This window comes from Streptomyces sp. PA03-3a (assembly GCF_033792735.1).
GTDB lineage: Bacteria > Actinomycetota > Actinomycetes > Streptomycetales > Streptomycetaceae > Actinacidiphila.
Map to the genome: position 1 here is coordinate 1 of NZ_JARAVM010000029.1, position 55685 is coordinate 55685.

55 protein-coding genes and 2 tRNA genes (1 of these 57 running past the window's edge) are annotated in these 55685 nt (G+C 72.5%); 29 read left to right on the plus strand and 28 right to left on the minus strand.

Translation table 11 applies throughout. The annotated features are described in order from the left end of the window. Window positions 1-133 precede the first annotated feature (133 nt). Entirely contained in the window at window positions 134-880 is a 747-nt protein-coding gene (locus PV342_RS29725; RefSeq protein ID WP_500319358.1) for a hypothetical protein, read from the plus strand. 17 nt (window positions 881-897) lie between these two features. Here the strand turns inward: PV342_RS29725 and PV342_RS29730 are convergent, their stop codons facing one another. Then, on the minus strand, window positions 898-1851 hold the full coding sequence (locus tag PV342_RS29730; RefSeq protein ID WP_500319360.1) for a recombinase family protein: 954 nt from the start codon (window positions 1849-1851) through the stop codon (window positions 898-900). A 29-nt stretch (window positions 1852-1880) separates the two neighbouring features. Beyond that, window positions 1881-2192 carry a helix-turn-helix domain-containing protein gene (locus PV342_RS29735; protein WP_500319362.1) on the minus strand — a complete coding sequence of 104 codons (312 nt, stop codon included), beginning with the start codon at window positions 2190-2192 and terminating at the stop codon, window positions 1881-1883. A 160-nt stretch (window positions 2193-2352) separates the two neighbouring features. Here PV342_RS29735 and PV342_RS29740 point away from each other — a divergent pair, with 160 nt between their 5' ends. Beyond that, the gene (locus PV342_RS29740) at window positions 2353-3834 is read left to right on the plus strand and encodes a tyrosine-type recombinase/integrase (RefSeq protein ID WP_500319364.1); all 1482 of its coding nucleotides are present in this window, start codon (window positions 2353-2355) and stop codon (window positions 3832-3834) included. 96 nt (window positions 3835-3930) lie between these two features. On the opposite strand, the gene PV342_RS29745 is transcribed toward PV342_RS29740, so the two are convergent. Beyond that, window positions 3931-4003: transfer RNA gene (locus tag PV342_RS29745), tRNA-Arg, on the minus strand. 89 nt (window positions 4004-4092) lie between these two features. After that, window positions 4093-4575, minus strand: a complete 483-nt coding sequence (locus PV342_RS29750; RefSeq protein WP_386988318.1) for a MarR family winged helix-turn-helix transcriptional regulator — start codon at window positions 4573-4575, stop codon at window positions 4093-4095. A 103-nt stretch (window positions 4576-4678) separates the two neighbouring features. On the opposite strand from PV342_RS29750, the gene PV342_RS29755 reads away from it, so the two are divergent. The 3 genes from PV342_RS29755 (at window position 4679) to PV342_RS29765 (ending at window position 7605) form a co-directional block, all read left to right on the plus strand. Then, window positions 4679-5089, plus strand: a complete 411-nt coding sequence (locus PV342_RS29755) for an organic hydroperoxide resistance protein (protein ID WP_018559912.1) — start codon at window positions 4679-4681, stop codon at window positions 5087-5089. A 250-nt stretch (window positions 5090-5339) separates the two neighbouring features. Next, the gene (locus PV342_RS29760; RefSeq protein WP_400802851.1) at window positions 5340-5972 is read left to right on the plus strand and encodes a TetR/AcrR family transcriptional regulator; all 633 of its coding nucleotides are present in this window, start codon (window positions 5340-5342) and stop codon (window positions 5970-5972) included. 121 nt (window positions 5973-6093) lie between these two features. Further along, window positions 6094-7605 carry an MFS transporter gene (locus PV342_RS29765; RefSeq protein ID WP_386988321.1) on the plus strand — a complete coding sequence of 504 codons (1512 nt, stop codon included), beginning with the start codon at window positions 6094-6096 and terminating at the stop codon, window positions 7603-7605. Window positions 7606-7702: 97 nt separating this feature from the next. Here the strand turns inward: PV342_RS29765 and PV342_RS29770 are convergent, their stop codons facing one another. Beyond that, a complete protein-coding gene (locus PV342_RS29770) occupies window positions 7703-8470 on the minus strand; it encodes a dioxygenase family protein (RefSeq protein ID WP_361001875.1) in 768 nt (255 codons plus the stop codon). 11 nt (window positions 8471-8481) lie between these two features. After that, window positions 8482-9141, minus strand: a complete 660-nt coding sequence (locus PV342_RS29775; protein WP_400802847.1) for a GTP cyclohydrolase II — start codon at window positions 9139-9141, stop codon at window positions 8482-8484. Between the two features lie 99 nt (window positions 9142-9240). On the opposite strand from PV342_RS29775, the gene PV342_RS29780 reads away from it, so the two are divergent. After that, on the plus strand, window positions 9241-9744 hold the full coding sequence (locus tag PV342_RS29780; RefSeq protein ID WP_089222379.1) for a MarR family winged helix-turn-helix transcriptional regulator: 504 nt from the start codon (window positions 9241-9243) through the stop codon (window positions 9742-9744). A gap of 10 nt (window positions 9745-9754) precedes the next feature. Here the strand turns inward: PV342_RS29780 and PV342_RS29785 are convergent, their stop codons facing one another. Next, window positions 9755-10282 carry a GNAT family N-acetyltransferase gene (locus PV342_RS29785; protein WP_386988329.1) on the minus strand — a complete coding sequence of 176 codons (528 nt, stop codon included), beginning with the start codon at window positions 10280-10282 and terminating at the stop codon, window positions 9755-9757. A 188-nt stretch (window positions 10283-10470) separates the two neighbouring features. Here PV342_RS29785 and PV342_RS29790 point away from each other — a divergent pair, with 188 nt between their 5' ends. Both PV342_RS29790 and PV342_RS29795 read left to right on the plus strand, forming a co-directional pair. Next, window positions 10471-11457 (plus strand): sigma-70 family RNA polymerase sigma factor, encoded by a 987-nt coding sequence (locus PV342_RS29790; protein ID WP_386988332.1) that lies wholly within the window; start codon window positions 10471-10473, stop codon window positions 11455-11457. A 182-nt stretch (window positions 11458-11639) separates the two neighbouring features. After that, on the plus strand, window positions 11640-11846 hold the full coding sequence (locus tag PV342_RS29795; protein WP_361001862.1) for a hypothetical protein: 207 nt from the start codon (window positions 11640-11642) through the stop codon (window positions 11844-11846). 11 nt (window positions 11847-11857) lie between these two features. On the opposite strand, the gene mscL is transcribed toward PV342_RS29795, so the two are convergent. Beyond that, window positions 11858-12337, minus strand: a complete 480-nt coding sequence (gene mscL, locus PV342_RS29800) for a large conductance mechanosensitive channel protein MscL (protein ID WP_400802841.1) — start codon at window positions 12335-12337, stop codon at window positions 11858-11860. Window positions 12338-12524: 187 nt separating this feature from the next. Further along, window positions 12525-12965, minus strand: coding sequence for a hypothetical protein (locus tag PV342_RS29805; RefSeq protein WP_400802839.1), 441 nt, complete (start codon window positions 12963-12965; stop codon window positions 12525-12527). Between the two features lie 408 nt (window positions 12966-13373). On the opposite strand from PV342_RS29805, the gene PV342_RS29810 reads away from it, so the two are divergent. Further along, entirely contained in the window at window positions 13374-14057 is a 684-nt protein-coding gene (locus PV342_RS29810) for a helix-turn-helix domain-containing protein (RefSeq protein WP_500319369.1), read from the plus strand. Window positions 14058-14132: 75 nt separating this feature from the next. Here PV342_RS29810 and PV342_RS29815 read toward each other — a convergent pair whose 3' ends face one another. The 5 genes from PV342_RS29815 to PV342_RS29835 all read right to left on the minus strand — a co-directional run bounded on the left by PV342_RS29815 (window position 14133) and on the right by PV342_RS29835 (window position 19661). After that, a complete protein-coding gene (locus tag PV342_RS29815; RefSeq protein WP_391576482.1) occupies window positions 14133-14993 on the minus strand; it encodes a universal stress protein in 861 nt (286 codons plus the stop codon). Window positions 14994-15092: 99 nt separating this feature from the next. Further along, window positions 15093-16103, minus strand: coding sequence for a zinc-dependent alcohol dehydrogenase family protein (locus PV342_RS29820; protein ID WP_500319457.1), 1011 nt, complete (start codon window positions 16101-16103; stop codon window positions 15093-15095). Window positions 16104-16228: 125 nt separating this feature from the next. Then, window positions 16229-16549 carry an FmdB family zinc ribbon protein gene (locus tag PV342_RS29825; protein ID WP_018559898.1) on the minus strand — a complete coding sequence of 107 codons (321 nt, stop codon included), beginning with the start codon at window positions 16547-16549 and terminating at the stop codon, window positions 16229-16231. Between the two features lie 66 nt (window positions 16550-16615). Further along, window positions 16616-17803, minus strand: a complete 1188-nt coding sequence (locus PV342_RS29830; RefSeq protein WP_500319371.1) for an MFS transporter — start codon at window positions 17801-17803, stop codon at window positions 16616-16618. Between the two features lie 358 nt (window positions 17804-18161). Then, a complete protein-coding gene (locus PV342_RS29835) occupies window positions 18162-19661 on the minus strand; it encodes a potassium/proton antiporter (protein WP_078619934.1) in 1500 nt (499 codons plus the stop codon). A gap of 166 nt (window positions 19662-19827) precedes the next feature. On the opposite strand from PV342_RS29835, the gene PV342_RS29840 reads away from it, so the two are divergent. Further along, complete coding sequence (locus PV342_RS29840; protein WP_500319373.1) at window positions 19828-22674, plus strand: penicillin acylase family protein; 2847 nt, start codon at window positions 19828-19830, stop codon at window positions 22672-22674. 107 nt (window positions 22675-22781) lie between these two features. On the opposite strand, the gene PV342_RS29845 is transcribed toward PV342_RS29840, so the two are convergent. Next, window positions 22782-23378, minus strand: a complete 597-nt coding sequence (locus tag PV342_RS29845) for a 5-formyltetrahydrofolate cyclo-ligase (protein ID WP_500319375.1) — start codon at window positions 23376-23378, stop codon at window positions 22782-22784. 80 nt (window positions 23379-23458) lie between these two features. Between PV342_RS29845 and galU the strand changes: the two genes are divergently transcribed. The 7 genes from galU (at window position 23459) to PV342_RS29880 (ending at window position 28483) form a co-directional block, all read left to right on the plus strand. After that, window positions 23459-24367, plus strand: coding sequence for a UTP--glucose-1-phosphate uridylyltransferase GalU (galU, locus tag PV342_RS29850; protein WP_026251142.1), 909 nt, complete (start codon window positions 23459-23461; stop codon window positions 24365-24367). Beyond that, window positions 24364-25707 (plus strand): molybdopterin molybdotransferase MoeA, encoded by a 1344-nt coding sequence (locus tag PV342_RS29855; protein WP_500319377.1) that lies wholly within the window; start codon window positions 24364-24366, stop codon window positions 25705-25707. The genes galU and PV342_RS29855 overlap by 4 nt, the downstream gene beginning before the upstream one ends. Before the next feature lie 56 nt (window positions 25708-25763). Then, window positions 25764-26246: a cyclic pyranopterin monophosphate synthase MoaC gene (moaC, locus tag PV342_RS29860; RefSeq protein WP_391576477.1), complete on the plus strand. Its 483-nt coding sequence runs from the start codon at window positions 25764-25766 to the stop codon at window positions 26244-26246. Further along, complete coding sequence (locus PV342_RS29865) at window positions 26243-26731, plus strand: MogA/MoaB family molybdenum cofactor biosynthesis protein (protein WP_018559890.1); 489 nt, start codon at window positions 26243-26245, stop codon at window positions 26729-26731. The genes moaC and PV342_RS29865 overlap by 4 nt, the downstream gene beginning before the upstream one ends. After that, window positions 26728-27348, plus strand: coding sequence for a GNAT family N-acetyltransferase (locus PV342_RS29870; protein WP_386988762.1), 621 nt, complete (start codon window positions 26728-26730; stop codon window positions 27346-27348). The genes PV342_RS29865 and PV342_RS29870 overlap by 4 nt, the downstream gene beginning before the upstream one ends. Before the next feature lie 140 nt (window positions 27349-27488). Then, the gene (gene sepX / locus PV342_RS29875) at window positions 27489-28349 is read left to right on the plus strand and encodes a divisome protein SepX/GlpR (protein WP_500319380.1); all 861 of its coding nucleotides are present in this window, start codon (window positions 27489-27491) and stop codon (window positions 28347-28349) included. A 60-nt stretch (window positions 28350-28409) separates the two neighbouring features. Beyond that, window positions 28410-28483, plus strand: a tRNA-Ala gene (locus PV342_RS29880). Between the two features lie 62 nt (window positions 28484-28545). Here PV342_RS29880 and PV342_RS29885 read toward each other — a convergent pair. After that, entirely contained in the window at window positions 28546-29061 is a 516-nt protein-coding gene (locus PV342_RS29885) for a hypothetical protein (protein WP_500319382.1), read from the minus strand. A gap of 120 nt (window positions 29062-29181) precedes the next feature. Between PV342_RS29885 and PV342_RS29890 the strand changes: the two genes are divergently transcribed. After that, entirely contained in the window at window positions 29182-29928 is a 747-nt protein-coding gene (locus PV342_RS29890) for an aminoglycoside 3'-phosphotransferase (RefSeq protein ID WP_329187373.1), read from the plus strand. A 70-nt stretch (window positions 29929-29998) separates the two neighbouring features. Next, window positions 29999-30718, plus strand: coding sequence for a vWA domain-containing protein (locus tag PV342_RS29895; RefSeq protein ID WP_500319384.1), 720 nt, complete (start codon window positions 29999-30001; stop codon window positions 30716-30718). On the opposite strand, the gene PV342_RS29900 is transcribed toward PV342_RS29895, so the two are convergent. Together PV342_RS29900 and PV342_RS29905 are read right to left on the minus strand one after the other, a co-directional pair. After that, window positions 30705-31265 carry a hypothetical protein gene (locus PV342_RS29900; protein WP_500319386.1) on the minus strand — a complete coding sequence of 187 codons (561 nt, stop codon included), beginning with the start codon at window positions 31263-31265 and terminating at the stop codon, window positions 30705-30707. The two genes, PV342_RS29895 and PV342_RS29900, sit on opposite strands and share 14 nt — an antisense overlap. A 257-nt stretch (window positions 31266-31522) precedes the next feature. Continuing rightward, on the minus strand, window positions 31523-33181 hold the full coding sequence (locus PV342_RS29905; RefSeq protein WP_500319388.1) for an IucA/IucC family protein: 1659 nt from the start codon (window positions 33179-33181) through the stop codon (window positions 31523-31525). 75 nt (window positions 33182-33256) lie between these two features. On the opposite strand from PV342_RS29905, the gene PV342_RS29910 reads away from it, so the two are divergent. After that, window positions 33257-34858: an IucA/IucC family protein gene (locus PV342_RS29910; RefSeq protein ID WP_400802807.1), complete on the plus strand. Its 1602-nt coding sequence runs from the start codon at window positions 33257-33259 to the stop codon at window positions 34856-34858. Here the strand turns inward: PV342_RS29910 and PV342_RS29915 are convergent. From PV342_RS29915 to PV342_RS29930, 4 genes are all read right to left on the minus strand, one after another. Further along, window positions 34807-35568, minus strand: coding sequence for a peptidoglycan-binding domain-containing protein (locus tag PV342_RS29915; RefSeq protein WP_500319391.1), 762 nt, complete (start codon window positions 35566-35568; stop codon window positions 34807-34809). The two genes, PV342_RS29910 and PV342_RS29915, sit on opposite strands and share 52 nt — an antisense overlap. Continuing rightward, a complete protein-coding gene (locus PV342_RS29920) occupies window positions 35565-36518 on the minus strand; it encodes a hypothetical protein (protein ID WP_018559867.1) in 954 nt (317 codons plus the stop codon). Before PV342_RS29920 ends, PV342_RS29915 begins: the two co-directional genes overlap by 4 nt. A 76-nt stretch (window positions 36519-36594) precedes the next feature. Next, window positions 36595-38073: a dihydrolipoyl dehydrogenase family protein gene (locus PV342_RS29925; protein ID WP_018559866.1), complete on the minus strand. Its 1479-nt coding sequence runs from the start codon at window positions 38071-38073 to the stop codon at window positions 36595-36597. A 191-nt stretch (window positions 38074-38264) separates the two neighbouring features. Next, window positions 38265-40796, minus strand: coding sequence for a SpoIIE family protein phosphatase (locus PV342_RS29930; RefSeq protein ID WP_500319394.1), 2532 nt, complete (start codon window positions 40794-40796; stop codon window positions 38265-38267). 233 nt (window positions 40797-41029) lie between these two features. Here PV342_RS29930 and PV342_RS29935 point away from each other — a divergent pair, with 233 nt between their 5' ends. Both PV342_RS29935 and PV342_RS29940 read left to right on the plus strand, forming a co-directional pair. Further along, on the plus strand, window positions 41030-41470 hold the full coding sequence (locus PV342_RS29935; protein WP_018559864.1) for an OsmC family protein: 441 nt from the start codon (window positions 41030-41032) through the stop codon (window positions 41468-41470). 133 nt (window positions 41471-41603) lie between these two features. After that, window positions 41604-42209, plus strand: coding sequence for a TetR/AcrR family transcriptional regulator (locus PV342_RS29940; RefSeq protein WP_361001772.1), 606 nt, complete (start codon window positions 41604-41606; stop codon window positions 42207-42209). A 51-nt stretch (window positions 42210-42260) separates the two neighbouring features. Here PV342_RS29940 and PV342_RS29945 read toward each other — a convergent pair whose 3' ends face one another. Both PV342_RS29945 and PV342_RS29950 read right to left on the minus strand, forming a co-directional pair. After that, a complete protein-coding gene (locus PV342_RS29945; protein ID WP_018559862.1) occupies window positions 42261-42569 on the minus strand; it encodes a GNAT family N-acetyltransferase in 309 nt (102 codons plus the stop codon). Then, window positions 42566-42835, minus strand: coding sequence for a DUF2630 family protein (locus tag PV342_RS29950; protein ID WP_500319397.1), 270 nt, complete (start codon window positions 42833-42835; stop codon window positions 42566-42568). The genes PV342_RS29945 and PV342_RS29950 overlap by 4 nt, the downstream gene beginning before the upstream one ends. Before the next feature lie 525 nt (window positions 42836-43360). On the opposite strand from PV342_RS29950, the gene PV342_RS29955 reads away from it, so the two are divergent. Beyond that, entirely contained in the window at window positions 43361-44557 is a 1197-nt protein-coding gene (locus PV342_RS29955; protein ID WP_361001763.1) for a MarP family serine protease, read from the plus strand. Between the two features lie 206 nt (window positions 44558-44763). After that, window positions 44764-45669: a DMT family transporter gene (locus tag PV342_RS29960; protein ID WP_361001760.1), complete on the plus strand. Its 906-nt coding sequence runs from the start codon at window positions 44764-44766 to the stop codon at window positions 45667-45669. 64 nt (window positions 45670-45733) lie between these two features. Here PV342_RS29960 and PV342_RS29965 read toward each other — a convergent pair whose 3' ends face one another. Beyond that, window positions 45734-46813 carry a glycerophosphodiester phosphodiesterase family protein gene (locus tag PV342_RS29965; RefSeq protein ID WP_500319399.1) on the minus strand — a complete coding sequence of 360 codons (1080 nt, stop codon included), beginning with the start codon at window positions 46811-46813 and terminating at the stop codon, window positions 45734-45736. A gap of 418 nt (window positions 46814-47231) precedes the next feature. On the opposite strand from PV342_RS29965, the gene PV342_RS29970 reads away from it, so the two are divergent. Continuing rightward, a complete protein-coding gene (locus tag PV342_RS29970) occupies window positions 47232-47441 on the plus strand; it encodes a DUF4287 domain-containing protein (protein ID WP_400802794.1) in 210 nt (69 codons plus the stop codon). Window positions 47442-47448: 7 nt separating this feature from the next. On the opposite strand, the gene PV342_RS29975 is transcribed toward PV342_RS29970, so the two are convergent. Next, a complete protein-coding gene (locus PV342_RS29975) occupies window positions 47449-48273 on the minus strand; it encodes an arylamine N-acetyltransferase family protein (RefSeq protein ID WP_500319401.1) in 825 nt (274 codons plus the stop codon). A gap of 376 nt (window positions 48274-48649) precedes the next feature. Beyond that, window positions 48650-49366: a MerR family transcriptional regulator gene (locus PV342_RS29980; protein ID WP_400802788.1), complete on the minus strand. Its 717-nt coding sequence runs from the start codon at window positions 49364-49366 to the stop codon at window positions 48650-48652. 140 nt (window positions 49367-49506) lie between these two features. Here PV342_RS29980 and PV342_RS29985 point away from each other — a divergent pair, with 140 nt between their 5' ends. The 4 genes from PV342_RS29985 to PV342_RS30000 all read left to right on the plus strand — a co-directional run bounded on the left by PV342_RS29985 (window position 49507) and on the right by PV342_RS30000 (window position 53196). Beyond that, a complete protein-coding gene (locus PV342_RS29985) occupies window positions 49507-51018 on the plus strand; it encodes a flavin-containing monooxygenase (protein ID WP_400802785.1) in 1512 nt (503 codons plus the stop codon). After that, entirely contained in the window at window positions 51015-51947 is a 933-nt protein-coding gene (locus PV342_RS29990; protein ID WP_329187395.1) for an alpha/beta fold hydrolase, read from the plus strand. The genes PV342_RS29985 and PV342_RS29990 overlap by 4 nt, the downstream gene beginning before the upstream one ends. Continuing rightward, complete coding sequence (locus PV342_RS29995; protein ID WP_400802783.1) at window positions 51944-52837, plus strand: SDR family oxidoreductase; 894 nt, start codon at window positions 51944-51946, stop codon at window positions 52835-52837. The genes PV342_RS29990 and PV342_RS29995 overlap by 4 nt, the downstream gene beginning before the upstream one ends. A gap of 98 nt (window positions 52838-52935) precedes the next feature. Next, a complete protein-coding gene (locus PV342_RS30000; protein WP_089222342.1) occupies window positions 52936-53196 on the plus strand; it encodes a hypothetical protein in 261 nt (86 codons plus the stop codon). Between the two features lie 118 nt (window positions 53197-53314). Here the strand turns inward: PV342_RS30000 and PV342_RS30005 are convergent, their stop codons facing one another. Then, window positions 53315-55685: the 3' portion of a S41 family peptidase gene (locus PV342_RS30005; RefSeq protein ID WP_500319404.1), read on the minus strand. The gene runs 1028 nt beyond the window's last position; only the last 2371 of its 3399 coding nucleotides appear in the window; its start codon lies off the right edge, out of view; the stop codon is at window positions 53315-53317.

Below are 55685 nucleotides of genomic sequence, written 5' to 3' on the forward strand. Positions count from 1 at the left end.
CAGATGTCGCAATCCACACCGAGCCAGAAGGCCCTCACCCATTTCAAGATCCCTCAGCCGAGAGATCCGTCACCAACCTCTGTGGACAGAACACCTAGGCCTCATCGAGCAGATACACACCCATCTGCAGACCTTGACCGCCTACGCGGGCGCATTACCGGGCTTTCTCGGAGACCTGCGGGACCGCCACCAGACTTCGCGACCTCGCAACGAGACGGTCCGACACGTGGTCGGCCAGGACCAGGTCAACGAGCTCATCGCCAGCGCACACTCCACCGCCCGTAAAGAGATCCTGTCCGCGCAGCCCGGCCCGCGGACACCCTTCGACCTGTCGCACTCCTTCGGCCGCGACCACGCCGCAGTCAAGCAGGGCATCTCGATGCGGACGATGTACCACAGCTCGGTCCGCCGGGTCGCGACGGTCGGCAACTGGGCAAAGGAAATGGCGGCCGCCGGCGCGGAGATCCGCACCTTCAACGGCCGCTTCGAGCGCAGCATCATCTTCGATCGCCGCGTGTGCTTCGTGCGCGTCCACGCCGGCGAGGGCGAACCGCCCGGCAACGAGGCAGTCATGATCTCCGACCCGCTGGTGGTCGGCGTCATCGCCCAGGTCTTCGAGCTGTTCTGGGAACGCGCCGACCCCTGGATCGGGCGGTCCAACGGCAAAGACGACGGTCTGATCACCACCGCCGGCCAGCGGGCCGTCCTGCGGGAACTGTGCCTGGGCCGCACACAGGCGCAGGCCGCCAAGAACCTCGGCATCAGCGCGGCATGGGCCAACTCCCTGCTGGGCGATCTCCGCAAAACGCTCGGTGTGGAAACGCTCAACGAGGTGATCTACTGGTGGGCGACGTCGCCCGACCACGACGTGCAGGACTGACGGTCCGGGCGCGCCGCCTACGCCTCAACGGCGGTGCGCCAGGTCAGCGTGACCCGGTCGTCCACGTCCCGCACCCCGCGGGCACGCGCCGGAAACACCTGGACCCTCTCCAGCAGCAGCACGAGCAAGGCCCGCTTGGAGCGGTTCGGAGCATGGTCCCACCAGCGGGCCAGGTCCTTGACCCCACCCAAGGGCACATCCACGGCCTGCTCCAAGTATCGGAGCCGGGATCGAGCCTGCTTCAGCTTCTCGCTGATGCGACGGTCGGCCGCAACGAACGCGTCCCGAGACACCTGGCCTTGGGAGTACGGCTCAGCCAGCTCGACCCGCGCCTTCTCAAGGTCGGCGATCTGCGTACGTACCCCATCCGCCTCGGCGCCCATCTGCGCACGCGCCAGTTCCAATGCGGCCTGCGCACCCGGGCGCGCGAGCTCACCAAGAGCGTGCTCGGCGAGGTGAGTCTCGAGCAACGCCGCGTTGATGCGGACCTTGCCACACCCGCCGCGCCCCTCGAAGCTCGTCGGACAGCGGTAGGACGGCGTACCGGCGCTAGTACGGCCGCCGGTCAACTGCTGCGCGCACTCGCCGCACTCCGCGAGCCCGCCCGTCGCCAGATACTCGTAGTCGCCCTCGCGGGCTTGCCCGCTGCGGACACTGCCGCGCCGGCCGGGACGGTTTTCCTGCAGCCACCGGAACTCCTCCGGTGTAATCAGCGCCTCGCGGCCGGTCTCGCGCAGCTCGCCCGTCGCGGGATCCCGCTCCAGTCCAGCGATGGACGGGTTGTCCAGGAGGCGGCCGAGCGTCATCGTCGTCCACTCGCCGCCCATGGTGCCCCGATGGCCTTCGGCCGTCATCCAAGCGGCGACCTCAGCCTGCGACTGTCCCGCGCGGACGCGACCCACGGCCTCACGGACAACCCGACGCTCCTGATCGCGGACACGCGTCAGGGCCTGGTTGTCGAAGCCGTACAAGCGCGGCATGCCACCATCCCAAACTCAACTCAGTGGCCCGCAGACGCCAGTCCCTGTCGCAGCGAGCCGATCCCCAACGCCTCCCACAATGCAGCCGTGGGAATACGAACCGTACTTCCCAAAGGCAGCGTCCGCACCGGAAACTGTCCGGCCTTGATCAAGTCGTACGCCTTGTTGTGACCGATGCCCAATGCGCGAGCCGCAGTCACGACGTTAACCGTCGCCGGCAGTGCCAGAACCTCATCAAGGCTCATGCCGCGCAGATCGGCGGCTGGAGTGCTCGTTGTCGCCATGTTCGTTGCCGCGTTCTCCCCCGCGCCAACATGTGCCACACCATACACGTCAGTCCTGGTAAGAGGCAGCTCCAGCCAGCCACATTAGGGAAGAATGTGCGCTCATAGGGGATGCCAGGCGTAGGGGTGGGGGACCGTGTTCGAGGACAAGACGTACAAGCGGTGTGCCTGCAAGGGGCCGCTGGTAGGCGGGGACGGAAACCCTGTCTTGGACGCTGAGGGCAACCAGAAGGTCGGCTCCCTGGAGAAGACCTGCCCCAAGCTCAAGCAGCGCGACCACGGGTCCTGGTACTACTCCATCGAGCTACCTCCTGGCCCTGACGGCATGCGCCGGCCGCGCGCCAAGAAGGGCGGCTTCCGCACGAAGAAGGAGGCAGCCACCGCGGCCGAGAAGGTCTGGAAGCTCGCGCAGGGCGGCGTCGACGTCCTCAGCGACGAGACGGCGGGGGAGTACCTTCGTCGCTGGTTCGCCAAGCGGGTCGACCTGAAGAAGTCCACCCGCAAGGGATACGAGGACTACATCGAGCGCGTCTTCATCCCCTACCTCGGCGGGATCAAGATGCTGTCGCTGCGCACCCGGCACATCCAGGCCATGTTCGAGAAGCTGTGGGCCGACAACGAGGTCCACGCAGAAAACCACGTCAAGGCGCACCAAGCCGTCGCAGCCGAGCGTGCAGCCCACGAGGCGTGGAAAGCCTCCCTGGAACGGCCCCGACCCAAGAAGCTGCGCCAGGAATGGGAGGACGCCAAGGCCACCCTGAAGGCGGCCCGCGCCCTGCCATGGCACGTCACCGGCCCCGGCACGCAGACGAAGATGCTCAACACGCTCTCCGGCGCCCTGCAGGACGCAGTACAGGAGAAGCTGATCTCCGAGAACTGGACGAAGGGCGTCGTACTGCCCAAGTACGTCCGCCCCAAGCCGCTGGTGTGGACGCCAGCGCGGATCGAGGCGTGGCGGCAGACCGGCGAGAAGCCCGGCAAGGTCATGGTGTGGATGCCGGAACAGACGGGTGAGTTCCTGGACGCCGTCGCTGAGCACCGCCTGTACCCGATGTTCCACCTGATGGTCTTCCGAGGACTGCGCCGCGGCGAGGCGGTCGGCCTGCCGTGGGCCGAGACCGACCTGGCGATGGGCATCGTGCACATCAGCGAGCAGCTGGTGGCCGCCTCGTATGACGTGTGGGAGGACACTCCCAAGAGCGAGAGCGGGGCCCGGACGATCAAGCTCGACTCCGAGACGCGGAAGCTGCTGGAACTGTGGCGTGAGCGGCAGGCCAAGGAGCGGGCCGAGTGGGAGCAGAGCGCCAAGACCTGGAAGCAGACGGGTCTGGTGTTCTCTTGGGAGGACGGTGGCGCGTACCACCCGGAGTACCTGTCTCAGGCGTTCATGCGCCTGATCAAGAAACTCGGGCTGCCGCCGGTACGGCTACACGACCTGCGGCACTGCGCAGCAACGCTGTCCCTGGCGTCCGGAGTCCACATGAAGGCCATTCAGGCCCTGCTGGGGCACTCCTCGTACTCGCTGACCGCCGACACCTACACGTCGGTGCTGCCGCAGTTCGAGGAAGCTCAGGCCGACGCCCCGCTTGCTCTGGTTCCGCGAAAGTCGCCGGCGCTGCGCCAGACGGCCACCGAGTCGGAGACAGCGGCAGACGAGTCCACGGACGTTCCCACGAATGACGCCGCCTGACGGCTCGTTCCCAGATCGTTCCCATACGAGATCGAAAGACCCCCCGGAAACCGTCTCCGGGGGGCCTTTCGTTGTTCTGACGCAGGTCAGACCATGTGCCCCAGGCAGGATTCGAACCTGCGACACCCGCTTTAGGAGAGCGGTGCTCTATCCCCTGAGCTACTGAGGCGGAAGCGTGGGACAGCCTAGCGGATGCGGATCAGGGGTGTGCCGGCGATTGCTCCGGGCCCCGGGGGGTGTGGCGCCGCGCCAGGGGTGTCAGCCGCAGGGCGGGCCGTCGTCGAGGTCGGCCGCGGTGAGGGCGGCGGTGAGGCGGTCGACGCGGGTGCGCAGGTCGTTGATCTCGTCCAGGCCGAGGCCCGTGGCCGCGGAGATGCGGCGCGGAATCTGGAGGGCCTTGTCGTGGAGCGCCGTGCCGGCGTCGGTGAGGTGGACCGTGACGGAGCGCTCGTCGTCGGCGGAGCGCTCGCGGCGGACGAGACCGGTGGCCTCGAGGCGCTTGAGAAGAGGGGAGAGGGTGCCCGAGTCGAGGCGCAGGTGCTCGCCGATCTTCTTGACCGGCAGGGCGCCGTGCTCCCAGAGCACGAGCATCACCAGGTACTGGGGGTAGGTGAGGCCGAGGTCCTTGAGCACGACGCGATAGACGCCGCCGAAGGCGCGCGAGGCAGCGTGCAGGGAGAAGCAGATCTGGTTCTCGAGCCGGAGGTGGTCCCCGGCACGGGCGGGCGCGGTGGCGGTCATGGCTACAGGGTAGCTCGGCCGTCCACGTTTTAGTTGTGCACAACTCGGTTGTGTGCTCTACTTGTCGTCAACGGGATCGCAACCGATCGAAAGAGGATGTCTCATGGACCCGCTGTACACCGCCGTCGCCACCGCCAACGGCCGTGACGGGCGTGCCGTCAGCTCCGACGGACAGCTCGACCTGGCGCTCGCCATGCCGCCGGCGCTCGGTGGCAACGGTCAGGGCACCAACCCCGAGCAGCTCTTCGCGGCCGGCTACGCCGCGTGTTTCGCCAGCGCCCTCGCCCTGGTCGGGCGGCAGGCGAAGGTGGACACCAGCGAGATCTCCGTGACCGCCGAGGTGACCATCGGCAAGGACGACACGAGCTTCGGCCTGGCGGTCGTGCTCCGCGCCGAGCTGCCGTCGGAGCTTGAGAACGAGGCCGGCCGTGCGCTGATTGAGCAGGCCCACCAGGTCTGCCCCTACTCCAAGGCGACCCGGGGCAACATCCCGGTCGAGCTCGTCGTGGAGTAAGCGGAGCAGGTATCGGAAAGTGCGGAAGGCCCCGGGCGCGCGGTAGCGTCCGGGGCCCTTCCCGTGCGTGCGGGGCCGGCGGGGCGGGTGCTGCCAAGCGGCCCCGCGTCCACCCCCGTTGCCTGTGACTCAGCTCACAAGCGACGCCGAAATATCCGGGGAACGGCTCCCCGTTTACACCTACGTCGCACAAACGGGGACTCGCTCCCCGGAACCGAGCGCCACCGAAGGACAGAAAGGAGTGCCCGCCATGGCAGTAGCGGCCGCAGTGAAGCTCCGCGCGGACGCCACGCGCAACCGCGAGCGGATCATCGTCGCCGCCCGCGAGGCGCTCCTGGAGTACGGCACCGACGCCCCGCTCGACGAGATCGCCAAGCGGGCCGGCGTGGGCAACGCCACCGTCTACCGGCACTTCGCCGACCGCCAGGAGCTCTCGCTCCAGGTGGCCCTGTCGGTGATGGACCGGATCACCCAGCGGGCCGAGGAGGCGCTGGCGCAGGAGCCGGACGCCTTCGACGCGCTGCGCCGCTTCGTGCACGAGGCGGCCGACGAGCGTGTGGGCGCGCTGTGTCCGATGCTCTCCACCGGATTCGGCAAGGGGGATCCGCGGCTCGAGGAGGGCCGCGTACGCTTGGAGCGCGCGATCGAGGAGCTGATGGCCGCCGGCAGGCGGTCCGGGCGGCTCCGTACCGACATCGACGTCGGCGACGTGATGGTGGCCGTCAGCCAGCTGACGCGGCCGCTGCCCGGTAAGCACTGCGGCAGCATGGAGCGCTTCATCCGCCGTCATCTGCAGCTGTTCGTGGACGGCCTGCAGGCGCCGGCGCGCTCCGAACTCCCGGGTGACTCCGCCACTTTCGAGGACCTTCGGCAATGTCGCTGAACTCCGCCTGCCGAACGGGCCCCCTCGCGTAATTCACTCGCCCACAACATTTCTGTTACGCACCGTCTGTCCTCTTCGTCTTCAATGTCGTCATCTCTTCGTACCGTTAGTGAGTTCACCCATGCCTGATCTGGCACACGCCCAGCGCTGGAAGGCGCTGGCCTTCATCGCGATAGCCCAGCTGATGGTCGTCCTCGACGGCACCATCGTGAACATCGCCCTGCCCTCCGCCCAGACCGACCTGGGCATCTCGGACGCCAACAAGCAGTGGGTCATCACGGCCTACGCGCTCGTCTTCGGTGGCCTGCTGCTCTTCGGCGGACGCATCGCCGACCTGTGGGGCCGCCGCCGCACCTTCGTCACCGGCCTGATCGGCTTCGCCGCCGCCTCCGCGATCGGCGGCGCCGCGGCCAACGAAGGGGTTCTCTTCGGTGCCCGCGCGCTGCAGGGTGCCTTCGGCGCGCTGCTCGCGCCGGCCGCGCTGTCGCTCCTCGCGGTGATGTTCACCGAGGCCAAGGAGCGCGCCAAGGCGTTCGGCATCTACGGCGCCATCGCCGGTGGTGGCGGTGCCGTCGGTCTGATCCTCGGCGGTGTGCTCACCGAGTACCTGGACTGGCGCTGGACCTTCTTCGTCAACATCCCCTTCGCCGCCGTCGCCGTGTTCGGTGCCCTGCGCTTCGTCCAGGAGCCGGCCGGCAGCCGCAACAGCAGCGGCCTGGACATCCCCGGTGTCGTGCTCGCCACCACGGGCCTGGTCTCCCTGGTCTACGGCTTCACCCGCGCCGAGACCCACGGCTGGAGCGAGAGCACCACGATCGGCCTGTTCGTGGCCTCGGCCGTGCTGCTCATCGCGTTCGTGGTCGTCGAGGCCCGTGTAAAGGCCCCGCTGCTGCCGCTGCGCGTGGTGACCGACCGCAACCGCGGTGGTGTCTACCTCTCGCTGGGTCTGGCCATCATCGCGATGTTCGGCCTGTTCCTCTTCCTCACCTACTACCTGCAGGTCGTCCAGGGCTACTCCGCGCTGAAGACCGGCTTCGCCTTCCTCCCGATGATCGCGGGCATGATCACCGGCTCGACGCAGATCGGCGCGCGCCTGATGACCCGCGTCCGTCCGCGCCTGCTGATGGCCCCGGGCTTCCTGGTGGCGGGCCTGGGCATGCTGCTGCTGACGCAGCTGTCCGTCGACAGCTCGTACGCGGGCCTGATCCTGCCGGCGGAGATCCTGCTCGGCCTCGGCATGGGTACGGCCTTCATGCCGGCCATGAGCCTGGCCACGCACGGTGTCGAGCCGCGTGACGCGGGTGTCGCCTCCGCCATGGTCAACACCTCGCAGCAGGTCGGCGGTGCCATCGGTACGGCGCTGCTGAACACGATCGCGGCCAGCGCGACCACCTCGTGGGTCGCCGCGCACGCGGCCGAGGCCCGCACGCTCGGCAAGCAGGGCTTCATCAACGCCGCGGCCGTGCACGGCTACTCCACCGCGATCTGGTGGGCGGTCGGCATCCTGGCCCTCTCCGCGCTCATCGCCTTCACCTTCGTCAACACCGGTGGTGGCGGCGGCGTGGTCGCGGCGTCCGGCAACAAGGACGCCGAGGGCGCGGAGGACGTCGCCGTCCCGGTGATCGCCCACTGACGGACGCGTCGACGACGACGGCACGCCGGACGGCGAGCACGGCGAAGGGCCCCGCTTCATGAGAGGAAGCGGGGCCCTTCCCGTTGCGTTGCGCAGCCTACCGGCCGAACTGCACGGACCGCTTGGCCAGACCCATCCAGAAGCCGTCGATGGCGCTGCGCTGGTCGCCGAGGTCGTCCTCCGCGGCGCCCATGGTGACGAAGAGCGGGGCGAAGTGCTCGGTCCGCGGGTGGGCGAGCCGCCCGGCGGGGGACTTGTGCTCGAAGTCCAGCAGGGCGTCCACGTCGTGCGCCTCGAGCGCGCGGTGCCCCCAGTCGTCGAACTCCGCCGACCAGCCCGGCACCCCGCCGGCGTGGCGCAGCGCGGCGAGGTTGTGCGTGAAGAAGCCGCTGCCGACGATCAGCACGCCCTCGTCGCGCAGCGGGGCGAGCCTGCGTCCGATGTCCATGAGCTTCTGCGGGTCGAGCGTGGGCATCGAGACCTGCAGCACGGGGATGTCGGCGTCCGGGTACATCTCCACGAGTGGGACGTACGCCCCGTGGTCCAGGCCCCGGTCCGGGATGTCCTGGACGGGGGTTCCCGCGGCGCGCAGCAGCTTGCGAACGGATTCGGCCAGGGCGGGCGCGCCCGGGGCCGCGTACCGCACCTCGTAGTAGTGGCGGGGGAAGCCCCAGAAGTCGTACACGAGCGGGACGGTGGTGGTGGCGCCGAGCGCGAGCGGGGCCTCCTCCCAGTGCGCGGAGATCATGAGGATCGCCGTGGGGCGCGGGAGACCGGCGGACCAGGCGGCCAGTTCGCCCGGCCACACGGGGTCGTCGGCGAGCGGCGGGGCGCCGTGCGAGAGGTAGAGGGCGGGCATGCGCATGGTGGGCCTCCTCAGGCCGGGAGGTCGAGGGTGTGGTGGGTGTGCTCGGCCTTGGCGCGCAGGTAGCGCACGTTGTCCTCGGACAGGTGCACCCCGGTCGGCACCCGCTCGGTGACCGTGACGCCGAGCGCGGTCAGCTGTTCCGCCTTGTCGGGGTTGTTGCTGAGCAGGCGGATCGCGTCGACGCCGAGGGCGCCGAGCATCTGGGCGGCGGCGGTGTAGTCGCGTTCGTCGTCGAGGCGGCCGAGGGCGCGGTTGGCGGCGAAGGTGTCCAGGCCCTCGTCCTGGAGGGCGTACGCGTCGAGCTTGGCGTACAGGCCGATGCCCCGGCCCTCCTGGCGGAGGTAGAGCAGATAGCCGCCGGTCTCGGCGATGCGCTGTACGGCCTCGCGCAGTTGGGGACCGCAGTCGCAGCGCGCGGAGCCGAAGACGTCGCCCGTGAGGCACTCGGAGTGCGGGCGGACCAGCGGCGACGTCGCGCCCTCGTGGGCGCCGAGGCCGAGCGCGATGTGCTCCTTGCCGTCGGCGAGGCCCGTGAAGGTGAAGACGTCGGCCGGGGTGGCCCAGCCGTCGGGGAAGCGCAGCGGGATCCGGACCCGGGTGCGAATGGCCGCGCGCGGCGGGGCGGGGGCTGCGTCCGCGGCGGTCGGGGCGGTCGGGCCGTTCGTCATACGGATGCCTCGCCTGGGTTTCTTGAAGTTTCAAGCCAGCAGGGGGGAAGGTATCCGTAATTGCTTGAAAGTTCAAGGTTGAATCCGTAGAGTGGGACCATGACCACGAGAGCTCCCGAGCCCCGCTGGCTGAGCGAGGACGAGCAGCGCGCCTGGCGCGCTTACATGGCGTCCACCCAGTTGGTCTCGGACGCACTCGACCGGCAGCTCCAGCGCGACGCGCGGATGCCGCACGCGTACTACTCGCTGCTGGTGTGGCTCTCGGAGACCCCCGACCGCCGGATGCGCATGACGGAGCTGGCGGAACGCTCGAAGATTACGCGCAGCAGGCTCTCCCACGCCATCTCCCGCCTGGAGGAGAACGGGTGGGTCCGCCGTGAGAACTGCCCCTCCGACCGGCGCGGGCAGCTCGCGGTCCTCACCGACGAGGGTTTCGCGGCGCTCGCCGCGGCCGCTCCCGGCCATGTGGAGGCGGTGCGCGGGGCGATCTTCGACCGGCTGTCGGAGGAGCAGGTGCGTCAGCTCGGCGAGATCTGCCGGGTCATCGCAGGGGGGCTTCAGCCGGAGAACGGCGTGGTGGGCGACCTGCCCTGGCTGCGCTGACCGGGCCGGCTCAGCCCAGGTCCTTCTCGTACCAGGCGACGTCCCAGTAGCGGCCGAACTTCCGGCCGACCTCGCGGTAGACGCCCAGCGGGCGGAAGCCGAAGCGGGCGTGCAGCCGGACGGACGCCTCGTTGGGCTGTGCGATGCCCGCGTAGGCGCGGTGCACGTCCTCGCCCCTCAGGGCCTCGAAGAGCGCCGCGTAGAGAAGGGTGCCGACGCCGCGGCCGCCGGCCTCCGGGGCGCAGTAGACGGAGGTCTCCACGGAGGTGGAGTACGCGGCCTTCGGGCGGAATGGGCTGCTCGTGGCGTATCCGAGCAGGCCCGGCGTGCCGTCGGGTTTCGTCCCGTGGGCAACCAAAAGGCGGTGCGGTCCGTCTTCCGGGTGGGAGAGCAGCCAAGGGCGGCGCTGTTCCAGTGACAACGGCTCCAGGTCGAACGTGATCGGCGTCTCACGGACGTAGTGGTTGTACAGGTCGGTGAGGGCCTTCAGGTCCTCCTCGCCACCCGGTCTGACCTGCACTTCGACGGGCTCGGACAATGATCCACCTCCGGCTGTGGCCGGACAGGGTACTGCAAGATCGTAAAAAACGGGGCTGTGCCTGGGAATTGTGTCCGGATTCCAGTCGTTATCTCTTTTCGAGTGGGCAGCCGAAAGGCACGCGTGAAGCTGCTGGAGGGCAGCTCATTCGATCCGACACCCGACCGAACCTTCGCAAGGGAGCACGCATGGCAACCCGTGCCGTCGCCCGCAGCACCGCAGGCGGGAAGAGCAGCGCTCGCGCAGGCCACGGCGAGATGGCCGACCGCGACCTGGTCGGCATGTACCTCGACGAGATCGCGCGTACGCCGCTGCTGGACGCCGCGCAGGAAGTCGAGCTTTCCAGGGCGATCGAGGCCGGTGTCTACGCCGAGCAGCTCCTCGCGGGCGAGGAGCTGGGTCAGGGAGCGGACGCCGACCGAGAGGAACTGGAAGCGATAGCCGCCGCGGGTGCGCGGGCCAAGGACGTCTTCATCCGTTCCAACCTGCGCCTGGTCGTCGCCGTCGCGCGACGTTATCCGCGCAGCGGCCTGCCGCTGCTCGACCTGATCCAGGAGGGCAACGCAGGCCTGGTACGCGCCGTCGAGAAGTTCGACTACAGCAAGGGCTTCAAGTTCTCCACGTACGCGACGTGGTGGATCCGTCAGGCGATCACCCGGTCCATCGCGGACCAGTCGCGCACCATCCGGCTCCCCGTCCACCTGGTGGAGGAGCTGGGGCGGGTGCGCAGGGTGCAGCGCGAGTTCAACCGCGAGCACGGGCGTGACCCGGAGCCCGCGGAGATCGCCGCGGAGCTCGGCTCCACCCCGGAACGGATCTCCGACGTACTCGACTGGGCACGCGACCCGGTGAGCCTGAACATGTCGGTGGACGACGAGGGCGAGACCCAGTTCGGCGATCTGGTCGAGGACACCTCGGCGGCCTCGCCGGAGGACTCCGTGCTCGTCATGCTGCGGCGTGAGGAACTGGAGGATCTGATCGACCGGCTCGACGACCGGACGGCGTCCATCATCCGGGCGCGGTACGGGATCGTGGACGGCCGCGAGCGCACGCTGACGGAGGTCGGCAAGCAGCACGGGCTGACGCGTGAGCGGATCCGGCAGATCGAGAAGCACGCGCTTGCGGACCTCAAGCGCATGGCGCGTGCGACAGGGCTGTCCATCGAGGCGGCCTGACCCCGAGCGGGAGCCCTTGCCGGCGCCCGCGCCACCACCCACAGACTCGAGCCCCGGTGCCACCCCCCTGTGCCGGGGCTCGACCCTCTTCCCGGGCCGGCCCGGTCGCGCGTCGCCCGCGTACGTGCGGCCGGGCCCTCGTCGTGGCCGGGCGCGGCGGACCGCCCCGTACCCTGGACGGCATGAGCAGCACCCCCGACCCCACTACCGGGCCCGCAGCGGCCCCCGCCCCACGAGCGCCGCGCGAGCCGGCGGCGCTGGTCTTCGACGACCCGCTGGACCGCCAGTCGTCCGACGACACCGACACCGGCTGGGGCGAGCGCCCCGGCCAGGGTGGTGCGGGAGATCTCGCGCGCTTCCTCGACGAGAAGCCCCCGCACCACATCTGAGGCGGACGCCGCTATTGATGCGTCCGGTTGGTGCCGCCGTGGCCGTAGGGGGAGGGGACGCTCGGTGCGCCGCCGTGGCCCTGCTGCTGGCGCGCGAGCAGATCGCGTATCTCGGTCAGCAGCTCCAGCTCCGTCGGCCCGGTCACCGCGTCCTCCTTGCCCGCCTTGCGCCGGTCGTTGAGCTTGTTCATCGGCAGGATCAGCAGGAAGTACACGACCGCGGCCGTGATGAGGAACGTCAGCGCCGCGCCGGCGACCGCGCCCCACAGGAGGCCCACACCCTGCTTGAGCTCGCCGTTGACGACGGTGCAGGGCGGCTCGATGCAGAGGGTGTAACCGTCGAGGTTCTTGGTGCCGATGGCACCGATCACCGGATTGATGAGGCCCTTCACGAACGCGTCGACGATCTTGCTGAACGCGGCGCCGACGACGACCGCCACAGCGAGCTCGACGACGTTGCCACGCAGTAGGAAGGCTTTGAAGCCCTTCAAGGGACGATTTCCTTTCGAAGAACGACCGTGCAGTTCGGCCCGGGGGACCCGTGGGGTGGGTGGTGTCCGCCGGGCACTGCCGGCGTGAAAGCCGGCCGTGACGGAGGTGGTTGAGCGGTTCGGCCTCCGAGAGTAGGGGGTGCGCGCCGCGGCCCTCCCCGCCGGTTGCCTTTCTCACGGCGCGCGGCTAGCGCAGCGCCACCGCCAGGGGCGAGGTTGCCGCGGCGCCGGACAGCGCGGCCGCCGTCCCGGGCGGGACCGACAGCACGATCAGCGCGCCGTCTCCGATCCCGCCGCCGAAGCCGCCCCCGCCCCGGCTCCTACTCCCGATCCCGTCCATGCCGGCCGGCGGGACGCCCTGGCCCCCGGAGGCGGGGGAGGGCACCGCCACCACGGGCGCCCCGCGGGCCACCACGCGCGCCGCGGCGAGGATGTCCACCCGGTCGCCGGGCCGCACCAGCCCGGCCGCCGCCGCGTCCGCGATGCGCACCGGCGCCCGCACCATGTCCCGGCCGGCAGCGGCGGTGGGAGCGGATCCTTCCCGCTCCGGCCGTCCGGACTGCGGATCCGTACGGGGCGCCGCGGCGGCCAGCGCGGCCGCCGTCATCGCCAGGCCCGTGGCCATCATCCGCCTCCGCCTGCGCAGCGCCCGGCGCAACCGGTGGCGCCCGCCGCCCGCCCTGATCGGCGCGAACACCGGGACCGCGCACGGGGCGGGCGCTCCCGTCCCCGCACCCGCCGGTGGGACCGAAACGCCGCCACCGTCCGTCCACAGCCTGGCTCCACCGCTGTCCACCATCTCGACCACCCCCGTCATCGGGCCTTTCGCCCACCGGCGCATCCGGCCTGGCAGGACCACCATGACGCATCGCGTCGAGGCACCTCGGCGGCCCTGTGGAGTACTGACCGGTTGTGGATAACTCGGTCACCCGTTCGAGGTGATGAGCCGGAAGGGTCTGGCGGCTCGGCGCTCGCGGTGGTGTGCTTGCTGGTAACGAACAGAAGCGTCCGAGCCCGAGAGCGGGAGGTGGTCGACGTGCCCAGGCACTCATTGCGCGACGGCCCGTCCGAAAGGTCGAGAGCCCATCCGGGGGACGTCAGCCGTCGCGTCGCACAGCGGCGGGAGCAACTGGGGCTCAGCCGCGAGGAGGTGGCTGCCAAGGCCGGCATGACGCCAAGCTATGTGCGGTACGTGGAGGAGCAGTGTCACCACACCATCGGGACCAATGCCCTGCTCCGGCTCGCGGGCGCATTGCGGACCACCGCCAGCCATCTGCTGGGCGGTGACGCCGAGCACCTGCCGGGGGAGACGGAGACCGTCGGTCCGCCGGTGATGGAGGAGATGCCCTCTCAGGAGTGCTGGACCCGGCTGTCCGGCCATGACGTCGGCAGGATCGCGCTCACCACCGGCGGCGGCCACCCCGCGGTCGTCCCGGTGAACTACGCGGTCGTGGACGGGGCCATCGTCTACCGCACGGCCCCGGACGCGCCTCCGTCCCTCGCCAAGGGCAGCGAGATCGCCTTCGAGGTCGACCAGCTCGACGCCTGCCTCAGTGGGGGATGGAGCGTGCTCGTCCTCGGGGTTGCCGAACACGTCGTCGATCCCGAGGACACTCGCGCTCTGGAGACCCACCCTGGCCCGTGGTCCGGGGGTGAGGACGATCTGTGGATACGCATCGTCCCCACCCATGTCACCGGCAGTCTCATACGCACCGTATAGGCGGTGGCGCCGAAGCTGCCGAGGCCCGTCGAGGGGGCCCGTCGGGAGCGCTCGGTCGGGCACAGGCACAGACGTTCAGACGTGGTGGAAGACCGCCACGGGGCAGTGGGCGTGGTGGAGCACGGCATGGGTCACATGGGCCAGCCGGCCACCGCCGCGCTGGTGCCGCCGGGCACCCGCGACGAGCAGATCGGCATGGGCCGAGGCATCCACCAGGGCGCCGCTGGCGGAGGAGGCCTTGACCAGGTCCACGGTCACGGTCAGGTCCGGGTACTCCTCGCGGATCGTGTCGGCGACGTTCTGCTCCGTGGCCGCCTCCCGGTCGCCGACCGACGTGGCGTCGTCCAGCCCGGGCACCATCTCGCCCACCGCCCCGAGCAGGCTCCACGCGGTGAGGAGCCGCAAGGTGGCCTTCCGCAGGCGGGCCTCGTCGGCGGCGAAGCGCACGGTGGCCAGATCGGTCTCGTCCCGGATACCGACCAGGACGACACCGGTGGACGGCTGCTCGCTGCCCCGCACGACGACCACGGGTCCGTGCGCATGGGAGGCCACGCGAAGCCCGACCGAGCCCAGCAGCAGCGCGTGGAAGCCACCGCGTCCACGGCAGCCGACGACGGTCAGGCTCTTGGAGCCGGACTGTTCCAGCAGGGTGTCGGCCGGTTTGCCCTTGCCGAGCGAGGTCGAGACCGCCAGGTCCGGGTAGCGGGCGGTCGCCGATGCCGCCGCTTCGTCCAGCAACGCGCGGCCGCTGTCGAGGACCAGCTGTGCGGTCTCGGGAGACAGGTTCCTGCCGGAACGGGTATCGAGGCCGGTCGCGTGCAGGATGTGCAGCGGGCGATCACGCAGCACGGCCTCACCGGCGGCCCACATCACCGCGGCGGTGGCGTGGAGCGAGCCGTCCGTGCCGACCACGACCGGTCCGTGGCTGGTGTCCATGGCGGTGCCTCCTTGTCGCTGTCGCTCCGCTCCCCTCCGTCCCCCCACCCGTCCACCCCACCCGGTCCCCTCCCCACCCCGTCCCCACCGGCCCACCACTCAGTCCGGCACCAGCACCGCCGCACCGTTGACGCGGTCGGCGGCCAGGTCGGACAACGCCCGGTCCGCGTGGTCGAGGGCATAGGGGGTGGCGGTCACCCGGATCCCGATCCTGGCGGCCAGGGCCAGGAACTCCCGTCCGTCCTGTCGTGTGTTGGAGGTGACGCTGCGCAGATTGCGCTCCTGGAACAGATGCCGCTGGTAGTTCAGTGCCGGGATGTCGGTGAGGTGGATGCCCGCGATCGCCAGCGTCCCGCCCCGGTCCAGGGCCTCCAGCGCCGGTGGCACCAGGTCGCCGACCGGCGCGAAGAGGATGGCCGCGTCCAGCGGCTCCGGCGGCCGCTCCGCCGCCGCCCCCGCGGAGGCGGCGCCGAGCTCCAGCGCGAGTTCCCGCGCCCGCTCCGACCGGGTCAGCACATGCACGGTGGCGCCCTCGGCCAGCGCGACCTGGGCGGCGATGTGCGCGGAGGCGCCGAAGCCGTAGATGCCCAGCCGGCCGCCCGCCGGCAGGTCGCTGCGGCGCAGCGCGCGGTAGCCGATGATGCCCGCGCACAGCAGGGGCGCCAGGCGTACGGCGTCGCGGCCGTCGGCGTCCTCGGGCAGCGCGTAGGCGTAGTCCTCGGGTACGGAGGTGAAGTCGGCGAAGCCGCCGTCTGCGTCCCAGCCGGTGTAGAGCGAGTACGGGCACAGGTTCTCGCGGCCGGTCAGGCAGTAGGCGCAGCTCCCGCAGGTGCCGCGGAGCCAGGCGACGCCCACCCGGTCGCCCTCGGCGAAGCGGCCGGCGAGCTCGCCGGTGCCGATGACCCGCCCGACCACCTCGTGCCCGGGGACGGTCTCGCGCCGGTGCGGCGGCAGATCACCCTCCGCCAGGTGCAGGTCGGTACGGCAGACGCCGCACGCCTCCACACGCAGCAGCAGCTCATGGGGTCCGGGCACCGGCTTGGGGCGCCCGACCCGTACCAGCGGCTCCGTGATCATGGGCCCGGGCCGGTCGACGACCCAACCACTCAGCATGTCTCCAGTCTGCGACCGGAGGCCTCGGCGCTGCAGCACGAAACGGGTCCCGCGGGCATGCCGAAGGCCCCCGTCGGCCGCGACGGGGGCCTTTCACCAGGCGATGGTGCCGTGGGCTCCGCTCAGGCGGCCGAGGTGCTCGCCGCGCTGCCGCTGCCGCTGGTGGAACCGCTGGAGGAGCCGGCCGAGCTGCTGCTCTTGGAGTCGGAAGAGGACTTCGACTCCGAGCCGCCGCTCTTGGCGGCCGGGGTGCTGCTGGACGACGAGCCGCGGCTGTCCGTCCGGTAGAAACCGGATCCCTTGAAGACGACGCCGACCGCGGAGAAGACCTTGCGGAGCCGGCCGTTGCACGCCGGGCACTCGGTCAGCGGGTCGTCGGTGAACTTCTGCACCGCCTCGAGGCCCTCGCCGCAGGCGGTGCACTGGTACTGGTACGTCGGCACTTGCTCCTCCTGGCACTCTGACTCATTGAGTGCTAACGACGGTCAATAGTGCAGCATTCCGCGTCGTCAGTCCACCGCGACCGGCTCTCGGTGACCGATGCCACTGCCGCGGCCGGTTCCGTCACCGCGTGCCGCGACCACTTCGGACGGTCGCGGCGCGAGCCGTTCGCGCAGTGCCGCCAGCGTGACGAGGGCCAGCGCGGTGCCCACCAGCGGCACGGTGAACCCGGCACTCGCCCCGATCCCGTCGGCCAGCCGTCCGGCGGCGGTGGCGGCCGCCGCCTGGCCCAGCGCCACCGCGCCGGTCAGCCAGGTGAACGCCTCCGTGCGGACCCCCGCGGGCACCAGCGACTCGACCAGGGTGTAGCCGGTGATCAGGGCCGGGGCGATGGTGAGCCCGACCAGCAGCCCGAGCCCGCCCAGCAGCGGCACGGCGTGCGCCGCCCACAGCATCGAGGTGGCCAGGGTCAGCGCCGTGTAGCCGACGAGCATGCGCCGCTTGGGCCCGGACCTCCAGGCGACGGCGCCGCATGCGAGCCCCGCGAGCATGTTGCCGGCAGCGAAGGTCCCGTAGAGCAGGCCGTTGATGCCGGGCCGCCCGATCTCCTCCGTGAAGGCCGTCATGGAGACCTGCATGCCGCCGAAGACGGCGCCGATGCCGAGGAACGCCACGGCCAGCACCCGTACGCCCGGCACGGTCAGCGCCGAGGCCCGGCGTTCCCGGCCTCCCGGGACGGTCCGGGCCGGGGCGGGGGCGGTCCGCCGCTGGGCGGCGAAGAGCAGGCCGCCGGCCAGCGTCAGCACGGCCTCGGACAGCAGCCCGGCCGCCGGGTACACCCCGGTGGCCAGCGCCGTGGCCAGCACCGGCCCGATGACGAAGGTGAACTCGTCGGTGACCGACTCGAAGGCCGCCGCCGTCTGCAGCAGCGGCGACCCGGCCGGCAGGGTGGCCGCCCAGCGGGCCCGCACCATGGGCCCGATCTGCGGCACCGAGGCGCCGGTGGGCACCGCCACCGCCAGCAGCGCCCACAGCGGCGCGTGCGCCAGTGCGAGCACGGCGAGCAGCGTCCCGGACGCCGAGTGGACGATCACCCCGGGCAGCAGCACGGCGCCCTGGCCGAAGCGGTCGGAGAGCTTGCCGCTCTGCGGGGCGAACAGCGCCATGGAGACGCCGGTGACGGCCGAGACGGCACCGGCGGTGCCGTAGGAGCCGGTGGTGTGCTGCACCAGCAGCACGATGCCGATGGTCAGCATCGCGAAGGGCTGGCGCGCGGCGAACCCGGGCAGCAGGAAGGCCCACGCACCGGGCGTGCGCAGCAGTTGCCCGTATCCCGGGCGCCCCGCGCCGCGGGAACGGCGGGAGGAGCCCGAAGGGAGGGACGAGCGGGACGAACGGGATGCTCGGGACGAGCGGGACGTACGAGTGACCGTGGATCCCACGGCCGGGCCTTTCCGCCGCCTGGTAGCGCACCCTGGACGCCTGGTCGCGTTCCTGTGCGCCGAGAGCTGTCCTCTCGCGCATGACCGAGGTAGATACCGGATCTGTCCGGCCGCCGGGCGGTCGCGCCAGCTCTGCATCAGACAGAGTTGGTGGTGACTGTCGACAGCCATGTTAACGGCCGGCCCCACCGCCCGATTCCAGCCATCCGGCCAGCTTGCCGCCGCGTCCCACCGCCCGCAGCCGCGCCTCCGCCTTGTCCCGCACCGGGTCGGTGGCGACGACGAGAAGTTCGTCACCGTGCCGCAGCACCGTCGTCGGCAGCGGGACGAAGCTCTTGCCCTCGCGGACGACCAGGGTGACGGCCGCACCCGGTGGCAGCCGCAGTTCGCCGACCTCCACGCCGTGCATGCGCGAGTGCGGCGGGATCCGCATCGACAGCAGGTGCCCCCGCAGCCGCTCCAGGGGCGCCGACTCGATCCCCAGGTCCTCCGCGGCCCCCGGGTCCCCGAGGCGGAGTCTGCGGGCCACCCAGGGCAGCGTCGGGCCCTGCACGAGCGTGTAGACGATCACCAGGACGAAGACGATGTTGAAGATGCGCTCGCTCTGCCGGACGCCCGCCACCATCGGGATCGTGGCGAGGACGATGGGCACCGCCCCGCGCAGCCCTGCCCAGGACAGCAGCACCTGGTCGCGGAACGGCGTCCGGAACGGCAGCAGGCTCGCCGTCACCGACAGGGGCCGCGCCACCACCGTCAGGACCAGGCCGACCACGAGCGCCGGCACGATGTCGTCGCCGAGTTCGTGCGGGGTCACCAGCAGCCCCAGCAGTACGAACAGGCCGATCTGCGCCAGCCAGGCCAGCCCTTCGGCGAAGCCCCGGGTGGCCGGGCGGTGGGGGAGCTTGGCGTTGCCCAGTACGACGGAGGCGACGTACACGGCGAGGAAGCCCGAACCGTGCGCGAGCGCCCCGCCCGCGTAGGCGAGGACGGCGATCGCCAGGACCGCGATCGGGTAGAGGCCCGAGGCGGGCAGCGCGACATGGCGCATCGCGAACGCGCCGAGCATGCCGACGGCCAGGCCGACCGCGGCGCCGATGGCCAGCTCCAGGGCGATCTCGCCCAGCAGCACGCCCCAGTTGTGCACCGGCCAGTGCTCGGAGAAGGCGACGACCAGGATGACCACCGGGGCGTCGTTGAACCCGGACTCCGCTTCGAGCACACCGGTCACCCGGCTCGGCAGCGGCACCCTGCGCAGCACCGAGAAGACGGCCGCCGCGTCGGTGGACGAGACGACCGCGCCGATGAGGAGCGCCTGCCGCCAGTCCAACCCGACGAGGTAGTGCCCCGCCGACGCCGTGATGCCGACGCTGACCGCGATGCCGAGGGTCGCGAGGACCGCCGCCGCCGGGACCGCCGGTTTGATCTCCCGCCACTGGGTGCCGAGACCACCCTCGGCGAGAATCACCACAAGTGCGGCATATCCCAACACCTGGGTCAATTCGGCATTGTCGAAGGCGACTCCCAGTCCGTCCTGTCCTATCGCGACCCCAATGCCCAGGTAGAGGAGCAGGCTGGGGAGGCCGCTGCGCGAGGAGAGGCGCACGGCGATCACCGCTATGAGCAGCACGAGGGCGCACACCAGCAGGAGTTCATTGAGGCGGTCGACAGTCAGGAGCCGGTCCTTTCAACGAAGTTCATTGCCTTACCTAACATTTTACCTGTGCTTGGGGTTGTGGCGATCTCCGTCCACAGGTCAGGACACCGCGTGGGGAGCTACGGGTCGGTACGCCTAAGGTGGCCCCTAGCAATCGGTCCACCCTGCCTTTCGAAGGACATCGATGCCCGCCAAGAAGAAGTCCCGCCGCACGCGCCTCATCGTGATCGGGGTCGTGCTCGTGCTCGTGGCGGGCATCGTCTACGGGTCGTACTGGAGCGTCGCCACCGTCCGCGCCTCCCTCCCGCAGACCACCGGAACCCTGCAGCTCAAGGGCCTGACCGGCGCCGTCCAAGTGAAGCGCGACGGCAACGGGATCCCGCAGATCTACGCCGACACCGCCGAGGACCTGTTCCGCGCCCAGGGCTACGTCCAGGCGCAGGACCGTTTCTACGAGATGGACGTGCGCCGCCACCTGACCGCCGGCCGGCTGTCGGAGATGTTCGGCAGCGGCCAGGTCGAGACCGACGCCTTCCTGCGCACCCTCGGCTGGCGCCGGGTCGCGCAGCAGGAGTACGACACCAAGCTGTCGGCCGACACCAAGAAGTACCTCGAGGCCTACTCCGACGGAGTCAACGCCTACTTGGACGGCCACTCCGGCGCCGACCTGTCCGTCGAGTACGCGGCGCTGAAGTTCAGCAACGACTACGTGCCGGAGAAGTGGACCCCGGTCGACTCGGTCGCGTGGCTCAAGGCGATGGCCTGGGACCTGCGCGGCAACATGCAGGACGAGATCGACCGCTCGCTGCTGTCGAGCCGCCTGACCCCCGCGCAGATCAAGCAGCTCTACCCCGCCTACCCGTACGACCGGAACAAGCCGATCGTCGAGGCCGGCAAGGTCGACGACCTCACCGGCGAGTACGAACCTGCCGGAACGACCACGGAAGCGGGCGCGAACCCCGGCGACGGATCGGGCACCGGCGACGGCACCGGCACCGGCGACGGAACGGGCACCGGCGATGGCACCGGTACGGGCACGGAAACCGGTACGGGTACCGACGCCGCCTCGACCTCCGACGCGACCCAGAACGTCCAGTCCCAGCTCGCCTCGCTCTCCGACACCCTCGACCAGATCCCCGCGCTGCTCGGCCCCAACGGCAACGGCATCGGATCCAACTCCTGGGTGGTCGACGGTCGCCACACCACCACCGGCAAGCCGCTGCTGGCCAACGACCCGCACCTTGCCCCGCAGATGCCCTCGCTCTGGTACCAGATGGGCCTGCACTGCAACAGCGTCGGCGAGGCCTGCCCCTTCGACGTGGCCGGCTACACCTTCTCCGGCATGCCGGGCGTGATCATCGGACACAACCGGTCGATCGCCTGGGGCATGACCAACCTCGGTGCCGACGTGACCGACCTCTACCTGGAGAAGGTCACCGCCGACACGTACCTCTACGACGGCAAGCAGCGGGCCTTCAAGACCCGCAAGGAGACCATCAAGGTCGCCGGCGGCGACGACCGCACGATCACGGTGCGCAGCACCGGCAACGGACCGGTGATCTCCGACCGCAGCGCCGAACTGCGCACCGTCGGCAACCGCGCCCCGGTCCCGAACTCCGCGCCCGACCGCGGCGAGGGCTACGCGGTCTCCCTGCGCTGGACCGCGCTGATCCCGTCCAACACCATGGACGCGGTCTTCGAGCTCGACGCGGCGACCGGCTGGGAGCAGTTCCGGGCCGCCGCCCGCGACTTCGCCGTCCCGTCCCAGAACCTGATCTACGCCGACAACAAGGGCGACAAGGGCCACATCGGCTACCAGGCCCCCGGCCGGATCCCGGTCCGCGCCGCCGGCTACGACGGCACCTACCCGGCCCCCGGATGGGACCCGCGGTACCAGTGGAAGAAGTGGATCCCCTTCTCCGCGATGCCGTACGAGCGCGACCCGGAGCGCGGCTACATCGTCACCGCCAACCAGGCCGTGGTCGACCAGGGCAAGTACCCCTACTTGCTCACCCAGGACTGGGGCTACGGCACGCGCAGCCAGCGGATCAACGACCTGATCCAGTCCAAGATCAAGGACAGCGGCCTGATCTCCATGGACGACATGCAGAAGATGCAGGGCGACAACAGCAGTGAGATCGCCAAGCTCCTGGTGCCGTACCTGCTGAAGATCGACATAAAGGACGACAAGGACGACTACGTCCGCAACGCCCAGAAGCTGCTGGAGGGCTGGGACTACAACCAGGACGCCGACTCCGCGCCCGCCGCCTACTTCAACGCCGTCTGGCGCAACGTCCTCAAGCTGGCCTTCGGCAACAAGCTGCCCAAGGAGCTGCGCCCCGAGGGCCAGTGCCTGACCGTCCCGGCCGCCGACCGGTCCGGCCCGGTGGACGACCTCGACGGCAAGTCCCAGCTGGTGCGCGAGTGCGGCCGGCGCGCCGCCGACCAGGCGCAGCCGGACGGCGGCGACCGCTGGTTCGAGGTCGTGCGCAACATCCTGGACGACCAGGACAGCCAGTGGTGGACGGACTCCCCCTCGGCCTTCTACGACAAGGACAGCGACCGGACCCGCACCACCCGCGACGAGCTGCTGGCCCGGGCAATGAAGGACGCCCGCTACGAGCTGACCGCGAAGCTCGGCAAGAACATCGACACCTGGAGCTGGGGCCGTCTCCACACGCTGGAGCTGCGCAACCAGACCCTGGGCACCGGTGGTCCGGCCGTCGTCCGCTGGCTGCTCAACCGCGGTCCGTGGCAGCTCGGCGGCGGCGAGGCCGCGGTCAACGCGACCGGCTGGAACGCGGCCGGCGGCTACGAGGTGGTCTGGGTGCCGTCGATGCGGATGGTGGTCTCGCTGGACGACTTCGACAAGTCCCGGTGGATCAACCTGACGGGAGCCTCCGGACATGCCTACAGCTCCCACTACACCGACCAGACCACCAAGTGGGCCAAGGGCGAACTGCTGCCGTGGGTCTTCACCGGGCAGTCGGTCGACAAGGCCACGGAGGACACCCTCGCGCTGACGCCGTAGCCCGCGCGGGCGGCGCGTGACGACAGGGGCGGGCCTTCGGGCCCGCCCCTCAGCCGTCCTCAGCCGTCCTCAGCCGTCCTCAGCCGTCCAGCTGTCCTCGGCCGTCCTCAGCCCTTGCCGAAGCGCCACACGCCCTCGGGGGTGACCACCGCGTCGACCGGCCGGTCGTGCGGCTCGTCGGGCACCCGCTCCAGCACCTCGTGCGCGTACAGCAGCACCACCAGCGCCGGCCTCGCCCCCGCAGCGTCCAGCCGGGCCAGGACCCGGTCGTACGAGCCCCCGCCGCGGCCCAGCCGCAGTCCCCGGCCGTCGACGGCCAGTCCGGGGAGCAGGACCGCGTCCGCCCGGGTGACGGCGTCCGGGCCGAGTCGGGGACCGGTGGGCTCGTACAGGCCGCGGGCGGCCCGCAGCAGGCCTCCGGAGCCCTCGTAAAGGGCCCAGTCCAGGTCGTTGTCGGGGAGCAGGACCGGCAGCAGCACCCGCTCCCCGCGTGCCCGCAGCAGGTCGAGCAGCGCGCGGGTGCCGGGCTCGCCGCCCATCGAGACATAGGCCGCCACCGTGCGGGCCTGCGACAATTCAGGCAGGTCCAGGGCGTGTTGCGCGATCACCCGTTCGGCCTCCGCGCGGTCGCCGGGCGTCAACCCGCGTCTCACCTGGATGAGGCGTTCCCGCAACTCCCTCTTGCTAGCGTTGTCGTCACTCATTTGACGTGCAACCGCCGCCTATCGTCATCAAGCAACCGGAACTTCATCTTCACCTCATATACAGCGGTTATCGTTGCCCCATGACTCACGCGCGTACCCGGATCAGCAAGGCTGTCATCCCTGCCGCCGGGCTTGGCACCCGTTTCCTGCCCGCCACGAAGGCGACTCCCAAGGAAATGCTGCCGGTGGTCGACAAGCCCGCCATCCAGTACGTCGTCGAGGAGGCCGTCGCAGCGAACCTCTCCGACGTCCTCATGATCACAGGCCGGAACAAGCGGCCGCTCGAGGACCACTTCGACCGCAACTACGAGCTCGAGTCGGCGCTCACCGCCAAGGGCGACGAGGCGCGCCTGGCACGGGTCCAGGAGTCCAGCGACCTCGCCACCATGCACTACGTCCGCCAGGGCGACCCGCGCGGCCTCGGCCACGCCGTGCTCTGCGCCGAGCCGCACGTCGGCGACCAGCCCTTCGCGGTGCTCCTCGGCGACGACCTGATCGACCCCCGGGACCCGTTGCTCGGCCGCATGATCGAGGTGCAGGAGCGGCACGGCGGCAGCGTCGTCGCGCTGATGGAGGTGGATCCGAGTCAGATCCACCTGTACGGCTGCGCCGCCATAGTCCCCACCGCCGAGGAGGACGTGGTCCGTGTGACCGACCTCGTCGAGAAGCCCGCGCCGGGCGAGGCCCCCTCCGCGTTCGCCGTCATCGGGCGCTATGTGCTGGACCCCTCGGTCTTCGCGGTGCTCAGCAAGACCCAGCCGGGCCGCGGCGGCGAGATCCAGCTGACCGACGCGCTGCGCGAACTGGCCCAGGAGGACGGCCCGGACGGGCCCGTGCACGGCGTCATCTTCACCGGCCGGCGCTACGACACCGGAGACCGTGGCGACTACCTGCGTGCGATTGTCCGACTGGCATGCGAACGTGATGACCTGGGGCCGGACTTCCGGTCCTGGCTGCGCACGTATGTCAGCGAGGAGATGCAAGATTGAGCAGCGGCACGGCTGACCGCGTCTGGTCCGTCTCGGAGCACCTCGACAACATCCTGCGGCAACTGAAGCCGCTGGAACCCATCGAGCTGCAACTCCTCGACGCCCAGGGGTGCGTCCTTGTCGAGGACGTCATGGTGCCGGTCGCGCTGCCGCCCTTCGAGAACAGCTCGATGGACGGCTACGCGGTCCGTACCACCGACACCCAGGGCGCCGACGCATCCCATCCGGCCGTGCTCACCGTCATCGGTGACGTGGCGGCCGGCAGTGGCGAACTGCCCACCGTGGGGCCCGGGCAGACCGCCCGGATCATGACCGGCGCCCCACTGCCACCCGGCGCCGAGGCCGTCGTCCCCGTCGAGTGGACCGACGGCGGCACCGGCGGCGCTCCGGTGGTCGGGATGCCGGCCGCGAGCCGGAGCCCCGACGCCGTGGGCGGCGAAATCCGGGTCTACCGGCCCGTGGGGCGGGGCGACCACGTCCGCGCCCGCGGCAGCGACGTCGCCGCGGGCGAGCTGGCGCTGAGCGCCGGCACGGTGCTGGGCCCGCCGCAGATCGCCCTGCTCGCGGCCGTCGGCCGGGCCACGGTACGGGTGCGGCCCCGGCCGCGGGTGGTCGTGGTCTCCACCGGCAGCGAGCTGGTCCCGCCCGGCGAGGAGCTGGGCCCGGGCCGTATCCACGACTCCAACAGCTACATGCTCACCGCCGCCGCCCGCGAGGCCGGCGCCCAGTCCTACCGGGTGGGCGCCGTCGCGGACGACGCCGAGACCTTCCGGGCCACCGTCGAGGACCAGCTGATCCGGGCGGACCTCGTGGTCACCAGCGGCGGTGTCAGCGTCGGCGCGTACGACGTGGTGAAGGAGGCCCTCGGTGAGGAGATCGACTTCCGCAAGCTGGCGATGCAGCCCGGCAAGCCGCAGGGCTTCGGCTTCATCGACGTCGGTGCCCGCGCCGAGGCGGAGGACGACGGCGGGGACGCGGAGGCCGCTCCGCCGGAGCCCGAGCGCACCCCGCTGATCGCCCTGCCCGGCAACCCGGTCAGCGCCTACGTCTCGTTCGAGGTGTTCGTCCGCCCCGCGATCCGCACCCTGATGGGTGTGGAGCCGGTGTTCCGGACGACCGTGCGGGCCGTGTGCGAGGGCGAGCTGACCTCCTCGCCCAAGGGCAGGCGGCAGTTCCTGCGCGGCCGCCACGACCCCTCCTCCGGGCGGGTCACCCCTGTGGGCGGTGCCGGATCGCACCTGGTCAAGGCGCTCGCCCACGCGAACGCGCTGATCGTGGTGCCGGAGGACACGACAGAGGTCCCGGCGGGCTCGGAGGTCGACGTCGTGCTGCTCGACTGAGCGGGTACCGTTACTGCCCACGCGAGCACGCGGCGAGCAGTGGGAGTGCCGTACCGATGACAGAACAGCAGCATCTGACGCACATCGACGACGCGGGGGCGGCCCGTATGGTCGACGTCTCGGAGAAGGACGTCACCGCCCGCACCGCCCGTGCCACCGGCCGGGTCCTGGTGTCGCCGCGCGTCATCGAGCTGCTGCGGGGCGAGGGCGTGCCCAAGGGCGACGCCCTCGCCACCGCGCGCATCGCCGGGATCATGGGCGCCAAGCGCACCCCCGACCTCATCCCGCTCTGCCACCCGCTGGCGGTCTCCGGGGTGAAGGTCGACCTCACCGTGGGCGACTCCTCCGTGGACATCACCGCCACCGTGAAGACCACCGACCGCACGGGTGTCGAGATGGAGGCCCTCACGGCGGTGAGCGTCGCCGCGCTGACGGTCGTCGACATGGTCAAGGCCGTCGACAAGGCCGCGGTCATCACGGACGTACGGGTCGAGGAGAAGTCCGGCGGCAAGTCCGGCGACTGGAGCCGCACCCGATGAGGGCACTCGCGATCACCGCGTCCAACCGCGCGGCCGCCGGGGTCTACGAGGACCGGGGCGGCCCGCTGGTCGTCGCCGGCCTGCGGGAGATGGGCTTCACCGTCGACGGCCCGCGCGTCGTCCCGGACGGCGACCCCGTCGGCAGCGCGCTGCGGGAGGCCGTGGCCGAGGGGTACGACGTCGTGGTCACCACCGGCGGCACCGGTATCTCGCCCACCGACCGCACCCCGGAGGTCACCCGCGCCGTCCTCGACTACGAGGTCCCGGGCGTCGCCGAGGCGGTCCGCGCCGCGGGCCGCGAGAAGGTGCCGACGGCCGCGCTGTCCCGTGGCGTGTGCGGTGTCGCCGGGCGCACCCTGGTGGTGAACCTCCCCGGTTCGACCGGCGGCGTCAAGGACGGCCTGGCCGTTCTGGCCCCGATCCTCGTCCATGCCGTCGAGCAGATCCACGGCGGCGACCACCCTACGTCTGGGAGACCGAGCTGAACGGGTCCTGGCCGGCCGAGCTGGCGGACGGGGACGTCCTCCTCCGCCCGATAAGGATGCGCGACCAGCGGGCGTGGCGTGAGGTGAACCGGCGCAACCGCGAATGGCTGCGGCCGTGGGAGGCCACCGTGCCCCCGGCCCCGCCCGGTCATCTCACCCAGCGGCCCACCTACCGGCAGATGGTCCGCCATCTGCGCCACGAGGCCGCCGCGGGCCGCATGATGCCGTTCGTCATCGATTACCGGGGACGGCTCGCCGGGCAGCTCACCGTCGCCGGGATCACCTGGGGCTCCATGTGCAGCGCCCACGTCGGTTACTGGGTCGACGAGGCCGTCGCCGGCCGCGGGGTCATGCCCACCGCCGTCGCGCTCGCCGTCGACCACTGCTTCCGCGCGGTGGGGCTGCACCGCGTCGAGGTCTGCATCCGGCCGGAGAACATGCCGAGCCGGCGGGTGGTGGAGAAACTCGGCTTCCGAGAGGAAGGACTGCGCCCCCGCTATCTGCATATCGACGGAGCCTGGCGTGACCACCTGGTCTTCGCGTTGACGGCGGAGGAGGTGCCGGAGGGAATGCTCCACCGCTGGCACCAGGCCCGACCTGGCACGGCTCACAAATAAAATATCTGTTCGAAAAAGGCCGCCGAACGGACTCCGACTTGAACGCAATCAGAAAAAAATTTCGGAGTATCAGCCAGATCGTGCGACACACCGCGCCAAATTGCGTATCCCCTGTCGTGAACCCCCCTACCGTGTGATGCGTGAGCAGCAGCGGCCTCATCTACGCAGTCATCGTCGGGGCCTGGGCTGCCTACTTGGTGCCGATGTGGCTCCGTAGGCAGGACGAGCTCAACGAAGCGCGCCCGACGGAACGCTTCAGCACCGCCATCCGGCTGTTGTCCGGACGTGCGGCCCTGGAGCGCAGGTACGCCAAGACGGCGGACCCGGAAACGGAGGCCGAGGCGGAGCCCGCGGTCGACGTCCGGGCCCTTGCCGTGCCCGCGACGGAGGTGAAGCCGAAGTCCCGGCAGAACGCGAAGGCGGGGAAGCCGGCGAAGCAGGGCGGTCAGGCGAACGCCGTGAACGCGAAGAAGCCCAATCCGCGGGCCAAGGTGCTCGTCGCCCGCCGCCGCACCATCACGATGCTCTTCCTGGGCTTCACCGCGGGCATGATCGTCGCCGCCGTCGGCGGTGTCGCCTTCCTCTGGGCCCCGGCCGCGCCCGCCGTGCTGCTCACGTTCTACATCGCCTACCTGCGCGCCCAGGAACGCCGTCGCTTCGAGGTCAAGCTCGACCAGCGCCGCGCCGCCGACGCCGCCAAGCGTCTGCGCGAGGCCCGCACGACGCGCGAGCCCGTCCACGACGTCCCCGACGTGGCCGAACCCACGCCGCCCGCCGAGGAGCCCGCCACGGCCGACCGGCGCGCCCTCGTCGAGCAGACCGACCACGCCGAGTGGGTCGACCAGCAGCGCGTCCCCGTCGAGGACACGTGGGAGGTGCCGGCGCCGCGTCCCACGTTCTCCACCGCCCCGGTCACCCCGCGCCGCTCCCGGGACCGCTCCCGCACCCCTCTGTTCGACCAGCACGCCGACCGCGACCGCCCCCGCGCCGCCAACGAGTGACCACCGGCGCCGGGGGCGCGGAGCACCCCCGCCGGGATGCTAGAGTTTTCCTCGTTGCAAGGGCCTGTGGCGCAGTCCGGTAGCGCACCTCGTTCGCATCGAGGGGGTCAGGGGTTCGAATCCCCTCAGGTCCACAGCAGCTCGAAGCCCCTGTCGGAGAGATCCGGCAGGGGCTTCGTCGTGCGCCGCGTACGGATCAGCACGTGTCGGAGACCAGCTCGGCGAAGGCGGTCCGGCTCATGGCGCGGTCGTCGGCCCACACCTGGCCGGGGCGCAGCGAGGCGAGGTCGGCGGCGGTGAAGTAGACCTGGCCGTTGTAGGTGCCGCCGCCGCGGGGGCCGCGGAACGACAGCGAGTACGTGCGGTCCGGCAGCAGGGCCTGGGTGCCGTCGGCCTCCACCTGCCAGGAGCCGGGCGGCTCGAAGAGGGGGAACGTCGTGCGGCCGATGTGTGCCGGCGACCACATGTCCCAGCCGCTGTCGGCCCCTTCGCGCCTCGGGCCGCCGGACGGTGCGTCAACGGCCTCCCGTTCGTCCCAGCTGTGCAGGACCACCTGCGAGGCGTGGTCCCCGGGGCACGGCTGCACCCTCGCCACCGCGGTGCCGTCCGGGCTCGTCCAGACCGCCACGAGCGGCAACCGCGCCGGGCTGCAGCCGCACAGCAGCCCGAGCCCCACCAGCGCGCCCAGTACGCCCGTTGCTCCCCGTCGCATGACCAGCCCCTCCCCGAGGACGCCCGCCCGCCGTCAGCGTGCCAGTCCCGGGCCGCGAGGGCGAGGTGTCCCGTCGGGTGAAACGGAGTGGTTTTCGGGCGGGTTCGGGGAGAGCATGCGGTGGTGGAGATATCGGGGTCGCCGGACGGCGAGGTGGAGGTGCCCGCGCGGATCTCGGCGCTGGCGGGGGAGCGGACGCCGCTGCCCGTGTGGCGGAACGAGGCGGGCGGGGTGACGTTCCGGATCGGGGCGGGGGAGGACCGGTTGTTCGCCAAGTGGGCGCCGGCGGGCTCAAGGCTGGACCTGGGGGCCGAGGCCGAGCGCCTGGAATGGGCGGGCCGCTTCACCCCCGTACCGCCCGTCCTGGAACACGGTTCGGACGGCGACGGGGCCTGGCTGCTGACGCGCGGGCTGCGCGGCGAGAGTGCCGTCAGCCCGCGCTGGACGGCGGATCCCGGTACCACGGTGCGTGCGCTGGGCGCGGGTCTGCGCGCGCTGCACGAGCGGCTGCCCGTGGACGCCTGCCCGTACGACTGGTCCGTCGGCACCCGCCTCGAACGTGCCCGGCGGGCCGGCAGGCAGGTGCCCGGGGACCTGCCGCCCGCGCCTCCCGTCGAACGGCTCGTGGTGTGCCACGGGGACCCCTGCGCGCCCAACACGCTGCTGGGCGAGGACGGTACCTGGTCGGGCCACGTCGACATGGGCGCCCTCGGCGTCGCCGACCGCTGGGCCGATCTGGCCGTCGCCACCTGGAGCACGGAATGGAACTACGGCCCTGGCTGGGAGGACGCGCTCCTGGAGGCGTACGGCATCGCCCCGGATCCGGAGCGGACCGCCTTCTACCGGCGCCTGTGGAGCGTCACCTGACGGGTGCCCCCGGGCGGGCACAGGTGGCACGATCGGGGCGGAAGCCGAGAGCGCGAGGGGGCGGGGCGGAATGGCCATCGATCTGGAGAAGGTGCGGGCGGTGGCGCCCGGGCTGGTGAGCCTGTACAAGGGCGCCCGGGTGTCGCTGGAGAAGGCCGGGGTCGCGGGGGAACGGGCCGCTGTGTACCTGGTGCTGGACCGGTCCGGCAGCATGCGGCGGCACTACCGGGACGGCACGGTGCAGCGCCTGGCCGAGCAGGTCCTCGGGCTCGCGGCGAACCTCGATGACGACGGGGTCGTGCCGGTGGTCTTCTTCTCCACTGAGGTGGACGGCGTCGCCGAGATCGGCCTCGACGGCTACGAGGGGCGGATCAACGCGCTCCACGACAACTACGGCCACATGGGCCGCACCAACTACCACCTGGCGATGCAGGCGGTGATCGACCACTACCGGGCGTCCGGCGCGACGCAGCCCGCGTTCGTCGTCTTCCAGACCGACGGCGGCCCCTCATCGCGCACGGCCGCCGAACGGCTGCTCTGCTCCGCCGCCGCGCTGCCGATCTTCTGGCAGTTCGTCGGCTTCGGTGACCCGGCGGGCAGGGACTTCGACTTCCTGCGCAAGCTCGACGAACTCCCGGTACCCGCCAAGCGGCTGGTGGACAACGCCGGTTTCCACGCCGCGGGGGAGGAGCCCGCGGCGGCGTCGGACGCCGGGCTGTACGCGGCGCTGATGGAGGAGTTCCCGCAGTGGCTGACGGCGGCGCGGGCGGCGGGCGTCATCCGGGACTGACGCCCGGCGCGGCGGGTGCGGCGGCCCCGTCGACGAGGCGGTCGAGTTCGGCGGCCGACTCGGGTGCGAGCCGGTAGACGCCCTGGAGGCCGATCGACCGCATCAGACGGCCGTCCTCGACGAACCGCAGCCGGCGCTCGGCCCGGCGCGAGCGGTAGGTGAGCCGTTCCAGCAGCTCGCCGGGGACGGTGGCGCCGAAGTCGAGCGGGGTCCCGGGCGGGCCCACCAGCACCTCGGACGCGCAACCGCCCTCCAGCGGCGACCAGTCGGGCAACTTGGCCAGCTCGTCCGCGGCCTCCTCGTACGGGATGATCCGCGCCACCTCCAGGCGGCCCAGCACATGGAGCCGGGTGCGGTGGACGCGGACCGGGAAGACGCGGTCGCCGGGCTTCACCCCCGCGAGCCGGAAGCTGGGCAGCGACTGGTGCGGGCCGCCGAACAGGACGCGGAGGGGGCGTCCGGTGTAGCCGTCGCGCGTCAGCCGGCGGCAGAGGTCGTTGGTCCACAACGTCGTGTAGGACTGCGGGGCGTCGGCCGGTTCGGACATGGCGGCCACCGTAGGGGGCGGGACCGACAGCGACCGCGGGCGGGCCAGGACCCCGGACGCCCCGGGCCGGAGCAGGGGGTCGGGCAGGGGTGTCCGCTGGTCGCCGGTCGCCGAGGGGTCGGCCGTTGCCGAGCGGGGCGGGGCCACGATCGCGCCGGGCACGGCCTCGGTTCGGGCCTCGAGGGCCGGAGCGCACGGACGTGCCGGGCATGGGCCGCGTCGCCGGGCGCCCGGGCCGTCGTTCCCCGACCCGGCGGTCAGAGCAGGGGGTTGGGCAGGTCCGTCCAGTGGTCGCCGCCCGCGGAGGTCTCCAGTCGCATCAAGGTGAGCGCCTTGACGGGGAGTTCGGGGGCGGAGAGCAGGGCCGCGCGGTCGGTACGGGTGTCCGCCGTCGCCGGGAGGGTGTCGAAGGCGCGGTCGGTCTCCGTGCGCACCGCGGCCCACAGCCGTGCCTCGGTGGGCCGGTGGGCCTCGCCGAGGGCGGAGATGAGGCTGCCGAACGTGGTGGCGACCAGGGAGCCGTAGAGCTTGGCGTGCAGGACCGCGGGGTCGTCGCTGAGGCCGCGGCCGAGCGGGGGCACGGTGACGCCGCACCGCGCGAGGCGGGCCGGGCTGATCCGGACGTCGGCGAGGTCGCGGTAGACCAGCCGCCGCGGCCGGGCGTGCCGGTCGAGGACGACCAGGAGGTTCTGCCCGTGCGCCTCCAGGGCGACCCCCCAGGACAGCAGCCGCAGCATGGCCGGGAGCGCGAGCCGGGCGAAGGCGGTGAGCCAGGCGGCGCCGTCCGGGGGCGCGCCCGGTCCCGCGGCCGCGAGCAGCGAGTGCAGCAGCGGCGGCCCGCCGTCGGCGGGGCGGCCGGTGAGCGCGGCGACGGGCAGCAGGGTCTCCCCGGACGCCGGGTCGGCGAAGCCGGACGGGGACTCCCGCAGCAGCGCGGCGAGGTCGGGGCTGGGCTCACCGCCGACGACGGCGGCGGCCGCCCCGAGGTTGCGGGTGACGCGCAGCGCGTCGTCGCCGAGCCGCCGGGTCAGCTCGTCCAGCAGCGCGGACAGCGCGGCGCTGTCGGTCACCGAGCGGGCCGAGATGTCGCGGACGGACGAGGTCATCCGCATGCTCAGCGCCGTCTTCACATGCGGCCCGCCGTCGAGCGGGGCCACGGTGCGCACCGACATCAGCGCCCGGGTGGGCACCGCGGCCTCGGCGTACGGGCGCAGCCCCAGGGCGGGCAGGATGTGCCGGGTCTGCCAGGGGTGGACGGGCAGCAGCAACCGGTCGCCGTCCCGGAACCGGTCCGGCCAGGCGCCCGCGACCAGGCAGTCGGCGGCGGGGACGGCGACGAGGTCGAGGGCGACGACGGGCCGGTGCTCGGGCCCGAAGGCCAGCTGCTCGGCCACCGAGAAACCGGGACGGCTGCGGCAGCACGGGTGGTACGGGTGGCCGTCGACCACGCCCTGCTCGAAGGAGGCGAGCGTCGGCGGCCGGCCGCCGTGGCCCTCCGCGCCCGCGGCGCCCGCCCGGGACAGGGCCAAGGAGGCGACGCTGTGGTCGATCTCGTCACGCAGCAGGCCCGACCCCGGCAGCCCGAGTGCCTCCACCAGGGCGGCCGGGTGGTCGTGCGGGCGGCCGTCCAGCCGAAGGGCGGGTTCGTCCTTCGGCAACCCCAGGTCGTGCGGCAGCCGGCGCGGCCCGAGGAGCACCCGGCCGTCGCGGAAGAGCACACGGTCCGGGCCGCGCGAGGCGATGCCCGGCAGAGGTTCCAGGAGCAGGGCCCGCCACAGGCGGCCCAGCACGGCGGCGCGCGCACCGGGGAGAGCGGCGGTGTACGCGTCGTGCAGATCGGGACGGAGCGTCGCCAGCTCGGTGGCGAACGCCGTCTCCAGGGGGCGCCGCGTCGCAGCCGCCGAGTGCGGGTACATGATGGGTCCCTACCCTACGCAGGAGGCGGCCGACCGTGCATCGACCAGGGCAGCGACCAGCGGGAACGTGCCGTCGTGGGTGAAGCCTGGGACCGCGCCGAGGCGCTGTCCGCCACGGCCCTGCTGAACTGCCTGCTGCGCGAGGTCGCCGAGGCCGCGGGCGCGGACGGGGGCCGTCCCGTGCACCGGCTGCCCGCGACCGGCGCGCTGCTGCGGGTGCGGGCCGGGCGTCACCCCGCCGGCCCCGAGCTGCGCACCGAGGGCGGCTGGCGGCCGCTCCCGCTGGAGGCGCTGGTCGAGGTCGTCGCCGCGGAACTCACCGCCCGCACGGGCGTCGCCGGCGCCGAGCTGCCCGCCGAGATCGCCGACAGCCGCGACGTGCTCGCCGCCCTGCTGGAGGCCCGCGAGCACGCGCCGCCGCCCGCCGACCCGTATCTGCGCTCCGAGCAGGCCCTGGTGGCGGGCCACCGCCACCACCCCGCGCCCAAGGCCCGCGGCGGCGGCCCGCCGGAGAGCTGGCTGCCCTACGCGCCGGAGGCGCACACGCGCTTCCCGCTCACGCTGCTCGCGGTCCGCGCGGACCTGCTGGCCGGGGAGGGCGACACCGCGGTGCTCGACCGGCTCTACCCGGACGTGCCCGAGGGCTACCGGGTCCTGCCCGCGCACCCCTGGCAGCTGGCCCTGCTGGGCGACCTCCCGGCCTTCCACGACGGGCGGCTGCTGCGCCTCGGGCACACCGCGGAACCGGCCGTGCCGACGGCGTCCCTGCGGACGGTGTACCTGCCGCAGGCCGACCTCTTCCTGAAGTTCAGTCTCGACGTGCGGATCACCAACGACATCCGCCGGCTGTGGCGGCACGACCTGCGCTGGCTGGGGCCCGTCGACGAGGTGCTGCGCGCCGTGCCGGAGGCGGACGTGCTGTCCGACCGCGGTCACCGGACCGCCGACCTCGGCGGCCGGGACGCCTACGAGGCACTGGCCGTGGTCGTCCGCGACGGCTTCGGCACGCACCTGCGCCCCGGGCTGACCCCGTTGCTGGCGGCGGCCGTCGCCGAGGGGTACGAGGGCAGCCCGCTCGCCGCGCCCGGCCTGACCGCGGACGGCGCGCTGGCCTGGTGGGAGGGGTATCTGCGGCAGGTCGTGCCGCCGGTGCTGGACGCGTACCTGCGGCACGGCGCGGTCCTGGAGTGCCACCTGCAGAACGTGCTCGTCGCCGTGGACGCCGACGGGCTGCCCGGCCAGGTGCTCTTCCGCGACCACGAGGGCGTCAAGCTGGTGGAGGAGCGGCACCGCGAACTGCTGCGCCGCCACGCGCAAGCGGACGCCCCCGGGCCCGGCGTGGACGCCGCCCACGGCTGGGAACGCCTGGTCTACTGCCTGGTCACCAACAACCTGCTGGAGATCGCGGGCGCGGTCGCCGAACGCCACCCGGAACTCACCCCGGTGCTGTGGGCGCGGGCCCGGGCCTTCCTCGCGCAGTGGTCGGCCGGGAACGGCGATCCGGCGCCGCTGCGGGAGCTGCTCGCCGCCGCGCACATCCCGGGGAAGACCAATCTGCTGCTGCGCTGGACCGGTGCGGACGGCGCCGCCGCCCGCTACCTGCCGCTGCCGAACCCGCTGCGGTCTCAGGGCGCGGAGGTGACCGACTCCAGCGAACGGCGCGTGCCGGGGCCGTAGAACCCGGAGGTGTCGCCCGTGACGCCGTGGCTCTGCTGGTAGCGCTGGACGGCGTCCTTGACCCCGCCGTCGTACTTGCCGTCCGCGGGGCCGTCGTAGAGCTGTACCTGGGCGAGCCGCTGCTGCAGCGCCACGACCTCGGGGCCGCGCGAGCCGGGCTTGAGCACCGCGCCGGAACCGTCCGTCGCGGTCCCGGTGTTCCCGCCCGCGGCGCCGGCGGTCGCCGAGCCGGTGGCGGGGGCCGGTGCCCGTGTGCCGGACGCAGAACCGGAGGCGGACGGGGAGGGGCCGCCAGGGCCCGACCGCGCCGAAGGGGCCCCGGCGCCGCGCGAGGCCTCCGTCGTGCCGTCGGAGTCGAGAAGGCTGGGCAGCGCCAGCCGCGGCTGGGAGGCGCTCGGGGCGGGCCGCGCGCGGTCGGCCTCACCCGGACCGGTGACGAGGTGCCCGAGCAGGGCCAGTACGCCGACCCCGGTCACCGCCGCGGCCACCGTGACGACGGTCCGCAGGCGCCGGCGGGGACGGGCCGCCGCCCGGCGCGCCCCGCGAGGCGAGTGCGCCGGCCGCGGCTGCGGCTGCGGTGTTCCGCCGGGGCCGCCGCCCGGGCCGGGCGGGTCCTCGGGGAACAGCTCGGCGTAGTCGGGCGCCGGCCCCTCGGGGCCCACGCCGATCAGCGGTCTGACGGTCGTGCCACCCGGTTCGCCGCCGCTCATCTCTCCTCGCCCGCCTGGTCGGGCACGAGGCGTTCGAGGACGTCCTGGAACTCCTCGCCGACGGTGATCAGCAGGCCGTCGCCGTCCTTCCGGCTGAGCTGGGTCAGCACGCCGTCCCGCCACCAGTAGACGTACGGGCTGATGGGGCCCACCGCGTCCTCGTGGCCCGCCGCGGCGAAGCCCGCCATGCCGTTGAGGGCCGGGATGACGGCGCTGTCACGGATGGCGTGGAAGGCCAGCTGGTGCCGGAACGGCATGGCGACCAGCGCCCCGTCGGCGGTCAGCGGCTTCCCGGTGACCCGTTCCACGAGTTCGTCCAGGACCAGTACCCGGGCCGCGGTGAAGAAGGAGTCGCCGACGAGGACGTCGAAGCGCACGTCGGCGTGCCGGACCACCTCGTGCCGTTCCACCGGCAGGTCCCGGAGGTTGAGCAGGGCACGGCCGCGCAGCTCGCGGGTGTCGCCGAGGGGGACCAGGGCCTGGTCGGCGAGCGTCATCACGCTCTCCGGGAGGTCCAGGGCGAGCACCTCCAGCAGCCCGGGCGCGGCGATCCGGGCGTAGCGGAAGGTGTCCGGGTCGACCGCGTCGGGGGTGACCAGGCGCGGGTAGAGCCGCTCGCGGATCTCCTCGGCGGGCATGGTCTCCAGCGGCGACGGCCCGTCGAGGGTGCGCAGCACCGCCCCGATGTGCTCGCGTGCCAGCTGCGGCCACACGCGCGGGCCGCGGCGGTCGTTGTGGCACAGCGCGGCGAGGTTGCCGAGCCCGAAGCGACGGCCGGAGTCGTCGGTCACCATGTCGGCGAAGACCGTGACCTCCAGCCCGAGTTCGGCGAACGACTCGCGAACGGTCGCGCGGAAGCGCGCCCCCTCGTCCACCGAGAAGAAGGCGTACTCGGGGTCGCGGGGTGTGTCCCGCTGGTCACGCTTCGGCCCGCGCCGGAAAATCCCCACCTCAGCTGTCCCCTCGACCTGGACTCGACGAGCAGGGCGCGATCCTATCGGCAGGCGCCCGGGGCCGCCGTCTGCGTCAGCCTTCGCCGTCCGGCGCGTCCCGGTAGGTCTCCAGCAGCCGCAGCCACACCTCGCTCATGGTGGGGAAGGCCGGCACGGCGTGCCACAGGCGTTCCAGCGGCACCTCACCGGCGACGGCGATGGTGGCGGAGTGCAGCATCTCGCCGACCGACGGGCCGACGAAGGTGACGCCGACGAGGTGACCCCGGTCCAGGTCGACGACGGCGCGGGCCTTGCCCTTGTAGTCGTCGGCGTACAGCCCGGCGCCGGAGACGTTGCCGATCTCGTAGTCCACGATCCTGACGCGGCGGCCCTCCCGCTCGGCCTGCTCGGCGGTGATGCCGACGGCGGCGGCCTCGGGCTCGGTGAAGACGACCTGGGGGACGGCGACGTTGTCGGCGGTGGCCGCGTGCCGGCCCCAGGGGGCGGTGTCCAGGGGCTCCCCCTTGGCGCGGGCGGCGATGGCGGCGCCGGCGATACGGCCCTGGTACTTGCCCTGGTGGGTGAGGAGGGCGCGGTGGTTGGTGTCGCCCGCGCAGTACAGCCAGCCGCCCTCGACGTCCTTGACCAGGCAGGTGTCGTCGACGTCCAGCCAGGAGCCGGGGGTCAGGCCGACCGTCTCCAGGCCCAGGGCGTCGGTGTGCGGGACGCGGCCGGTGGCGAACAGGATCTCGTCGGTGACGAGTTCCGTGCCGTCGGAGAGCACCAGGGTGATCGGCCCGGACTCCGAGGCGCGCCGCAGCTCCGTGACCGACACGCCCGTGCGGATGTCCACACCGGCGGCGCGCATGCCGTCCGCGACGAGCTCGCCCACGAACGGCTCCCAGCGCGGCAGCAGCCCGGAGCCGCGGACCAGCACGGTCACCTCGGAACCGAGCGACCGCCAGGCGGTCGCCATCTCGACGCAGACCACACCTCCGCCGACCACCACGAGCCGTCCCGGCACCTCGGGGGAACTGGTGGCGTCGCGGCTGGTCCACACGTGGTCGTCGGCGATGCCGGGCAGGTCGGGCAGCTGCGCGCGGGTGCCGGTGCAGACCGCCACGGCGTGCCGGGCGGTCAGGACGCGCTCGCCGCCGTCGGGGGTCTCCACGACGACGCGGCGCGGCCCGTCGAGCCGTCCGCGCCCCCGGACGAGGTCGATGCCGGCCGAGTCCAGCCAGCTCACCGCGCCGTCGTCCTTCCAGTTGCCGGTCCACCAGTCGCGCCGGGCCAGCACCGCGGCGGCGTCCAGCCGCCCGCCGGCCGCCTCCCGCGAGCCCGCGACCGCCCGCGCGGCGTCCAGGGCCGCCTGCGGGCGCAGCAGCGCCTTGCTGGGGATGCACGCCCAGTACGAGCACTCACCGCCGACCAGCTCCGCCTCGACCACCACCGTGGTCAGTCCGGCCTGCCTGGTTCGGTCGGCGAGGTTCTCCCCGGTGGGGCCCGCGCCGATGACGATGACGTCGTAGGTGTCCGTGCTCGCGTTCGTACCGCTGTCTGCCGCCGTGGTCATGGTTCCACCGTAGGCAACACCGCGTCCGCGCACAGCCGGAACCACCGTGTCCCGCCGCTTCGCCGCCCTCGACCGTGCCCGCCGACGTGGCGCGTCGGGGACGGGACCTGGTGCGACTGGTAGGCCATCAGGGCGAGGCCAGATGGGGCGCCGACGCGCGCCGGTGCCCGCGGCCGCCGGCTGCGGGCGCCTCACGCGGGGAGTTGCTGCTCCGTCCAGATGACCTTGCCGTGGTCGGTGTAGCGGGTGCCCCAGCGGCGGCAGAGCTGGGCGACGAGGAAGATGCCGCGGCCGCCCTCGTCGGTGGTGGCCGCGCGGCGCAGGCGGGGGGAGGTGCCGCTGGCGTCGGCGACCTCGAAGACCAGGGCGCGGTCGCGCAGCAGAGTGGCCCGCACGGGGCCGGCGCCGTGGCGGATGGCGTTGGTAATCAGCTCGCTGGCGATCAGCTCCGTGGTGAAGGTCAGCTCTTCGAGGCCCCAGGCCCGCAGACGGCGGGTGATCGCGGAGCGGAGGGCGGAGACGGCCGCCGGGTCGTCGGGCACGTCCCAGCCGGCGACCTGGCGCTCGTCCAGGGTCCGGGTGCGGGCGACGAGGAGGACGATGTCGTCGGCTGAGGGAGCGGGGCGCAGGGAGGCCTCGAGTGCCGCGCATACCTCCTCCGGGGGGCAGTCGCGCGGGACGGCGGCCAGGGCACGGCCGAGGCGGCGCATCCCGGTGTCCGGGTCGAGATGGCGGCCCTCGATGAGGCCGTCGGTGTAGAGGACGATGCCGCTGCCCTCGGGGACCGCGAACTCGGCGGTCTCGAAGGGAAGTCCGCCCAGCCCCAGGGGCGGCCCGGCGGGCAGGTCGGGAAAGCGCACCTCGCCGTCGGGGGCGAGCAGCGCCGGTGGCGGATGCCCGGCGCGGGCCAGCTGGCAGCGCCGGGTGACGGGGTCGTAGACCGCGTAGAGGCAGGTCGCGCCCGCGAGGCCGGGACCGGTGCCGTTCTCGTCGTCGAGGCGGACGACGAGGTCGTCCAGGCGGCCCAGCAGCTCGTCCGGGGGGAGGTCGAGGGCGGAGAAGTTGTGCACGGCCGTGCGCAGCCGGCCCATGGCGGCGGCGGCGTGGATGCCGTGGCCGACGACGTCGCCGACGACCAGCGCCACGCGCGCCCCGGACAGCGGGATCACGTCGAACCAGTCGCCGCCGACCCGGCCGCGGGCCGCCGGGAGGTAGCGGTGGGCGACGTCCACGGCGTGCTGCTCCGGTACGCCGCGCGGCAGCAGGCTGCGCTGGAGTTCCAGGGCGAGGTGGTGCTCGCGGGTGAAGAGCCGCGCGTTGTCGATGCAGACGGCGGCGCGGGCGGCGAGGTCGCGGGCGAGGGTGAGGTCGTCGTCGGCGAACGGTTCGTTCCGCGCGGCGCGTTGGAAGGTGGCGACGCCCAGCAGGGTGTCCCGGGCGCGCAGCGGGACGGCGATGACGGCGCGCGGCTCGCCGTCCGGGCCCGGGGAGGTGTCGCGGACCGCGGAGCCGCCGCACAGGGCTCTGGCCTGGGGGCTGCCGGGGACGAGGCGCATCGGTTCCCCCCTGGCGTGGGGGCCGTACGCGGCGCCGGGGGCCGCGCCGCTCGCCGCCACCCGGCGCAGCTCCGCCCCGGGGTCGACGGGGGCGGTGCCGTGCAGGACGGGGCAGAACAGGTCGACGGTCGCATGGTCGGCGAAGCGGGGCACGGCGGCCTCGACGATCTCGCGGGCGGTACGGGAGACGTCGAGCGTGGTGCCGATCCGCAGGGCGGCGTCGCTGAGCAGTTCCAGGCGGCGGCGCGCGGCGACGGCGATGCGGCCCACCCCCGCTTCGCCGACCAGCAGCGGTCGGCGCGCGGCCGCGCCGGTGCCGCCGCCGGGCGACCCGGGGTCACCGGGCACGCTGACCTCGACGACGGCGCCGCCCGCGAGGGGCCGGCACAGCAGATGGGCCGTGCGGCCGTGGGAGAGGGGGAGTTGGAGTGTCTCCCGCCGTCCGGCGGCGATCAGGCCGGCCGCGGTCTCGGTGAGCGCCGACTCGTCCCCGTCGGTGAGACCGGCCGGGGGCCCGACGCCCTGGAAGCGCCCGGCGCCGTCCAGCAGCAGGGAGGGGGCCGTGGTGGCGCGGTGCTCGGCGGTCAGGTAGCCGTGTAGCAGGGCGCGTTCGCGTTCGCCGCACTCCTCCAGGAGCCGCTGCTCGATGGCGAGGGCGCAGCCGCGGGTGAGTTCGGCCATGAGGGGATGCGCGTCGCCGTACCGGCTGGTGAGGTCGAGGACGCCCTCCACCCGGCCGCTGACGGGATGGCGGACGGGTACGCCGTAGCAGGTGAAGCCGCGCAGGGCGGCGGAGAAGTGTTCCTCGCCGGAGACGCGGACGGGCTGCCGGGCGGCCAGGGCGGTGCCGATGCCGTTCGTCCCGGCGTCGAGTTCGTGGTAGCTGAACCCGGGGGCGAGCCGGACCCGGTCCAGGGCGGGCAGCAACGGGGGCTCGGCGGCCCGGCGGTCGATCACCAGCCCCCGGTCGTCGGTGAGCAGGACGGCGGTACGGGTGCCGGAGAGCGTGCCGGCGAGCCGGTCGAGGACGGGACCCGCGGCCCGGACCAGGGCTCCGGCGGGGTCGAGGTCGTCGGTGTACGGGACCTCGAACCGCTCGGGGTCGAGGCCGGCGGTCTGACAGCGCTCCCACGAAGCGAGGATCGGTACCCGTACGGATTCGACCACCAGGCTCACTCCTTGACGTCCGCGTCCCAGGTCCCGAACGTAGGGCGGCGGCACGGCGGCGGGGGGCGGGTCGGTGAAATCCCTGCGTACAGCCACTCTTGTGGGTGACGGCCCGTTTGACAGGGGGCAACACGGACGTCACGGCGCGGGAGATCGCTTCGCGAAGCGGTGCGCCGTGGTGAAGACTTGGACCCGCCGCAGCCGTACTCACTCCGCACTCGGGAGGATCCACCATGTCCACCACGCCGCACTCCACCACGCGGGTCGCGCACACCGTCTGGGACGGCAGTCTGACGGAGGGCAGCGGGGTCGTGACCCTCGACTCCTCCGGCATCGGGGAGTACCCGGTGACCTGGGTCGCCCGCTCGCAGGAGCCGGGCGGGAAGACCAGCCCCGAGGAGCTCATCGCCGCCGCCCACTCCAGCTGCTTCTCGATGGCCCTGTCGGCCGGCCTGGGCAAGGCGGGCACCCCGCCGACCCGCCTGCGCACGCAGGCCGACGTCACCTTCAAGCCGGGCACCGGCATCACCGGCATCCACCTGACCGTCGAGGGCGAGGTGCCCGGGATGGACGAGGCGGAGTTCGTGAAGGCGGCCGAGGACGCCAAGGCGAACTGCCCGGTGAGCAAGGCGCTGGCCGGTACGGAGATCACGCTCACGGCCTCGCTGGCCTGACGCGCGCACGGCACCGGACCGGAGCCGCAGCGGGTGCACCGCCCATCGAAACGTTTCGGTTTCGGTGGGCGGTGCCATATTGTCGTTGGGATACGAAACCGTTTCGCAGGGGACGAGGAACGGAGCACGGAACATGACGACCGACGCGAGCGCACCGGCCCGCCGCACCCGGCTGACGCCCGAGCGGGAGCAGGAGCTGTACGGCGCGGTGATCGATCTGCTGCGCGAGGTCGGGTACGACGCGCTGACGATGGACGCGGTCGCCACCCGCACCCGGTCCAGCAAGGCCACCTTGTACCGGCAGTGGAAGAGCAAGCCCGAGCTGGTCGTGACCGCGCTCAAGTGCACCAAGCCGGTGCACGTGGAGAACGTCGACACCGGCTCGCTTCCCGGCGACCTGCACGAGCTCGCCGACCGCATCGGCGACGGCTCGGACGTGGACACCCCGCTGATCCGGGGCCTGGCCCACGCCTCCGCCACCAACCCCGACCTCGCCGAGGCGATGCGCCAGCACCTGATCGAGCCCGAGCTCTCCGGGGTGCGGCAGTTGCTGGGGCGGGCCGCCGGCCGCGGTGAGATCGACGCCGCCGTCCCCGCGGCCGAGTTCATGCCGCACATGATGCTCGGCGCCGTGATCACCCGCCGCCTCCTGGAGGACGTGGAGGTCGACGCGGCCTTCATGCACCGCTACATCGACGCGGTGGTGCTGCCGGCGCTGGGCATCGGGCAGCCCCGCTGACGCCCGGCCGCCCCGTCGCTCACTCCCGGCCGACGGTGCCGGCCGCCGGTGCTAGTCGCTGACCGCGCTGCGCGGCCGGTACTCCAGGTCCTCGTACTCGGGGTGGTGCGCGATCCAGCCCGCGATGAACGGGCAGGCCGCCAGCACGCTCTGGCCGCGCTCCCGCGCCTCGTCCAGCGCGTGGCGGGCGAGCGAGGAGCCCACGCCCCGGCCCTCGAACTCCGGGTCCACCTCGGTGTGCAGGAAGGCGACCATCTCCGGGGTTCGGATGTACGTGGCGAAGCCCGCCAGCCTGCCGTCGACGCGCGCCTCGTAGCGCCGCGCTCCCGTGGCGTCCGTCACCTTCGCGTCGCTCTTCACGACTGGTAGCCCTCCACCGTGCCCGTCGAGCGCACCCTGGCCTCGCCCGGGTCGCCGCCCGCCGCGGTCTTGGCGCGGCGCTGGCGGAGCAGGTCCCAGCACTGGTCGAGCTCGCGCTCCAGCGCGTCGAGCCGTGCCCGCTCGGTCTCGCCCTCCATCCGCCCCTCGCTGAGGAGCTCGCGCAGGGTCCTCTCGTCGGAGGCCATCGCGCTGATCCGTTCCAGGATCGCCTTCTCGGGGCGATCTCCCGACTGCTGCTCGGTCACGGCCCGCACCTCCTCGGTCCTCGGCACCCACTCTAGGCAGCCCGCTGCGCCCAAGCGATCGAAACACTTGCGTTTCGATAAGGCTGCCTCTAGTGTCGATGCGTACGAAACGGTTTCGTGTCGCGCCGGTGTCCCGGAGCCGGGCCGCGCGGCGGCCTGGTGACCCGCCGGTAAGTGACGTCCGGGTGTACCGGAGCGGAATTACCGCCCGGGACGGGAATGCCGGCGGCGCCCCGGTCGTCGTGATGTAGGGGGACTGAGCTGCGGGGCCGCCCCTGAGCGGTGGGAGGGTCCCGCACGCGCCGACCCGTGGGGACGGGGTGCGGTGCGACGGAGGGCCCGGTGCCGGAGTCCGTGGATGCACACGGAAGCCGCGCCGGGCCTTTCCCATGCGATTCCACGGCGATCCGGGGTATCCGGGGCGGATGTGACGGAATCTGCGTGCGGTGTGCCGCAAAAGGGAACCTATGGTCAGTTAATGTGCGTTTTCACTGGTCCACAGGGTTTCGTCGAAAGGCCCCTCGGTTGAACCTGCTCGACCTCCTGCTCCTGGTGCTGACCGTCGCCTACGCCGTCGCCGGTTTCCGGCGCGGGCTCGTCGCCGGCTGCATCTCGCTCGCGGGCTTCCTCGGCGGTGCGGTGGTCGGCGTCTGGCTGCTGCCGTACGTGCTCCAGTACGTCGAGCCGGGCACACCGCGGGCGACGCTGGTCGCGCTGCTCACCGTCCTGGTGCCCGCGGCCGGTGGGCACGCCCTCGCCTCCGGGGTCGCCTGGAAGGCGCGGACCGGGCTGGACTGGGGCCCGCTGCGCTGGCTCGACGGGGCGGGCGGCGCGGTGGCCAACGCGGTGGCGGTGCTGCTGGTCTCCTGGGTGGCCGCCAGCGTGCTGGTGACCTCCTCCTCCAGCGTGCTGGCCCAGTCGATCCGCGGGTCCGAGGTGCTGGGCGCGGTCCAGGACACCATGCCCCGGCAGGCGCCGACCTGGTTCAGCAGGGCGACCAGCGCACTGGCCGAGGCGGGGTTCCCGCAGGTGTTCAACCCCTTCGAGTCCGAGCCCGTCAACGGGGTGCCCGCGCCCTCCGGGGACAACGTCACCGCGGCCGCGGCCGGCGCCGCCGCCCGGAGCACCGTCAAGATCGAGGGCGTGGCCTTCGTGGACGGCCGCCGCCAGGGGCAGGAGGGCACCGGCTTCGTCTACGCCGACGAGCACGTCATGACCAACGCCCACGTGGTGGCCGGGGTGGACGACCCCGCCGTGCAGGTCGGCGGCGCCGGGCGGGCCTACCGGGCCACCGTCGTGCTCTTCGACCCCGGCAAGGACATCGCCGTCCTGGACGTCCCGGGGCTGAAGGCGCCCGCGCTGAGCTTCACCGACGACGCCGTGCGCGGCGACGGCGCGGTCGTGGCGGGCTACCCGCAGGACGGCGGCCTCGACCTGCGCGCCGCGACGGTGGCCGGGCGCATCCGCGCCACCGGACAGGACATCTACGGCGAGGGCGCCGTCACCCGCGACATCTACCAGGTCCGCTCCGTGGTGCGCCCCGGCAATTCCGGCGGCCCGCTGCTGGACACCTCCGGACGCGTCTACGGAGTGGTCTTCGCCCGCTCCACCACCGACTCCACCACGGGCTACGTGCTGACCGCGGACGAGGTGCGCTCCGACGCCCTGCGCGGGGCGCGCGCCACGCAGCCGGTGGACACCGGCGACCGCGCCGCGTTGTGACCGGTGGCCGGTGGCCGCGGTGCCGTGACCGCGGTGCCGTGACCGTCGCGGTGACCACCGGGCGGCGGGCCTCCGTATGCGTTCGACGTTAGACTTTCCATTCACGTGGAAAACCGGACGAATGCCTTTGAACGGTCGAGCGTCGTCCGGCGCCGAGCCGGACGAGGACGACCGCGGCCGAGCACGCGGGGAGTGGTGCCGTCCTCATGATCTCGATCCTCTTCGCCGTCCTCGCCGCCTGCAGCAACGCCTTCGGCACGGTCCTGCAGCGGCGCGCGGTGCTCACCGTCCCCGCCTCGAAGTCCCTGCGCCTCGGTCTGATGAAGGACCTGCTGCGCACCCCCGTGTGGCTCGCCGGAATCCTCGGCGTCATCCTGGCCGCGATCTTCCAGGCGCTGGCGCTGGGCACGGGGTCGCTCGCGGCGGTCCAGCCGGTGTTCATCCTGGAACTGCCGCTGGCCCTGGTGATCGGCGGCATGGTCTTCCACGTCGAGCTGTCCCACAAGGCGTGGGCCTGTGTGGCGTGCATCGCCGGCGGCCTGGCGCTGTTCCTCTTCTCGATGGCGCCCAGCGGGGGGCGCGAGCAGGTTCCGGGCATCTGGTGGGTGCCGACCCTGCTGATCGTCGGCGGGCTCGGCGCGGTGCTGGTGCTCGCGGGGCTGCGGCGGCCCAACGGCCTGATGCGCGCCGCCTGCCTGGGCGGGGCCGCCGCGGTGGGCAACGCCCTCACGGCCGCGCTGATCAAGTCGTCCATGGACATCCTGGAGCACCAGGGCGTCGCGGCCTGGCTGCTGTCCTGGCAGACCTACGCGTTCGCCGCGGCCGGCGGGTTCTCGCTCTTCCTGCTGGGGACCGCCATGCAGGGGGGACCGCTGATCGCCTCGCAGCCCGCCCTGACGCTCGGCGACGCCGTCGTCGGCTTCTGCCTCGGGGTCACGCTCTACGGCGAGCAGCCGCGCACCGGTCTCTGGCTGCTGCCCGCGCTGCTGGGCTTCGCGGTGCTCAGCTACGGTGTCTTCGCGATGTCCCGCACCCAGTGCCTCTACAAGTGCGTCCATCCCGAGGAGCACCTGGCGAGCCCGGCCGAGGAACCCGCCGCCTCGGCCACCTGAACCGTAGGCGGACGCCCCCGGAACCGGCCGGTTCCGGGGGCGTCCGCGCGCGGGGCGCCGGTCGTCAGTGGCGCGGCGCGGGGTAGGCCTTGGGCAGGCGCATGCCGCGGTCGGCCATGATCTGCCGCACGTGGTTGGGGTAGTCGGTGATGAGGCCGTCGATGCCCATGTCCATCAGGGCCTCGATGGTCGGGTTGTCGTCACAGGTCCACGGGATGACCTTCAGGCCGCGCTCGTGGGCGTCGTCCACCATCTTCTCGGTGACGTAGAACGTGAAGTTCGGGTCCGCGATGGTGCCGTTCTGCGGCATGCCGTAGACCGGGGAGAGCGCCGTGACGCCCGGGACGGCGGCGGCGGCCTTGACGAAGTCGCCGTCGTAGTCGTCGGCGTCGATGCCGCCGAGCCACGGGGAGGCGCCGGGCTTGCCGACCTGGAGGAAGTCGTAGTTGGTCAGCGCCACCAGCGGGTACTTCGGCGCGAGCTTGTGCATCTCCTTCAGGGCGCCCCAGTCGAAGGACTGGATGGTGACCTGCTTCTCGATGCCCGAGCGGTGGATCTCCTCGAAGACGCGGCGCACGAACAGCTCGCGCGGCGCGGTCTGCTCGGGGGCGCCGGCCTCCACCTTGGTCTCGATGTTGAGCTTGACCTTCTTGGCCTTGTAGCTCTTGACCAGGCCGAGGACGTCCTTGAGCTCCACCATGCGGTGGCCCTTGACCTGCTCCTGCTCGGGGAAGCCGGGCAGCTGCTGGTAGCCGCAGTCCATCGTCTTGATCTGGGCCAGCGTCAGGTCCTTGATGTACTTGCCGACGTAGGGGTACATCGGGTCGCCCGGCGTGACGGGACCGGTGTCCTTGCACTTCTGGGCGCTGATCTGGCGGTCGTGGTTGACGACGACCTTCTGGTCCTTGGTGACGTGGGTGTCCAGCTCCAGGGTGCTCACCCCGAGGCGCAGGGCCTTGCCGAAGCCTTCCAGGGACTCCTCCGTGGTCATGCCGATGCCGCCGCGGTGGGCCTGCAGGTCGAAGGAGACCTTGTGGCCTTGGCCTTGGCCTTGGCCGTGGTGGGCGGTGGCCGCCTGGGCGGCGGTGGGGACCACGAGCGCGGGCACGACGGCCAGGGCTGCGATTGCGTGCCGGAGGGACATGTACACCTCGTCTATATCGGGCGAACGGGACCTCGTGACGCTAAGCCGCAGGTCGAGCCCGTACGGAGCCCACGGATGAGGGCATGGTGAACGCCCGGGAAACGATCTCCCCGGGCGCCGGGCCGTCTCGGACGGGGTCAGTCGGGCAGGCCGTCGTAGTCCGGGAGGGCGGCCCTCGCGCAGCGTCTTGAGCAGGTCCCCGAAGATCCTCATGCTCACCGAGCGCCTGTCCTCGACCGTCATGCGGCCACCCCCGTCCGGCTCCCCTGGTGTCGTCCGACGCCACGCTAGGCGGACGCTTTCCGGCGGCACGCCGTGAACCGGCGAAACTCACCTGACCCGGGGAACGGCCGGCCGGTGTGACGCGGGTCACGCCGGGACTGCGATGGGTTCGCGGCGCCCGGCCGGTCCACCAGGCATGACGCAGAACGTGAAGGGCCCCGCGAGTTACTTCCCGTCGATCGAGAAGAAGTACGGCCGGCCGGTCGCGGAGTGGAAGGAGCTCATCCGCTCCTCCCCGCTGACCCGGCACATGGAGCTCGTCGGCTGGCTGAAGACCGAGCACGGCCTCGGGCACGGCCACGCCAACGCGCTGGTGGCGCACACCCTCGCGGAGAGGACGGCCTAGCGCCCGGTCACGCCGGCAGTCGCGTCCCCTCCGGGAGCCGGATTCCGAAGTCGTCCGCAAGGACCCGCAGCACCTCGTCCTCGTCGGCCAGTTCGCGCTCCTTGCGGGTGCCGTCGGCGGCCGTCTCCGTCAGGTGGCGTCCGGTGAGGGAGAGGTGGGCGTCGCCGGTGGTGCGCTGGACGTAGACGCCGCGGGAGAAGGGGGAGCGCGGATTGGTCGCGACGTGCCAGTTGATGACCTCGTAGTCCGGGGCCTGGAAGGGCTCGACGGTGAAGGCGTACTGGTCCTCCCACCCGTCGTCCGCGGCGCCGGGCAGGTACGCCTGGAGCTTCCACAGCTCCAGCGGTCCGTCGTGCGGCGCGTGGACGAGCCGGTGGCGGCGCGGGGCGTCGTGCAGTTCCTCGTCCGCGACCAGCGGCAGCGGCTCCAGAAGGGAGCCGATGCTGCCGAAGCCGACGTCGGTCACCCACGGCACCGGCTCGCCGGGCACATCGGTGAGCATGAGCATGTGCGTACGGGGGCGGACGTCCCCCGGCTTCGCCCCCACCAGGACGCGCGCGGTGAGCAGCGTGACCCGGAACCCGAGGGCGGTGAGCGCCGCGGCGAACAGGGTGTTGTGCTCGTAGCAGTAGCCGCCGCGTGTGCCGCGGACGAGCTTGGCCTCCAGATCGGGCAACGCGAGCGAGGGCGCCCGGCCCAGGACCGGGTCGAGGTTCTCGAACGGGATGCCCAGCAGGTGGGCGCGGTGCACGGACCGCAGCACCTCCGCCGTGGGACGGCGCTCCCCGGTCCAGCCGATGCGGGCGAGATAGGCATCGAGATCGAGAGTCATACGACCACAGTACGGATGCGCGGCGGCCTTCTCGCGCCGCCTTCGGGAGGGCGCTTGCGCGGGTGCGGGGCGGCGGCCGGCGGGGATCCGCAGGGCGACGGCGTCGCCGTCCACCCGGGCTCGGATGCCGGGGCCACGTGTGGCGGCCGGTTCGAGGACTTCGCCGGGCATGCGGTGGACGCGGGCGGCGGCGGCCGGCGGGGATCCGCAGGGCGTGGCGGGCCTGGCGGCGTGCTCGCGGCGCATCAGGCCCGCGACCGCCCGCGCCGGCCGGACGGCGGCGCCGGGTGAGCCGGGGCGGGGAAGCCCTTGCCCCTGTCCGGGGCGCCGCCCGGCCAGGCGCCCGTACCCGGCGTCCGCCACCGCCCGCGCGGGGTCACCGCTTGAGTTCCTCGCGCAGCCTGCGGTCGATCGCCAGGGCGAGTTCCGCCTCGACGACGGCCTGCACCAGCGGGCGCAGCCGGGCGATGGCCTCGGTGAGCCGGGTGGTGTCGCCGGACTGCAGGTCGGCCTCCGCGTCCGGCAGGACGTAGGTGCGGGCCAGTTCGACGAAGAGCTCGGCGAGCGGGTCCATGCGGTCCCGCATGTCACGGCCCGTGGCGAGCACCTCGGCGAGCGGGATGCCCTCCCGGACCAGCGCGGCCGAGGCCTCCAGCAGCCGGCGGCTGACGTGCACCACGTCGTCGCCGTCGACGGCGATGTAGCCGATGTCCAGGGCGGTGGCCAGGTTCTCGGCGGTGGCCTGGTCGCCGTAGTGGTCGGCGAGGCCCTCGGGGGTGAGCCGCAGCGGCTCCTCCTCCGACCAGCGGGTGGGCAGTGCCGTGTCCAGGCCGAGGAGTTCGCCGACGTCGTGGCGGCCGCTCTCCCAGGCGTCCATCAGCTCGGCGATGCCGCCCAGGGTGTGGCCCCGCTCCAGCAGCGCCGTGATGGTGCGCAGCCGGGCCAGGTGGTGGTCGTTGTACCAGGCGATCCGGCCCTCGCGGCGTGGCGCGGGGAGCAGCTTGCGCTCCCGGTAGAAGCGGACGGTTCGGACCGGGACACCGGCCGCCTCCGCCAGCTCGTCCATCCGGTACTCGCGTTCGTGCGTTGCCACGCCGATCAGCCTATGCGGTGCGCGCGGCACATCGCGTGGCCCGGCCTCTACCGCTGGTAACGCCTTCTGGTCTACGCTCCGAACCGTGCCAGTGAACGCTGGCGCGATTCGGCACAGGGGCGGCACCGAGAGGCGGCGGTATGGCCGGACACAGCGAACACGTGCGGGTTGCGGTGATCGGATCGGGGTTCGGCGGACTCGGCGCCGCCGTGCGGCTGCGACGCGAGGGGATCACGGACTTCGTCGTCCTGGAGCGCCGTGACTCCGTCGGCGGGACGTGGCGCGACAACAGCTACCCGGGGTGCGCCTGCGACGTGCCCTCGCACCTGTACTCGTTCTCCTTCGCGCCCAACGCGCGGTGGCCGCGCACCTTCTCCGGCCAGCCGCACATCCGGGACTACCTGGAACGGGTCGCTGACACCTTCGGCCTCCGCCCGCACCTGCGCCTGCGCACGGAGGTGACCGAGGCCCGCTGGGACGCCGGCGCCCGGCACTGGCGCATCACCACCTCGCGCGGCGAACTCACCGCCGACGTCGTGGTCTCGGCCACCGGACCGCTGTCCGACCCCAAGCTGCCGGACGTCCCGGGCCTGGACGCCTTCCCCGGGCGGGTCTTCCACTCCTCGAAGTGGGACCACGACTTCGACCTCAAGGGCAAGCGGGTCGCCATGGTCGGCACCGGGGCCTCCGCCATCCAGATCGTGCCCGCGATCCAACCCGAGGTGGAGAGCCTGACCGTGGTGCAGCGGACACCCCCGTGGGTGATGCCGCGCATGGACCGCGGGATCAGCCGGGCCGAGCAGTGGCTGCACGCCAAGGTGCCGGCCACCGCCAGGGCGCGGCGCGGACTGCTCTGGCTGATCCGGGAGTTCCAGGTCGGCGCGTTCACCAAGCGCCCGGCGATGATGCGCGGCGCGCAGGCCGTCGCCGCCTCGCACATGCGCAAGACCGTCAAGGACCCGGCGCTGCGCGCCAAGCTGACCCCCGACTACCGGATCGGCTGCAAGCGCATCCTGCTGTCCAACGACTACTACCCGGCGCTCGCCCGGCCCAACACCGAGGTCGTCGCCTCCGCGCTGAAGGAGGTGCGCGGCTCGACCCTGGTCATGGCCGACGGCACCGAGCGCGAGGCCGACGCGATCGTGTTCGGCACCGGCTTCCACGTCACGGACATGCCCATCGGGGCGCGGGTGTTCGGCGCCGACGGCCGCTCGCTGGCCGAGCACTGGAAGGGCGGCATGGCCGCCCTGCGCGGCTGCGCCGTCGACGGCTTCCCCAACCTGCTCTTCGTCATCGGGCCCAACACGGGCCTGGGCAACAGTTCGATGATCCTGATGATCGAGTCCTCGCTGAACTACCTCGCCGCGTACCTGCGCGCCCTGGACACCACCGGGGCCGCGGCGCTCGACGCCCGTCCGGAGGCCGTGCGGTCCTGGAACGACGAAGTGCAGCGCCGCATGACCCGCACGGTGTGGAACACCGGGGGCTGCGTCAGCTGGTACCTGGACGACCAGGGGCGCAACACCACGGTCTGGCCCGGGACGACCGCCGAGTTCCGGCGCGCCACGCGGCGGCTGGACCTCCAGGAGTACGAGATCGTGCCCGCCGGTGCCCCCGGGGAGCGCCCGGAGCGCGTGGAGGTCGCCTCGTGACCGCGTCCGTATTCGACCTGCCCGCCACCCGGCGCACGCATTCCGTGCGGTCCGCGGACGGCACCTCGATCCATGTGGAGGAGTACGGCCCCGAGGCCGGCACCGCGCCCACCGTGGTGCTGATCCACGGCTGGACCTGCAGCACCCTGTTCTGGGCCCCGCTCATCCACGAACTCGCGGGGGAGTACCGGGTCGTGGCCTACGACCAGCGCGGTCACGGCGGCAGCGGGACCCCGCGCCGCGGCGGATACGGCACCGGCGCGCTCGCCGACGACCTCACCGCGGTCCTGGAGTCCGCCGTCGAGGGCGACGAGAAGGTGGTGCTGGTCGGCCACTCCATGGGAGGGATGACCGCGATGGCGGCGGGCGACCGTGCCGCCGTGCAGTCCCGCACGGCCGCGGTGCTGCTGGCCAGCACCGGCAGCGGACGGCTGCTCGCCGAGGCGGCGGTGCTGCCGCCGCGGGTGCGCAGCAAGCGGGTGCGCGACGCCTTCCACCGCTTCCTGCTGGTCAGTTCGGCGCCGCTGGGCCCGCAGTCCGCGGTGACCCGGGCCGCGCTCAAGTACGGGATCCTGGGGGCGGCGTCGAGCAGGGAGCTGGTGGCCGCCACCGCCCGGATCGTGCACGCCTGCGGGCGGCGGCAGCGTGCGGGGTGGGGCCGGGTGCTGGCGGGGCTCAATCTCGACGCGGGCGTCTCCGCGCTGCGTGTGCCCACCGCCGTGCTGGTGGGCGGCGCGGACAAGCTCACCCCTCCGGTGCACGCCCACGGCATGGCCGCTCGGCTCTCCCGGTTCGCCGGGCTCACCGAGCTGCCGGGCCTCGGCCACATGACCCCGCTGGAGGCGCCGGCCGCGGTCGCGGGCGTCGTACGCACCCTCGTCGAGGACCATCTGCGGCCCGGGGCCCAGGTCAAGGAGGAGACGGCATGAGCAGGTCGCTGAACGGGCAGGTGGCGGTGGTGACCGGCGCCGCCCGCGGGGTGGGGGCGATGCTGGCCCGCGAACTCGGCGCACGAGGAGCCCGGTTGGCGCTGGTGGGGCTGGAACCGGACGAACTCAAGCGCGTCGCGGCGGAGATGGGCCCGGACGCGGGGTGCTGGACGGCCGACGTCACCGACCGGGAGGCGATGGCCCGGGTGGCCGGGGAGGTCGTGGAGCGCTACGGCCGCGTCGACGTCGTCGTCGCCAACGCCGGTGTGGCGACCGGCGGTCCGTTCCTGGACGTGGATCCCGCAGACTTCGAACGGGTCGTCCAGGTCAACCTGCTGGGCAGCGTGGTGACCGCCCGCGCGTTCCTTCCCGCGCTGCTCGCCTCGCGCGGCTACCTGCTGCAGATCGCCTCGCTCGCCGCGATCACCCCGGCCCCGCTGATGACCGCGTACTGCGCCAGCAAGGCGGGGGTGGAGGCCTTCGCGCACTGCCTGCGCGCCGAAGTCGGCTTCAAGGGCGTCAAGGTCGGTGTGGGATATCTGAGCTGGACCGACACCGACATGGTGCGCGGCGCCGACGAGGACGACGTGATGCGCGAGGCCCGCTCCCGGCTGCCCTGGCCGGCCAATCGCACCTACCCGCTGCAGCCCGCGGTCGAGCGCATCGCGGACGGGATCGCGCGCCGCTCGCCGCATGTCTACGCCCAGTGGTGGCTGCGCGGAACGCAGTCCGTGCGCGGGTACTTGCCCGGCCTGATCGGCGGCGCCCTGGGACGGCGCGAGATGCGCCGCCTGGAGCCGAGGATCACCGCCGCGGGCGGCATCCGGCAGGGACTCGTCGGCCGCGGCGGCGCCGCCGACGAGCGTGCCCGGTCGGAAAGGCCCGTCTGACCAGCGCTGTTCACGGTACGCATTCGTCCGAAATGCGTACCGTGTCCGGCCGTGTCAGCCTGGTTGAGGCCCATTCCGCACATCACGAAGGAGTGATCATGGGCAAGAACGATCCCACGCGAAACAAGGCCGGGCAGCAGCAGCACCGCCCGCAGGCTCAGCCCCAGGGGCAGGAGCGTATCGGCCAGACCCGTGAGCGCGCTCAGGGCATGGCCGACGACCCGATGCGCCAGCAGGGCAAGCCGCAGCACCGCGAGCCCGGCCACGGCCAGCCGTCCAAGCCCGAGTCGATGCCCAAGGGCGACCGCGAACGTCGGCGTTCGCCGGAGGAGATCGACGAGCGGCGGGACCGGTCCTGACCCGCGTGGTCCAGGAGTGAACGAGGAGGGGCGCGTCCGTACAGGGCGCGCCCCTTCCGCCGTCCTCGGCCCGGCCTTCCGCCGTCCCGGGCGGGAGTCCCCGGCGGGGACGGGAGGCTCAGGAACGAGGAGGGAGCGGAGGCCGCCGCCGGTCCGGGCGGTCGGACAGATCGGGCGGAGTGGAGGCCGGGTGCTTCTCCAGCAGGTCCAACGCCGTCTGCACGGCGATCTCCAGATCGGTGCGACGGCCCTCCGCCCAGTCCAGCGGAGTGCGGATGACCGGGATGTCCGGCTCCACGCCGTAGTTCTCCACCGCCCACCCGTAGGCCTCGAACCAGGCGGCGTTCATCGGCACCGTGATCACCGTGCCGTCGCCCAGCCGGTGCCGGCCGGTCATGCCGACCACGCCGCCCCAGGTGCGGTGGCCCACCACCGGGCCGATACCCAGCAGCCGGAACGTGGCGGTGATCATGTCTCCGTCGGAGGCCGTCGCCTCGTCCGCCAGTGCCACGATCGGGCCCCGCGGGGCGTTGCCGGCGTAACTCACCGGCTGCGCGTGGCGGGTGTGGTCCCAGCCGAGGATCTTGCGGGTCAGGCTCTCCACCACCAGGTCGCTGATGTTGCCGCCCGCGTTGCCGCGCACGTCGACGATGAGCGCCGGGTGGACGATCTCGATGCGCAGGTCGCGGTTGAACTGCGCCCAGCCCGAGCCGCCCAGGTCGGGGATGTGCAGATAACCGCACTTGCCCTCGCTCAACGCCCTCACGACCGCGCGCCGTTTGGCCACCCAGTCCTGGTAGCGCAGCGGCCGCTCGTCCACCAGCGGCACCACCGCGACCCGGCGCGGATGCCCGCCGTCGGGCGGGACGAAGGTCAGCTCCACCGTGGTCCCGCCGGCGGCCGACAGCAGCGGGCCGGGTCCGGCGTCCGGATCGACGGCGCGGCCGTCGACGTGGGTCAGCGCGGCGCCCTCCAGGATGCCGGTGCCGGCCAGCGGCGAACGGGCCTTGGAGTCCGAGGACTCGCCGGGCAGGATGCGTGTGACCACCCACCGGCCGTCCTTGGTGTGCACGAAGTTGACGCCGAGCAGACCGATCGGCCGCTGGTAGTGCGGCGGCCCCTCGCTGCGGCGGGCCGGCGCCACGTACGCGTGCGAGGTGCCCAGCTCACCGAGGACCTCGCGCTGCAGGTCGGCGAACTCGTCGGGGGTGGCGACCCGTTCGACCAGCGGACGGTACTGGTCGAGGATGGCCGGCCAGTCGATGCCGCACATGTCCGGCGCCCAGAAGTAGTCGCGGATGATCCGCCCGGCCTCGTCGAACGCCTGCCGCCACTCGGTGGGCGGGTTCGCCTCGTGCAGGATCCGGCGCATGTCGATGTAGACGGTGGAGTCCAGGTCGCCCGGCTCGTACGCCGGGACCACCGTCAGGTCGCCCTCGTCGAAGACCACCAGCTGCGTACCGTCGCCGCTGACCCGGTACCAGTCCATGTGCCGTACCAGCTCGACCCGCTTGGACTTGGCCAGGCCGAAGTACTCCAGCGTGGGGCGGGCGGAGGGGTCGGTCGGATTGACGAAGGTCTCGCCGAGCGCGCCCGAGATCGGCCAGCGCAGCCAGGTCAGACCGCCCCGCACCGCCTCCAGCGAGCTGTACTTGGAGGCGGGCACCGGGAAGGGCGTCACCCGCATCGGCAGCCCGGCCGCCTCCACCACGAGCGGTCCCTCGGTGAAACCGGTCGGGTCCAGCCCGCCCCCCGGCGGCCGGCCCTCCACGGGCAGCGCGAAGGGCGAGGGCGTCGCCGAGTGCAGCGGTACGAGGTGCGGGCGGCAGCCCAGCGGGAAGGACAGGTCGCCGGTGTGCACGTCGTACACCGGGTCGAAGCCGCGCCAGGACAGGAAGGCCAGGTAGCGGCCGTCGCGGGTGAAGACCGGCTGCTCGTCCTCGAAACGGCCGTTGGTGACGTCGATGAGGGTGTGCTTGCCGGTCTCCGGGTCCGGGCTCAGCCGGGCGATCCGGATCTTGCGCAGCGAACGCCCGATGACCGGGTGGGACCAGGCGATCCAGTCGGAGTCCGGGGAGAAGGACAGGTCACGGACCGGGCCGTTGGAGGAGCGGACCAGCTCGGCCACCATGCCCGACTCCGCGTCGACCATCAGCAGCCGTCCGTCGTGGGAGGCGACGGCGAGGATCTGGCCGTCGGGGGAGGGCACCAGTTCGTGGACGCGGCCGAGCAGCCCGCACGCCAGCCGCGTACCGCCGCTGCGGCACGGGGGCCGCGGCACGGTCTGCCCCTCGGCGGCCGCGATGTCCTGCGCTGTCCCGTCCGCCCCCTGCTCCCCGCCTTCCCCGGCCTCCGACTCCGTCTCCGGGGCCCGCAGCGCCTGCGCGACGGCGTCGTCGGCGTCGGCGATCTCGGCGGCGGCCAGTGGCGCGGGGCGCCCCGGCAGCGCGGCGATCTCGATGGCGTCCTCGCCCTCGGCGTCGGTGACG

Coding starts and splice junctions, on each gene's coding strand:
- PV342_RS29895 (WP_500319384.1), top strand. CDS start 29,999: ATGGCCATCGATCTGGAGAAGGTGCGGGCGGTGGCGCCCGGGCTGGTG.
- PV342_RS29965 (WP_500319399.1), bottom strand. CDS start 46,813: ATGTCCCTCCGGCACGCAATCGCAGCCCTGGCCGTCGTGCCCGCGCTC.
- PV342_RS29755 (WP_018559912.1), top strand. CDS start 4,679: ATGGACCCGCTGTACACCGCCGTCGCCACCGCCAACGGCCGTGACGGG.
- PV342_RS29935 (WP_018559864.1), top strand. CDS start 41,030: ATGTCCACCACGCCGCACTCCACCACGCGGGTCGCGCACACCGTCTGG.
- PV342_RS29970 (WP_400802794.1), top strand. CDS start 47,232: ATGACGCAGAACGTGAAGGGCCCCGCGAGTTACTTCCCGTCGATCGAG.
- PV342_RS29845 (WP_500319375.1), bottom strand. CDS start 23,378: ATGAGTGACGACAACGCTAGCAAGAGGGAGTTGCGGGAACGCCTCATC.
- PV342_RS29775 (WP_400802847.1), bottom strand. CDS start 9,141: ATGACGAACGGCCCGACCGCCCCGACCGCCGCGGACGCAGCCCCCGCC.
- PV342_RS29815 (WP_391576482.1), bottom strand. CDS start 14,993: ATGGACACCAGCCACGGACCGGTCGTGGTCGGCACGGACGGCTCGCTC.
- PV342_RS29865 (WP_018559890.1), top strand. CDS start 26,243: ATGAGGGCACTCGCGATCACCGCGTCCAACCGCGCGGCCGCCGGGGTC.
- PV342_RS29770 (WP_361001875.1), bottom strand. CDS start 8,470: ATGCGCATGCCCGCCCTCTACCTCTCGCACGGCGCCCCGCCGCTCGCC.
- PV342_RS29995 (WP_400802783.1), top strand. CDS start 51,944: ATGAGCAGGTCGCTGAACGGGCAGGTGGCGGTGGTGACCGGCGCCGCC.
- PV342_RS29750 (WP_386988318.1), bottom strand. CDS start 4,575: ATGACCGCCACCGCGCCCGCCCGTGCCGGGGACCACCTCCGGCTCGAG.
- PV342_RS29830 (WP_500319371.1), bottom strand. CDS start 17,803: ATGCTGACCATCGGCATCGTGCTGCTGGTGCAGCACACCACCGGCTCC.
- PV342_RS29765 (WP_386988321.1), top strand. CDS start 6,094: ATGCCTGATCTGGCACACGCCCAGCGCTGGAAGGCGCTGGCCTTCATC.
- PV342_RS29795 (WP_361001862.1), top strand. CDS start 11,640: ATGAGCAGCACCCCCGACCCCACTACCGGGCCCGCAGCGGCCCCCGCC.
- PV342_RS29780 (WP_089222379.1), top strand. CDS start 9,241: ATGACCACGAGAGCTCCCGAGCCCCGCTGGCTGAGCGAGGACGAGCAG.
- PV342_RS29925 (WP_018559866.1), bottom strand. CDS start 38,073: ATGACCACGGCGGCAGACAGCGGTACGAACGCGAGCACGGACACCTAC.
- PV342_RS29905 (WP_500319388.1), bottom strand. CDS start 33,181: ATGTACCCGCACTCGGCGGCTGCGACGCGGCGCCCCCTGGAGACGGCG.
- PV342_RS29900 (WP_500319386.1), bottom strand. CDS start 31,265: ATGTCCGAACCGGCCGACGCCCCGCAGTCCTACACGACGTTGTGGACC.
- PV342_RS29985 (WP_400802785.1), top strand. CDS start 49,507: ATGGCCGGACACAGCGAACACGTGCGGGTTGCGGTGATCGGATCGGGG.
- PV342_RS29840 (WP_500319373.1), top strand. CDS start 19,828: ATGCCCGCCAAGAAGAAGTCCCGCCGCACGCGCCTCATCGTGATCGGG.
- galU (WP_026251142.1), top strand. CDS start 23,459: ATGACTCACGCGCGTACCCGGATCAGCAAGGCTGTCATCCCTGCCGCC.
- PV342_RS29760 (WP_400802851.1), top strand. CDS start 5,340: ATGGCAGTAGCGGCCGCAGTGAAGCTCCGCGCGGACGCCACGCGCAAC.
- moaC (WP_391576477.1), top strand. CDS start 25,764: ATGACAGAACAGCAGCATCTGACGCACATCGACGACGCGGGGGCGGCC.
- PV342_RS29975 (WP_500319401.1), bottom strand. CDS start 48,273: ATGACTCTCGATCTCGATGCCTATCTCGCCCGCATCGGCTGGACCGGG.
- PV342_RS29960 (WP_361001760.1), top strand. CDS start 44,764: ATGATCTCGATCCTCTTCGCCGTCCTCGCCGCCTGCAGCAACGCCTTC.
- PV342_RS29885 (WP_500319382.1), bottom strand. CDS start 29,061: ATGCGACGGGGAGCAACGGGCGTACTGGGCGCGCTGGTGGGGCTCGGG.
- PV342_RS30000 (WP_089222342.1), top strand. CDS start 52,936: ATGGGCAAGAACGATCCCACGCGAAACAAGGCCGGGCAGCAGCAGCAC.
- PV342_RS29790 (WP_386988332.1), top strand. CDS start 10,471: ATGGCAACCCGTGCCGTCGCCCGCAGCACCGCAGGCGGGAAGAGCAGC.
- PV342_RS29805 (WP_400802839.1), bottom strand. CDS start 12,965: ATGATGGCCACGGGCCTGGCGATGACGGCGGCCGCGCTGGCCGCCGCG.
- PV342_RS29915 (WP_500319391.1), bottom strand. CDS start 35,568: ATGAGCGGCGGCGAACCGGGTGGCACGACCGTCAGACCGCTGATCGGC.
- PV342_RS29940 (WP_361001772.1), top strand. CDS start 41,604: ATGACGACCGACGCGAGCGCACCGGCCCGCCGCACCCGGCTGACGCCC.